Below are 44,110 nucleotides of genomic sequence, written 5' to 3'. Positions count from 1 at the left end.
CAATCTCCGCAATGGGGGCCCCTGACGGCTTTTGCCCTGATTGTTTTTGTGATGTTTTACTCGCCCTGCTTTGTGGCCGTGGTCTGCATTGCCCGGGAAGCGGGGTCATGGAAATGGGCGGTGTTTTCAATGGCGTTTAACACGGTGCTGGCCTTTGTGCTGGCTGTATCGGTCTATCAGGCCGGAAGCCTGCTGGGACTGGCATAGGATATCGTAAAAAGCTTTTTATGCCCCCTGGCATTTTTACAGGAAGAAAGCCCTGCGGCCGGGGTCGGTTTTTTCGCTCCTGAGCGTTTACGGAGGTCTCCGTAAACGCTCAATGTCGCTTCAAAAACCGACCCCGCCCTTGGACTTGGAAGTGTTCCCCCCGGGCCGCAGCCCGGGATCGAGCTATATTGGTGTGAAACTTTGCACATAGTCGGCCATGATGCCGGCCCGGGGGTGGTTTGCGAGTCGCATTGAGCGCGCAAGCGGTCAGCAGGGAGCAAACCGCCACCGGGTCGGCATCATGCGAAAATTATAGAACCAGGCACAAACAGCACCTTTTTTTCAATGTTGCCTGGCTGCGGTATTTTAACCCAACAGATACAGATAGTAAGGAGAGACATAATGAACCTTAATGAAGCCATTGAAAAAATCCGCCCTCCGGATGAGCAATTTGAACAAAAGGCCGCGGCCCGGCTGTCTGATCAGGCCCGGCCCGGCGGCAGCCTGGGAATGCTGGAAGACGCGGCCCGGCGCCTGGCGGGCATGGCCCGAAGCCTGGATGTGCACTTGAAACGCAAGGTCATCGTTACCTGCGCGGGTGATCACGGCGTGGTGGAGGAAGGTGTGAGCCTTTTTCCCCAGGAAGTCACGGCCCAAATGGTTTACAACTTTGTGGACGGCGGGGCCTCAATCAACGTGCTGGCCCGGCACGCCGGCGCGGAAGTCCGGGCCGCGGACCTGGGCGTAAACCATGATTTTGAAAAAGATCTGCCGATTTTTCACGAAAAAATTCGAAAAGGAACTGACAATCTCAGGCGCAAACCCGCCATGAGCCGCCAGGAAGCTGTTTTGTCCATTGAAGCCGGCATCCGCATCGCCGAACAGATCCACGCTGCACAACCGGTGGACATGCTGGGCACCGGAGATATGGGCATCGGCAACACCACCCCCTCTTCTGCGGTGATTGCCGCTTTCTCCGGCATTGATCCAAAAAAACTCGTGGGCCGGGGCACCGGCATTGATGATGCCGCCCTGGCAGACAAAATCGAAGTGATCCGCGGTGCCCTGGACCTGCATGCCCCGGACCCGAAAGATCCCGTTGACGTGCTGGCCAAAGTGGGCGGGTTTGAAATCGGCGGCCTGGCCGGCCTGGTCATCGGCGGGGCCGCCCTGGGATTTCCCGTGGTGTGCGACGGCCTGATTGCCACGGCCGGAGCCCTGATTGCATGCGAACTGGCCCCGGGAGCCAAAAAATGGCTGTTTACAAGCCACCGCTCCGTGGAAATCGGCCACCAGTTCATGATCGACCGGCTGGGCATGGAGCCGCTTCTGGATCTCGGACTCCGGCTCGGGGAAGGCACAGGTGCGGCCCTGGCCATGGAACTTCTGGATGCCGCCACCCGGGTGCTGTCGGAAATCCGCACATTTGAGGAAGTCAGCATCAGAAACGCCCAGAAACAGTAACTTTGATCAATACGATCATTTGCAGGGCAATAACGGGCAAGCCGATATTTTTCAAGGCCCGAAAAAAAATTGTCAGAATTTTCGCATGTGGCGGGGTCGGGGTGGGTTTGTCTATCTGCGGATCGCTTTCGGCGATCGGCCCGTGGCCCTGGCTGGAATTTCAAAAACTCGGACGCAGGCGCCCTCAGACAGTTTGAAATTCCGGACGCCAGGCCCACGGGCCGATCTTTAGCCGAAACCGCTCAAATGCAGCCAAACAAACCCACCCCGACCCCGCCACATGGACAGCGTACCGGGAATTTGGCTGCTATTGTTAGCCGTACGTGAAATTCTGAGAAATTGCGCGTAACGCAGATATTGGACTTTTTACGGCGCCATCCTTTATGGTATATGATATGTTTCAAATCGGTGAACAACTGACCCGGCAGACAAGGAAAATTTTATGGCAGAAATGTTTGATTCCGCAAAAACCCGCATCCTTGAAAAGGTCCAGGTCAACATTCCGTTTACCTGGCTCATGGACCCGCAGCAAAACTGGCTGGAAATTTTCACGGAAAACCGGATCCAGCCGGAAATCGGTTTGGATGCCGAATCCCTGGACCGGTTTGCGGCTGATGATTTTTCCCGGGCCGGCCGCTGGTTTGCCGATGCCGGATGCCGCATTACCGTGCACGGGCCGTTTCTGGATCTGTCACCAGGCTCGCCGGATCCCGAAATCCGGTCCGTGACCCACAAACGGCTGACAAAGGCCCGGGCAGTAGCAGAGGCGCTCTGCCCGAAAACCATGGTCTGCCATGCCGGCTATGACCCGGCCCGCTACAGCTTTATCCGGCAGGAATGGTACAAACGGGCGGCTGACACATGGAACCGCCATGGCCGCGGCCTTTGGGAAAAGGGCATCCGCCTGGTACTGGAGAATGTCTACGAGCCGGACCCCGGAGACCTGGCGGATATGTTTGAAAAAACCGATCCAGAGACAACCGGTTTCTGTCTGGACGTGGGGCACCTGAACGTATTTAGCTCGTTTTCCCTCTCAGAGTGGCTCAAAAGACTTGGTCCCCGTATCCGCCAGCTCCACCTGCACGACAATTGCGGAAAAACCGATGACCACCTGGGAATGGGCCAAGGCATCATTGATTTCACGCCTTTGCATGAGTGGCTGAAAACCGCCGGCCCCGGGCCTGTGATCACCCTGGAACCCCACCGCCGGGAAGACCTGTTGCACAGCCTTTTATTTCTGGAAAATCACAAATGGTTCCAATAAGTTCTTTATTGCTGACCGCACCCGGCAAATGCCTTGATTTGCCTTGACAAATCCGGCTGTTCTTATTAGATAAAATCCTTTACATCAGGAGGTGTATTGAAGGAGACATGCCCGTTAGCAATTGTTTCGGGTTTTGTGAAATGACCAACATCATTTGAAAGGAGAGGTTGACATGTCGAATCTAATTCCCCCGCATGGCGGCAAGGGCCTGACCATCTGCCTGCTGGAAGGCGCGGAACTGGAAGCGGAAAAGAAAAAGGCCGAAGGACTGAAAAAAGTTTCGCTTTCTCCCCGGGAACGCGGTGACCTGATCATGATCGGCACCGGCGGTTTCTCACCCCTGGACGGCTTTATGACCAAAGCGGACTGGAAGAGTGTCTGCGACGGCTATCAGCTGTCAGACGGCACCTTCTGGCCTGTTCCCGTGACCCTGTCAGCAAGCCAGGAAGAGGCTGACGCCATCAGTGAAGGCGAAGAAATCACCCTTTATGATCCGGAAACCAACGAAGCCATGGCCACCATGAAGGTCACGGAAAAATTTGAGATGACCGAGGAAAACAAGCGCTATGAATGCGAAAAGGTTTTCATGGGCGAAGGCACCCCCACTCCGGAAGAATTCTGGAAGATTGCAGAAGATGAACACCCGGGCGTGCAGATGGTCATGAACCAGAAACCCTTTAACCTGGCCGGCCCGGTCAAGGTTCTGTCTGAAGCCGAATTTCCCACCAAGTACAAGGGCATCTACATGCGCCCGTCAGAATCCCGCAAAATTTTCGAGGAACGCGGATGGCAGAAGGTTGCCGCCCTGCAGCTGCGCAATCCCATGCACCGCTCCCACGAATACCTGGCCAAGATCGCCATTGAGGTCAGCGACGGCTGCTTTATCCACTCCCTGGTGGGCAACCTCAAGCCCGGCGACATCCCCGCAGAAGTCCGGGTCAAATGCATTGACGTGCTGGTGAACAATTACTTTGTGGCCGACAAGGTTGTGCAGGGCGGCTATCCGCTGGATATGCGCTATGCAGGCCCCAGGGAAGCTTTGCTCCATGCCACGTTCCGTCAGAACTACGGATGCTCCCATATGATCATCGGCCGCGACCATGCCGGCGTGGGCGACTTCTACGGCATGTTTGAAGCCCAGACCATATTCAAATTCGGCAAGATTCCGGCCCCGGCAGAAGAAGGCAAAGCCCTGCTGTGCGAGCCCTTAAACATTGACTGGACCTTCTACTGCCACAAGTGCGACGGCATGGCATCGCTGAAAACCTGCCCGCACACCAAGGAAGACCGCGTGCTTCTCTCCGGCACCATGCTTCGCAAGATGCTGTCCGAAGGGGGCGAGCTGCCGGATCACTTCGGGCGGAAAGAAGTCCTGGATATTCTACGCAATTACTACCAGGGTCTTACCGACAAGGTCGAAGTCAAGCTCCATGGCGCAGCCACCGGAGAATAAAAATCCGGCTGGCCTGTTGTAATTGAAAAAGACCATCGCAAAAAAAAGGACGGGGCATGCCATGCCCCGTCCTTTTTTCATTTTATTCAAAAAGCCCCGGCCAAACCATCCGAACTGTAATCAGCGGTCCTTCCGATCTTTTTTGATGCCATACCGGGAAATCAGCCGGGACAGATAGGTGCGCTGGATCCCCATGCTTTTTGCAGCCCGGGTCTGGTTGCCGCCGGTTTGTTTCAGGTTCATGCGGATAAATTTCTTTTTAAACGCATGCATGGCTTCCTCAAGGGTCATTCCCACGTCGATGTCCTCTGCCGCAGGGCCCCGGGATGCAAACATGGGCAGGTCCTCCGGCTCGATTTTACCGCCCCGGCCCATGACCACGGCCCGCTCCAGGGCATTTTGCAACTCGCGCACATTGCCCGGCCAGTCATAGTCGGTCATCTTTTCAATGGCCGCATCGGATATCTCCAGGGAAAAATATCCTTTTTCCTTCCGGAACCACTCCACAAAATGGGCCGCCAGAAGCGGAATATCGCTTTTGCGCTCCCGCAGGGGCGGCATGTGGAGCTCCACGACATTGAGCCGGTAATACAGATCCTCCCGGAATTTTCCGGATTCCACCTCCTTGGTGATCTGCCGGTTGGTGGCGGCGATCACCCGGATATCCACGGCAATGGGGGTATTGCCGCCCAGCCGGTAGAAAATTCCGTCCTGGAGCACCCGCAAAAGCTTTGCCTGCATGGACGGGCTCATTTCAGCAATCTCGTCGAGAAAGATGGTTCCCTCGTCAGCCAGTTCGAATTTTCCGATCTTGGTCCCCGTGGCCCCGGTAAATGCCCCTTTTTCATGCCCGAACAGCTCAGTTTCGAGCAAAGTTTCGGGCAGGGCGGCGCAATTGAGCGCCACCAGGGGCCGGTCCTTGCGGGGGCTGGCCTGGTGAATCAGGCGGGCCAGCAACTCTTTTCCTGTGCCGCTTTCCCCCAGAACTAGCGTGCTGGCCATGGAATCGGCCACCTGCAGGGCCTCGGAAACCACTTGCCGGATGGCGTCGCTTTTGCCCACGATTTCATGGCTCAGGTGCAGGTCCTGCTTCAGGTCCTGATTTTCCAGTTCCACGAGCTTGAACTTGCGGGCATTTTCAATAGCAATGGCGGCCAGTTCGGCAAACACATTGATTAGCTCCAGATCACTTTCCTGAAATTTTCCGTTTTCACCCTTGTTGATGAATTCCACCACGCCAATGACCCTGCTGCCAACCTTTAAAGGCACGCAGGCAATGGAGCGGGTCTTGAAACCGATTTGGTCGCTTATGTGCCGGTACCAACGCTGGTCCCGACTGACATCAGCGATGAGCAGCGGCTCGCCGGTGCTGGCCACATGCCCGGCAATGCCCTCTCCAAGCCGGATGGAAAACTGCTTGATCTCCTCTTTTTTGGCGCCGGTGGCCACCTGGAAGTTCAGCCGGCCGGTTTTTCTGTCCAGAAATAGAAGTGAACTCGCCCTGGCGCGCATCATCCGGGCTCCTGAATCCAGGATTGTTTCCAGGAGGCGGTCCAGGTCATTGGCCATCCAGATCCCGTTTCCCATGGCCTTATCCCGGCCTTCTTCCCCGGATTTTTTTGATTTTGTGGTATTCATTGGGTCCGGTCTTCCTTATTCCTGTTGATCGGCGCACTGCCAGCCCGCTTTGATCCAGACGCCACGGCCGGGCCGGGACTCCACCCGGAAGGTGCCGCCGCTTAACTCCACCCGCTCCTTCATCCCCAGCAGACCGTAACCGGCGTCAGCCCGGGCCTGCTTTTCTGCTGAAAAACCGATTCCATTGTCTGCCACTGTCAACAGCAGGTATTGGCCGTTTTTGATCAATGAAAGCTGGATGCTGCCGGCATTGCCATGCCTTGCCGCATTGTTCATGGCCTCCTGGACGACCCGGTAAATGACGATTTTCAATGATTCCGAAATGTCATGTTCGTCGATCATGACGATTTTCTCCACCCGGATATTCGGAAACACCGTGTTAAACTGCCGGCAGTACCAGTCAAGTGTGGACAGGAGCCCGAGATCATCGAGCATGGGCGGCCGCAGACCCTTCTGGATCCGCCGGCACTCGGCCAGCAGGTCACCGGCGTTGGCCGCCAGGCCCTCCAGCACAGATGGCGCCACCGCCGTTTTCGAAAACCGGGCCGCTGCCAGGGCATTTTCGATCTGGATCTTGATCCCCGCCAGTCCGGAGCCCAGACTGTCATGAAGTTCCCGGGCAACGTATTTGCGCTCCTTTTCCTGGGCCTCCATTAACTGGGAGGAAAGCAGACGGATTCGGCCCTCGGAGGTTTGCAGGGCGCGCTGGGCGGACTTGAGACCGGAAATGTCTGTGCATACGCCCACAATCATCTGAAGCCCCCCGTTTTCATCACAGACCGGATATCCCCGGTCCCGGACCCAGCAGATGGATCCGTCGGGCCGAAGCACCCGGTACTCCTCATCCCATGTTCCGCCGCTGTAATGTTTGATCCGCTGCCGGACCCGGGGTCGGTCCCGGAAATCAATGCTTTCCACAAACGACATGGGCGATTCATACACACTCTGACAGCTCCGGCCCCACATTTTTTCATATGACGGGCTGACATAAAGGATCCGTTTCAACCCCGGAAGCGCCATCCAGAACACGTCATCAATGGCCTCGGTCATGACCCGGAAGCGTTTTTCCGCCTCCAGGGCGGCCTTTTGGGCAAGTTTACGCCGGGTGACATTGACCAGGGCCAGAATCAGGCCGGTTACCCGGCCGTCTGCCGCCTTTACCGGATTGAGGCTCCAGTCCCAGTAACTCACGCCCCGCTCCGGGTTTTGGCAATATTCAAACGGCTTTTCAAGAGCGTAATAAGACTGTCCGGTGTCCACCACCTTTTGGAAAATCGTCTGGTTTTCTTCGTTTGGATACAGATCAAAATGGTTTCTGCCCTTATAGTAGTCCGGCCATTTGCCGTCGGCTTTTGCATAGGCCTGGTTAACACGGATAAAACAGAAATTTGTATCCATGTGCGCCACCATGAAATGAGTATTGGCAAAAATGGCTTCCAGCAGTCGGCTGGATTCATCGCCTTTCTGACTGTCAGGCCCGAATCCGCGCAAATCCGCACTAGGGCGGCTGACCCGGTGTTCTTTTGTATTTTCAGGTCCCCGGCTCATCAGCTCTCCTCCCGGGATGCGCCCCATAGGCAAGCGATTTTTCCATAATCCTGTGCACAAGCCCTGAATGCGCTGCAAACGGAATTCGGGGCCGCTTCGGCCGGACAAGGGCCATGGTCTGTGCAAAGGGCGTCTGGTTGACCTTGAGATTGTAGGCTGTGTGCATCAGATACTCCAGGTTCACCGCATCTTCGGCATTATAAGCCATAAGGGTTTCAAGCGCAGACAAACTGCCGGTTTTCTCATATTCCCGCCACAACAGCACCGCCAAATATCCGTCGATGCCGTCGAGATCCTTGCGGTCAATGCCCATTTGCTTCTCACATCCCTTGAGCCCGCCCTTAAACCCCAGGCCGGCAAGCAGATGCCGCAGGTCGATATGGGCCTGGGACAGGCGGATCTTGAAAAAGCGTTCGATAAAGGGGATGTCAAAGCTTTTGCCGTTATAGGTCACCAGCAGATCATAATGGGAAATATCACCGGGAAAGTCATGCAGGTTTTGCCCGTTTACATAGCAGCGGATATCGGTGCCGTCATAAAGGGCAATGGTGGTAATCCGGTTGGAATCCCGGCACAGGCCGGTGGTTTCAATATCAAGATAAGCGATTCTGGTGCGGAAAGTCCCGAACAGACGCCACTGCTGATCCGGGGGCAGGCGGCGGTAGAAATAATCAACCCGGCCCTCCTGCAGGGATTTTTCAGAGGCCGCCAGTTCACTTTGGATCCATGCGGCCGCTGACGGCCCAACAGGCAGCTCATGGGCTGCAGACACATCGTCCCAGGCGCAGATACCGGCACACCACAGCCGGGCCTCGGTTTTTTTGCCCACGCCATTAATGTGACAGAATGTATTTTCAATCATTCTGCAAACCCTTGATTCCGGCAGATACTGTTGCAGGTTCAGGACAGCAGCCCTGCCCTGATACCTTTTCTTATAGCATAATAATGCGCATGATAAACAAATTTGCCATCCAAAAGTCCTGACAGCTTTTAAGTAACTTCAAATTTTGCCGCATCTACTGTGTCAGCCGATGTCTCGTATAGCTGACGATCGCTTCACATCGGCTTCCTTGTATCTGCGCCAAACTTGAAAATCGCTCAGGTTCAAAAAAGTTGATGTTCATACTTGGTCCCGGAGTTAGGCTTCCTTACTGACAAACATCGGAAGAGGTAAAAAACCATCTTTTTCTGTTTCCCCGGGCGATAAGGCCGCCTGCTCCGACTGGAAGCCGCACCGCGCAAAAAGAGGGCTTTACGGATAAAGCCCTCTTTTCACAGTCAGTATGAATCAGACAAACAAAAGCTGTCAGACCTTTTTGGCCTCCCTGCCGGAGTATTCGTTATACGCCAGGGCCACGGTGCGGTAGACGAGATGGGCCAGCTTGGAGAAGGGCAGAAACGCGATCAGATGAAATACCAGCATCAGGTGGATGAAATAGATGAGGTAGGTCAAAAAGGCTGCGTCCGCCAGCCGGGTCAGTTCTGCAAGCATGCCGGTCACACCCAGGCCCAGCACCAGCCACAGCAGGTACCAGTCCTTGTAGGTGGAAACCTCGTCGGTTTTGTCCATCCGCTGCTTGATCAGCATGGCCGCACCAATAATGAGTGCAATGCCGCTGACATTGGCCAGGATCTTGACCGGATTGAGCTGGGAATACGGACCGTGAATGCCAAAGACATAAAGGACCACGAAAAAGACCCCGGTTACAATCAGCAGGCCGATAAAGGAAAACAGCACCATCATGTGCGGTGTGCCCCGGTTGTTGTTCTCTCCGCACTCGGAAAACTTGCTGTGCTTGAGAATCGAAGGGATCACCCGCACCAGCGCCGACAAAAACCCCTTGGTGTCAATGGTTTCCTTGTCAGTCTTGCCTTCGGCCAGGGCATTTTTGTGAATGTCGGCAATAAAGCGCTTCAGGCCCATGGCAAACACCGCCACGGCCCAGATGCTCAACGGGATGAAAACCAGATCCACCAGCCAGGTGGAAAAGAACTTGGCATGGGCGATTTCCCCATGCTCGTTTAGCTCCGGGGAAAAATCCAGCAGACCGGTAATCAGGCCCAGCACGATAAAAACAATCGCTGGCAGGGCAATGAGCAGCGGCAGTTTCTTGCGGTCATTGACGGCATTGGCAACGCTTTTGGGTGTTGCATACTCATTGATGGCCATCATGCGCAAAGCGGCCATAACATCGCCCGGCTTGGCCCCGCGGGGGCACAAGGTGGAGCAGTCCCCGCAGTTGTGACACAGCCAGATGTCCGGGTTGCTCAGCAATTTGTCCTTCAATCCCCAGGACGCGGCAATCATTTCCTTTCTGGGAAACGGCTTGCGGTCCGGGGCTATGGGGCAGGCAACAGAGCATGTGGCGCATTGAAAGCACTTTTTCAGCGACTCACCCCCGTTTGCCCGTATCTCATTGATAAAATTAATGTCTGGTTGAACCAGGTATTTATCCGCCATAATCAAACCTCCTCAATTGGGCTGTATTCACATCAATCCTTTTAGAATCCCTTAAATGGGTTCGGCCCCAGCTCTTCGACCTGTTCGACAAATCCATTGATGATTTCCGGAATTCTGTCGTAGTCATCAATGGCCACTTCGTACTGGGCCACGCGCTCTTCTTCCAGGGCGAGACTGGAGAGCGCATCTCCGATTTTCTGCATCCGGATGCTGGCAAGTTCGCTGCCCTTGACAAAATGGCACTGATAATCATCGCCGTGCTTGCATCCAAGCAGAAAAACCCCGTCCATGCCCTGGGAAAGGGCATCCTTTATCCAGATCACGTTGACCGAACCCAGACAGCGTACCGGGATTATCCGAACATCGGCGGAAAAGGACTTTTTGTGCAGGCCCGTGATATCCATGGCTGGATAAGCGTCATTTTCGCAGACCAGGCCCAGAATCCGCAGGGGCGGCTCATCATAATCGTCTTCTGACGGAACCTCAATGGATTTGACCTGTGAGCCGATGCTGTCAACACTGTAGTCAGCAAAGCTGATGATCCGTTCCGGACATGCCCCCATACAGGTTCCACAGCGGCGGCACCGGGTGGGATTGGGTTTGGGGGTTCCCTTTTCATCGTCATCAATGGCGCCAAACGGACATTCATCCGTACACCGCTTGCACTGGGTGCAGCGCTGGAAGAAAAAGTCCGGAAATGACATATCCCCGGTTCTCGGATGGACTGAAATACCCCGGTTGACACACTCCAGGCACTGGATGGCCTTGAGGGCGGCACCGCTGGCATCTTCCATGCTTTCTTCCACCGACAGGGCCCGGCGCACCGCACCGGCCGCATAAATACCGGTTCTCTGGGTCTCATAGGGAAAACAGATAAAATTGGAATCCGCGTACTTGTCAAACAGGTCATTGTCCCGAAAACCCGGGCCCTGGCGGTAGGCCAGGTTCACTGTGGGATCGTCGAATGTCACCGGCAGCATTCCTGTGGCCAGAACCACCAGGTCTGCGTTGACCCCGATGTTTTCCCCCAGGAGGGTGTCTTTTGCCGACACGACCAGCCCGCTGCCGTTTTTCTCAACGGATGTGACCTCGCCCTTGCTCATAAAAATGCCCGAATCCTGCTGGGCGGCCTTGTAAAAATTCTCGTTCAACCCCGAGGTACGCATGTGCTGATAGAAAATATAGGCCTTTGCGTCAGGATAATCCTCACGCACGTACTGGGCCTGCTTTAATGCCACCATGCTGGTGACCACCCCGGTGTAGGGAAAATCTGCATCCTCTCCGTTTCCGGGGCTCTGGACAAACACCACGTTCTTGGCTTCTTTGCCGTCCGACGGCCGGGTGATCTTGCCGGCTGCCGCCATTTCCTCGAACTGATGGTTGGTGACCACGTCCGGGCTTGCGCCCCATCCCAAATGCGGAAATTCATCATCTTTGGGCTGGTAGGGCCGCCATCCGGCCGCCAGGATCACAGCCCCGAACTTTTCGCCATTGGGATCCAGGGTAAGAATATCGCGCCGGCCTTCGTTATATTCCTTGTATTTTTCCAGCAGCGCCTCATGCTCCAGTTCCTTGCCGTTCTCATCCACACGCATTTCCGGAGGCAGAGGGTAGGGCACGTCAAACTCGATCTTTTCCCCGGGATTTTTCAGGGTAACCGTGAAATCTCCGGGCTGTCCGGCAATCCGGGCCACCACAGTGCCGGTTCGGATGTCAATTTTGGGATGATTTTCAACCGCTTTAATCTTATCAGCCACCATGGGGGGAATCAGGTTTTCATAGGGCGGCTGAATCGGCAGCTGCTTTCTCCACTTTTTGGCGTTTCCGCCAAGCTGGTCTTCCTTTTCCACGATGGTGACTTCATATCCCGCATCAGCGGCATCCAGGGCGGCACTCATGCCCGTGATCCCGCCGCCCATGACCATGATTTTGCGGCTCAGGGTTTCGAGCAGGTATGGCTCTGGCAGTTTGACCTTTTCCACCCGGGCCATGCCCATGCGCACGTAATCTTCTGCCATCATCTGCACGCGGTCAAAATTGTTTTCGTCCTGTTTTTCCTCTTCGGTGAGCCGGGGAAACGCATCCCGGGGATGGGACCAGACCACGCCCTCGCGCAGGTTGACCCGCTCGACAATGCAGCCGTCAAATTTAAAGGTATTGTAATTGACCCGGCGGGAGCAGGCGGCAATCACGAGCGTATTGGTGCCCTCTTCTTCAATGTCCTTTTTGATAAAATCCACGCCTTGCTGGCTGCACAGGAAATCATGGGTCTTGCAGGGCAGCGCCTCTTCCTCGACCACGTCGCAGATCGCCTCTATATCCAGGGCATCGCCGATGCCGCATCCTTTGCAAATATAAACGCCGTATTTTTTACTCATGATCTAACCTCCTACCGCTTCATCATGGTTTGAATTGCCTTTAAGGCAATACCGGTCGCATTCTGATTGGACATCATGACATCGGCTGGCCGGTTGGCACACCCGGTGGCAAACATGCCGCCCTTATCCAGGTCATTGATGATGAAGCCGTCTTCCGTGTAGTTCAGATCAGCGGCCGGCAACTTGGCATTGACGGCCGTGGGCTGCATACCAGTGGCCAGAACCGCCATATCCACGGTCTGATGAAGCTTTTCCCCGCTGACCGCATCCTCGGCCACAAGCGTCACCTGTCCGTTGCCGCCGTCCTCCACGGCCGCAACCTTGCCCTTGATGAACACGACGTTTTCATCGGCCTTGACTTTCTCGTAAAACTTTTCATACCGGTAGCCGGGCGCCCGCATGTCAATATAGAAGATATAGACTTTGGCGTCCGGATACTGCTCCCGGATATAAGTGGCGTGCTTCAGTGAAGCCATACAGCAGATATAGGAACAGTACGGCAAATGGTTTTCATCCCTGGAGCCGGCGCACTGAACAAAAGCCACACTTTCCGGTGCCTTGTTGTCCGAAGGCCGCAGGATCTGTCCCTTGGTGGGGCCGTTTGGCGCGGCCAAACGCTCAAGCATCATATTGGTGACGATATTGGGGTACTGACCGAAACCCAGGTTGTCGATTTTGGATGCATCATAGGGTTCCCAGCCGGTTGCCCAGACAATGGCGCCCACATTGAGATCCATGGTTTTGGCCTGCATTTCCAGATCCACCGCATCATAGGGGCAGGCTTCCTTGCACCGCTGCGCATCTTCAGTGCCCATAATCTTGGAAGAAATGACATACCTGTTGGGAAAAGCCATTTCATGGGGAAGAAAAGCACCTTTGGTCTTGTCCATGCCGAAGTTGAATTCATTTGGGATTTCCGTCTGGCAGGCATCGGCGCAGGCGCCGCAGCAGGTGCAATTCTCATTGACGTAGCGGGGATTGAGCTTGATGCTCACATTGTAATTGCCGGGCGAACCATTGACTTGTTCGACCTCGGCCAGGGTAAAAAATTTGATTCTGGGATTGTCCTTGATCCGGCGAAAATTGATTTCCAGGCCGCAGGTGGGGGGGCATAATTTGGGAAAATACTGCTTTAATTGAGCAACCCGTCCGCCCAGATAAGGATTTTTCTCGACAATAAAGACTTCATAGCCCACTTCCGCGGCTTCCAGAGCCGTGGTCAGTCCGCTGATGCCGCCGCCGACCACCATGATGCTTCCGCTAAACGGGGCTCCTTGCGCTTCACTCATGCTATCCCTCCGTGCTTATAGGTTCGATTCGTTTAACCGTCTATATCTGGCCACTTCATTCCATCATGTTCATATCCTTGTATTGGACCGGCTTGCGCGTCCATTTGCGTTCATGTAGATCTGGTGTATTTTCGAAACAGCAGGCTCGATGCCGGATGGTCGCGGGCCCCCAGTGTCCGCACCGATTCTCCGGACTCCAGCCTGCGGTTTCCAAATCGGAAACGAATTCAATGGGTTTGAAATGTCATCCAGGGCTGTGTTTAATAAAAACCTCCAGGTGTCAGATCGACACCTGGAGGTATATGCTGCTAATCGCCGATCATCTCCGGTTTAGTCGGGAATGATCTTGATATAATCCCGCGTGAAAGTGTCCCATTTCTGGGCCTTGGGATCATACTTGGAGTTGGTGAAGCAGAACCAGTTCTCGTCATCCTGGTTCGGGTAGTCCGACTGATAGTAGAAGCCCGGGTACCGGGTTTCCTTACGGAACTGGATGTGGCGCAGATGGGATTCCACCGTCCAGATTCGGTGATAGATTTCCCAGGCGCGCATCAGTTCGTGCAGGTCGCCGGCGGCCAGTTTTTCGCAGTCTTCACGCATGACTTCCAGCATATCCATGACGATCTCAAGGTTTTTGCTGGTGGTTTCATAGAAGGTAGCGGTTCCTGCGCCATATTCATGGGTGGCCTTCATCAGCCGGTACATCATGCCCTCGGGCTTGAGGTAGTTCGGGTTGATGTTTTCAGCCGTGGTGTATTCGAAGTTGTCCAGATAAGTCCGGACCGGCTTGTAGACCATGTCCACGATCTCGTCCTTGCTCAGGGCCAATTCGGGGGTGTGGTCAGCGTGATCCTTGGCGTAACGGACCATCTGCTTGGCGGCCATACGCCCTTCAGCATGGGAGCCGGAGGAGAATTTGTGGCCGGAGCAGCCCACGCCGTCGCCGGAAGTGAACAGACCGTTGACAGTGGTCATGCGGTTGTAGACCTTGCCGTTGTCCGCCTTGATCTTGAAAGCATCCGGAACCCAGTCATAATCCGGGCCGGAGGTCCACAGACCGCAGCAGCCCGAGTGCGAACCCAGCAGGTACGGCTCGGTGGGCATGATCTCGGAGTTTTTCTTTTCCGGTTCGGTGTTGGTGGCGCACCACAGGTTGGCCTGGCCACATGTCATGTCCAGGAAGTCTTCCCAGGCTTCGGACTCAAGATGCTTGAGTTCCTTCTTGTCCAGGGATTTGCCCAGTTCTGCCAGAGCTGTCACGGTGTCCATGATGATCGGACCGCGACCGGCCTTCATCTCAAAAAGCATCAGGTGGTTACGCAGACAGGTCGGGGTGATGGCGGCAGTGCCGTACGGCGCATAGAATTCAAGCTCTTTTTTGGCTGCGTCGCTGGCAACATAAGATTCGCCCAGGCCGTTGAGGGCTTTGGCCTTAAACAGCAGGAACCATGCGCCCACCGGGCCGTAACCGTCTTTGAATCGCGCCGGGGTGAACCGGTTTTCCATCATGGACAGCTCAGCGCCGACCTTCATGCACAGGGTATAGGTGGAACCGGAGTTCCATACCGGGTACCATGCACGGCCCTTGCCTTCGCCCACTGACCGCGGCTGGTAAATATTGACTGCGCCGCCGCAGGCCACCATCATGGTTTTGGCCTTGATGATATAGACTTCGTTTTCACGCACGGAGAAGCCGACCGCGCCGGCGATCTGGTTTTCCTTGTTTTTGTCGAGAAGCAGTTCAACGATGAAAACCCGCTCCAGGATGTTGTCGTCGCCCAGGGCCTTTTTGGCGGCTTCGGCAACGATTCGCTTATAGGATTCGCCGTTGATCATGATCTGCCATTTACCCGTGCGGACAGGCTGTGCGCCGGACTTCAGGGTGCCCTGCTTGAGACCCTTTTTCCCGTCCAGGTTCTTGCCTTCCGGGGATTGCTTCCAGATCGGCAGTCCCCATTCCTCAAACAGGTGAACAGAGTCGTCCACGTGACAGCCCAGGTCAAAGATCAGGTCTTCGCGGACAATGCCCATCAGGTCGTTTCTGACCATGCGGACGTAATCATCCGGGGTGTTATCCCCGAGATAAGTATTGATTGCGGAAAGGCCCTGGGCCACAGCACCGGAGCGCTCCAGCGCGGCCTTGTCCACGAGCAGAACGGATTCGCTGTCAGCCCACTTCTTTGCTTCAAAAGCAGCGCCGCAGGCCGCCATGCCGCCGCCTACAATCAGGACGTCGACTTCTTTCTCCACAACTTTCGGATCTCTCACGGCCTTGAGTTCACCCTTGGGTTTATTCGGTAATGCCATCTTATATCCTCCTTAAAGATCGAATCAGTTTGAATTAATCTCGTCCGTCCGGGCGAATCGGCTATACGGTCGCCTGGGGTTTGGGGACCTGGTAGCCGTCGGCTTCTTCGGTGGACAGCAGGTCGCTTTCGAGATCCTTGCCTTTCAGGTCGTTGTAGGCATTGGCTTCGCCTTCGGGAGTGGTTCGGATGGGGAACTTGAACCGTTTGACCAAGCCGTTTCTGAACTTACAGGTCCACATGATATCTTCGGTTCCCAGCATGGGATAGATGCTGCTTCCCAGAGGAACGAAATCGGCATAGCCTCGAACTTCAATGGCCTGGGTGGGGCAGATTTTTACGCAGGAAAAACATTCCCAACACTGATCGGGCTCCTGGTTATAGGCTTTCATGGTGTTGGGTTCGAGGACCATCAAGTCGTTGGGACAAATGTACTGACATGCTGTCTTGTCCCCGCCCTTGCAGCCGTCGCATTTTTCGGTAATGACGAAACTTGGCATTATCAACCTCCTGATTGTCAATTGTTAGTGAATGTTACCACATTTCCACTAAGTTCATGTAAAAAATCAAACCTTCCGTTGCGAGCCGTGTGCACCTCCTTTCTTATCTCACACGTAAACAAATCATTTCTTACAGATCCGTTCCATCGCATCTTTATCGGGCCCTGATAACCGGATCTCCGGTTGTCTTTTGCCTAACTGCTTAATTTTCAAAGAAAATTAATCCATTCCACACTTACCGTGCCGAAAGTATTTTTTTAGCACCCGCCCCCTGCCTTGTCAAGGAATTTCAGCGCCCAAATTCCGGCGCAAATCCGCTGTGTTAGGTAACCGGAAAACCCTCAACATATAGACTTAACATACCCAGGAAGCACTATATATCGTTTCCCTTTGGCGGCGCAAATTTATAAATCCTGGGGATCCGGGCGGAAATCCGGGATAAAACCTCGTAATGGATGGTGCCCAGCGCTTGTGCCAGATGATCCACGGCAAGCTTTTCACGGGTGTCCCGGCCGAAGATCAGAACGGGTTCACCGCAGGCCGGATCCGGCACAGCGCCGACATCTATCATTGTGTGGTCCATGCATACCCGGCCGATTACCGGTACAGGAAATCCGCGAAGCGACATCTGTCCCCTGGAGGAAAAATGCCGGTCATAACCGTCCGCATACCCGATGGGCACAGTGGCAATAACGGTTTTCTCCCGGGTTTGCTCCGTCCACCCGTAGCTGACCCTGAAACCCGGACCCACGCTCTTTAGATGGACGATTCTGGCGCGCAGGCTCATGGCTGGCTCCAGGTGAATCCAGGATTGTTCCGCGTCCCGGGACGGATAACATCCATATATGCTGATGCCCGGGCGCACCATGTCCAGATGGGTTTCGGGCAGATTGATTGCGGCAGCGCTGTTTGCCGCATGCCGCAATGAAAAAGATATGCCGCGCCGGTCCAGGGCGGACAGGATCTGCAAAAAAGCCTCCAGCTGCAGACGTGCACCGGCGGGATCCGGGCTGTCGGCTGTTGCAAAATGGGTGTAGGCACCCTCGGCAATCAGGCTGGGCAGGCGGCAAATAGCCGCGATTTCCTCGGCCGCATCCCCGGAACCGCCCTGAAAGGAATCCGGCCATCCGGCCACGCCCAAGCGCCCCATTCCCGTATCAATCTTGACATGTACCCGGATGGCCCTGCCCTCTGCCTGCGCCCGCAGGTCGAGATCCCGGGCGTCGGCATAAGCGTATACCGTCTGGATGAGATCAAAGTCCATGAGCTTGCCGGCCATTTCCGGGGGGGTATGGCCGAAAATCAGGATCGGACAGGAAATGCCCGCATACCGAAGCTCCAGAGCTTCGGCCAGGCGGGCGACGGCCAGGCAGTCGGCACCGGCGGCCAGCGCCTGCCCGGCCACGGGCACGGCGCCGTGGCCGTAAGCGTTTGCCTTGACCACGGCCATCAGGCGGGCGTTGTTTGTCAGTCCGGCCCTGAGATTCCGGATATTTTGCGCAATGGCAGCCAGATCGATTTCCGCCCACACATCATAAGGGATCACGGCGTTTTTACCTCGAAATGATTTTCATTAAACCTGCTACACCGGCCGGTCCATGCTCCGGTAGCCTATTGCCTCGAGAATATGCGGAGGCCTGATCCCCTCGGATTGCTCCAGATCGGCAATAGTGCGGGCAATCTTGAGTATCCTATGATAGGCCCGGGCCGAAAGACCAAGGCGGTCTGCCGCGTTTTTGACGATTTGCTGGGATTCGGCGTCGATAACGCAGTGCTGACGGATATGGCGGCTGTTCATGCCGGCGTTGGTACGGATTCGGGTTTTTCGAAACCGCCGGGCCTGAATCTTTCTTGCCGCTACAACCCGCCGGCGGATTTCAGCCGAAGGCTCCCCTGACCCCTGGCCCACAAGATCGCTGTAGACCACCGCCGGCACCTCCACGTGCATATCAATGCGGTCAAGCAGGGGTCCGGACAGCCGATTTCGGTATTTTGCGATCTGCGCTGCAGAACACCGGCATTCGTGGGCCGGGTCCGAATAATAGCCGCAGGGACAAGGATTTAAGGCCGCCACCAGGATAAAGTCCGAAGGATAGGTAAGGGAAGTGGAGGCCCGTGAAATGGTCACTTGCCGGTCTTCCAGCGGCTGGCGCAGCACCTCGAGGACGCTTTTTTTGAATTCCGGCAGTTCATCCAAAAACAGCACTCCGTTATGGGCCAGGCTCACCTCGCCGGGGCGCGGAATTCCGCCGCCGCCGATCAGTCCGGCATCGGAAATGGTGTGATGGGGCGCGCGAAAGGGCCGTTGGGTCACCAGGGCCTGGTCTTTTTTCAGCAGCCCGGCCACACTGAAAATCTTGGTGGTCTCAATGGCCTCGGAAAAATCCATGGGCGGCACGATGCCGGCAAATCTTTTGGCCAGCATGGTTTTGCCCGAACCCGGGGGACCGATCATCATTACATTGTGAGCGCCGGCTGCGGCAATTTCCAGTGCTCTTTTGACATGGGCCTGGCCGGCCACTTCGGAAAAATCGGCCTCAGCAGCCGCCCGGGTGTCGCACTCAGATACGGGCGGCTGATGGGGAGAAATTTCCCGGGTCTGGCGGAGAAAATCAACCACCTCGGCCAAAGACCGGACCGGATAAACATTGATCCCGTCGGCTACGGCGGCTTCCCGGCGGTTGTCGAAAGGAGCCACAAGCCCGCTGTATCCGGCCTCTTTTGCGGCAAGCACCAGGGGCAGGCAACCGTTGACCGGCTTGATGCGCCCGTCCAGAGCCAGTTCACCCACCAGAACACAGGAATCTGCCGCCCCGGCCGGTATCACGCCCGAAGCCTCGAGAATTCCGACTGCGATGGGCAGATCAAACCCCGTGCCCTCCTTCTTTATATGAGCCGGGGCCAGATTCACGGTGATCCGGTCATCGGGAAACACATAGCCGCAATTGACAATAGCGGCCTTGACCCGCTCCCGGCTTTCCCGGACCGCGGCCTCGGGAAGACCCACCGTGGAAAACGCCGGAAGCCCACGGGCAATATCAACCTCCGCCTCCATGATCAGGCCGTTGATTCCCACGACTGCACCGGTAATCACCCTGGATAACACGGATGCCCCCTGAATCCGGGCTGAGCCGGATTTCTCTGCGCATCTTCGGTTTACTCAAACCCCTTCTGTGTGCCGGGGCAAACCATAGCAAAGCCGCAAGGCCCGAACAATTGAAAAATCCGAAAATGCCTGAAAGACTATTTGTTTACCGTACCTTTCGGGAAAACAACAGGGGTTTTTGAAAAAAAACGGCCCGTCTCTGACATGTTGCGGTCCGCATTGCAATTTGATACAAAATCCGTTATAAAAAGATAAAATATTGACGCATGCCGGCTGAAATTGACCCCAAAAAATGCCGTCATGCCAATTGACCAAGCAGGACAACAAACCCTTATGGGACTTTATAAATATCAACGGACCCTGGCTGCACCAGTGTCGTTTACCGGTCAGGGCGTACATTCCGGAAGAACCGTACACCTGAACATTGAGCCGGCGCCGCCAAACTTCGGCATTAAATTCCGGCGCACGGATTTGCCCGCCAGGCCCATAGTGTCCGGTCATTTCAACCGGGTGGTGGATACCAGCCTGGCCACTGTCATCGGGGAAAACGGGTGCATCGTCTCGACCATCGAGCACCTGATGGCCACATTTGCCGGACTTTCCATTGACAACGCCATCGTGGAACTCGATGATTACGAGCTGCCCATCATGGATGGCAGTGCAGCGGTATTTACCCGGGGCATACGGGAAACGGGCATTACGGAACAAGAGGCCCCGCGGTTTTACTTCTGGATCCAAAAACCGATTTTTCTGGAAGACGGAGATAAATCGGTGTGCGTCTATCCCGACCGAAAGCAGAAAATCACCTGCTCCATTGACTTTGACCATCCGGCCATCGGGCAGCAGCGCCTTGAAATCGAATTGGACGAAAAGCGGTTTGAAACCGAAATCGCCGGGGCCAGGACTTTCGGATTCATGCATGAAATGGAGATGCTCAAGTTCTACGGCCTGGCCAGGGGGGGGTCGCTGGACAATGCCGTGGCCATTGATAAAAACGGCGTGGTCAATGAAGACGGCCTGCGCTGGCCCGACGAATTTGTCCGGCACAAGATTCTTGACTGCATCGGCGATTTTTCCCTTCTGGGAATCCCCATTGTCGGCCACATTGTTTTACACAAATCCGGCCACAACTTTAACCACGAATTTTTAAAGACCTTTTTCAGGCATAAGCAATGCTGGAAAACCACGACCCTCGAACAATTCAAAGCAGCTGCCGGGTAAGCGGCAAAGGGCTTTGAAAGGATACAGTTGGATCCCTTGCGTTCCGGAAAGATATTTGTGAAAAAAACACGTTTTTTTTCCCTCATCCTCATGGCTGTTGTCCTGATCCCGGCAATGGTGCCGGCAACGGCCGAGGCCCAAAAGGCCCGGCTGACCGACATGGTGATCAGCAATACCCGGGATGATCTGCTTTTGTTTGTTACAGTTGAAGGCGCTTTTACCGAACAGATGAAACAGGCCGTTCTAAACGGCATTCCCACATCCTTTTCCTTTATTGTCCGCCTGGAGAAGATCAATGCCTTTGTACTGCCCAACACCCTGGTGGCGGAAAAAAAAGCTACCCACACCATCAAATATGAAAGCCTCAAAAAACAGTTTGTGGTCCGCCGTTCCTGGGAGGAGAACCGAACCCTGACCACGGACAGCTTTGAAAAGGCCCGGCAATGGATGTCGGAAATCAAAAGCCTGCGGATCGCCGAAGTTGACAGACTGCAGGAAGGCAAAAAATACCGGCTCCGGGCCAAGGCCAGGCTCGATACCGTGGAACTGCCTTTTTACCTGAATTACATCTTTTTTTTCGTCTCCCTGTGGGATTTTGAAACCAACTGGCACAGCATTGAATTCGGTTATTGAAAACGTGAGACCCAACCGATACATCACTCCCACCCCCCCGGATCATGAAGCTGACCGCAGACGCCGAAAGCGCGACCTGATCATCATCGCAGTTGTTCTGGTTCTGGTGGGTCTGCTGTCGTATCTCATTGTCAAGCCCATGGTAAGGGGCATGGAAGTGCCCTTTTCGAGCATGATGCTGATGTTTATCCTCATGAACATCGACATGCTCCTGATCCTGCTGCTGATCTTTCTGGTCTTCCGCAACCTGGTGAAACTGTTTTATGAAAGACGCAGCCGGATTCCAGGCACGCGGCTGCGCACCAAGCTGGTGGCCGCCTTTATCTCCCTGAGCCTGCTGCCGGCCGGTGTACTGTTTGCCTTTTCCCTGCATTTTATCTCCAGCAGCATCGGATTCTGGTTCCAGGTCCCCATTGAACAGGCTTTGGACAATTCCCTTGCCGTGGGCCAGAGCATGTACCAGCACGTGGAGAACAACAACCGGTTTTTCCTGGAAAAAGCCGCCTATCAGATCAACAGCCGCAATCTGCTCAAGCCGGATAACAACACGAGCCTGGACAACTACATCCAGATTGTGCAGCGCGAATTTAACATCGATGCCGTGGAGGCCTACGGCGCCAACTTCAGACGCCTTGGCTTTTCCACCGGCCCCGGGCTGCCGGACGTGGCCTTATCCGAAGTCGACGCCAATCAGCTGCAGAAATCCATGGCCACGCCTTCACCGACATGGTCCACATCGGAACTGCTTTCCCACGGAGAGCTGATCCGAAATATCGCAACAGTGCCCTACGGCGCCAAAGGCGATGAAATCAAAGGCTTTGTGGTCATCAGCGTGCTTCTGCCGCCGGATATGGCCGAGCACCTGGCATCCATATCCCGCGGCCTGGAAGAATACAAGCAAATCGAAATGCTCAAACAGCCCATCCGGCTGTCGTATTTCATCACCCTCTCGGTGGTTGCCCTGCTGGTGGTTTTCTGCGCCATCTGGTTTGGCATGTATCTTTCCCGCTCCATTACCATCCCCATCATGGAACTGGCCGAAGGGACCCGGAAACTGGCAGAAGGCGACCTGACTTACAACATCAACGTCCAGGCCGATGATGAAATGAAGACCCTGGTGGACTCATTTAACAAAATGACCCGGGAGCTTCGATTCAACCGAAGGGAGCTGGAGTTTTCCGCCAGAAAACTCTACGAGCAGAACCTGGAAATCGAGGAACGGCGCAGGTACATGGAAATTGTTTTAAACAACGTATCCGCCGGGGTCATATCCCTGGATGCCCACGGTCTGATTACCACCATCAATGCCTCGGCCGAAGAGATGCTCCAGATACAGGCTGCAGAGGTTTTGAAAAAAAGCTACAGGCACCTGCTGAGCGAACCCTATCCCAAGCTGGCCTCTGAAATCATGACGCACTTTTCCAGCCAGTCTGACGACAGCGTTTCCAAGGCCCTGAACCTGACCATCAACGGAAAGCGGCGGACCTTCAAGGTCAATTTCAATGCCCTAAAGGACGACGCCGGCCGTCAGCTGGGCATTGTGATGGTTTTCGATGATCTGACCGAACTGGAAAAAGCCCAGCGCATGGCCGCCTGGCGGGAAGTGGCCAGAAGAATCGCCCATGAGGTGAAAAATCCCCTCACGCCCATTTCCCTGTCTGCCCAGCGACTGAAACGCAAATACCAGAAACAGATCAATGATCCGGTATTTGACGAATGCACCCAGACCATTATCGATCACACGGATCTGATCCGCAACCTGGTCAATGAATTTTCCTCGTTCGCCCGGTTTCCGACCGCCAATCCCTCGCCCTGCGAGCTAAGCCCCATTATTTACGAATCCGTGGCCCTTTACCGGGAAGGACATCCGGAAATTGCATTTTCGGTAAAAATCAGCCAAGACATCCCCGAGCTCAACCTGGACCGCCAGCAGATCAAACAGATCCTGATAAACCTGATTGACAACGCCATTGCCGCCATCCGGGAGCAGGGAGAGATTTCCATTACCGCGGAATTCGCCCCAAAAGACGAAAAAGTCCGGATTGTCGTGGCAGACACCGGAAGCGGAATCCCGGATGCGGACAAGCCTTATTTGTTTGAGCCGGATTTTACCACCAAAAAATCCGGGATGGGCCTGGGACTTGCCATTGTGGCCACAATTGTGGCAGACCATCAGGGCTCCATCAGCACAGAAGACAACCAGTCCGGCGGAGCGCGGTTTATCATTGAACTGCCGGTGTAACCCCGGGCGAAAAAATTTCAAACCAAGGAAAAACCAAATGTTTCCGACCATTCTGATCGTGGATGACGAACCTTCCATTCTCCGTTCCTTAAGCGGTATTCTCATGGACGAAGGCTTTGAAACCATGACCGCAACAAACGGCTATGAGGCCCTCCAGTGCGTGGAGGCCCAGACCCCGGACCTGGTGCTGCTCGATATCTGGATGCCGGGATTAGACGGCATTGACACCTTAAAGGAAATCAAAAACCAGCACTCCCATGTCCAGGTGGTGATGATCACCGGCCACGGCACCATTGAAACCGCGGTCAACGCCACGAAAATGGGCGCTTATGATTTTATTGAAAAGCCCCTGAACATCGACCGGGTGATTGTAGCCATCAACAATGCATTGAATTTCCGGCGCCTGGAGGAAGAAAACCGGTTTCTGCGGAAAAAAACCATTGAAAAATACGCCATCACCGGCAGCAGCCCGGCCACCATGGAACTCAAAAAGCAGATCCAGATTGCCGCGCCAACCGATGCCTGGATTCTGATCACCGGTGAAAACGGCACCGGAAAGGAACTGGTGGCCCGGACCATTCACCAGTTATCGGCCCGCTGCGACAAGCCCCTAGTGGATGTTAACTGCGCGGCGTTAAACGATGAAAGCCTGGAAAGCGAGCTGCTGGGCCATGAAAAGGGGGCTTTTGCCGGGGCGGCAACCAAGAAGTACGGCAAATTTGAACTGGCCCACACCGGAACCCTGTTTTTCGACGAAATCGGCGACATGGGCCTCAAGACCCAGGCCACCATACTGCGGATTCTCGAGGAAAAACAATTTCAGCGCCTGGGCGGCAGCCGCACCATTCCCATTGATGTACGGGTGATTGCCGCGACAAACAAAAATCTGAAACAAGCCATCGGGGACGGCACATTCCGCGAAGACCTGTATTACCGGATCAATGTGGTGCCCATCTCAGTGCCGGCCCTGCGCGAACGCATCGAAGACATTCCGGCCCTGATCCATGTATTTCTCTCCAAAACGGCTGAAGACAACCGCACCCCGGCCAAGCAGATGGCGCCCGAGGCCGTGGAGATGCTCAAGCAGTACGACTGGCCGGGCAATGTCCGGGAACTCAAAAACCTGGTGGAGCGGTTGGACATCATGGCCGGGGATACCATTGGGGTCAAAGACCTTCCTGCGCCTTACAACACAGCAGCCGGGCCTCCGCCGCCGCCGGCCACCCCGACTGCGGAACTGTTTTCCTTTGACCGGCTCAGGGATGCACAGCAGGCCTTTGAAGAGGTATTTATAATACAAAAACTCAAATCCCATGATTTTGACATAAGCAAAACCGCAAAGGCCACGGGAGCTGATAAAACCCGTATCAAAAAGATTCAGCAGAAAATCACCCGGCAGAAGGAACCTGAAAAATGAGAATCATTGCCGGAAAAAACAGGGGCAGAAACCTGTTTTCCCTCCCGAACCGGACCACACGGCCCACTTCGGGAAAGGTGCGGGAAGCCGTATTCAACATCTGCGCCGGGCGTGTCCTGGGCGCCCGGGTGGCGGACCTGTTTGCCGGAACCGGGGCCTTTGGCCTGGAAGCCCTGAGCCGGGGGGCCGGGTATGCGGTATTTGTGGAATCCGACCGCAGGGCTGTGGCCACAATCGAAAAAAACGTGGCCGCCTGCCGGGCAGAGCAGCAGTCCAGGGTGCTGTGCCGAAACATTTTGCAGGATCCGGGATTTTTGTCTTCAACCGGGCTTTTCTTCGACTTGGTATTTCTGGATCCCCCATATAACGCCGGGGCCCTGGAGCCGGCCATAAAAAACCTGGCCGCCGGCGGCGCCCTGGCGCCGGAGGCACTTGTGATCATCGAGCATGCGGCTGCAGATCCCCTTCCAGGGGATCTTTTCGGCCTGCAATGCAAAGATCAGCGCAAATACGGAAAAACCATTGTCAGCTTTCTGTCAAATATGGTAGCAACCCGGAAATCAGATACCGGACCAGCTCCGGGGCAATGACCCCAAAAGCCTTGTTTCTCATCACGTTAAACCAGTCAGGACTTTGATTATGGAAAAAATCGCCATCTACCCGGGATCATTTGACCCGGTCACCAACGGTCACCTGGATATCATTGAGCGGGGCCTGAAAATCTTTGACCGCCTTATTATCACCATACTGGAAAACCCAGCGAAAAAACTGCTTTTCTCCGTGGACGAGCGCATTGATCTGCTCACACGATCCCTTGCCGGGTTTTCAAACGTGGAAATCGCCTCTTACGACGGCCTGCTGGTGGATTACGCCAAGCAGCGCAATGCGAATGCTATTTTGCGGGGCATGCGGGCCGTGTCTGATTTTGAATACGAATTTCAGATGGCCCTGATGAACCGGCGGCTCAACCGGGAGGTGCAGACCGTGTTTCTGATGACCGGATTGCGCTGGATTTTTACCAGTTCGTCCATTATCAAGGAAGCGGCCAAGTTCGGGGGCAATATCGAAAGCATGGTCCCGCCAGTGGTGCAGGAAAAACTGGAGCAGCGGTTTCATTGTTCACTGGGAGGCGATCCCGAAAATTCGGATGAAACCGTCTGATGCGCCGAAGACCACCGGCTTGAGATCCGCTCCATGGCCACCACAACCCCAAAGCCGGCTGCCATCAAAACCAGGGGGATCATCAGCTCGGAAAACACCGGTTCCGGCCAGATATTTCTTTCCGTGATCACCACCAGCTTGCCGTGGATCTGCTCTGTGACCAAAGGTTCTTTCCAGGGCCAGATTTTTCGCATGGAGCCCAGCATCAGACCGGTCAGAGACGCGATGGCGAAATCGGGCCGGGTGTCGAGCACGTATTTGAGCAGCCGGGCAAACCCGGCCAGCCCAACGGCGCATCCCGCGGCCAGAACCGCGAGCATGCCCAGGTTTGCCGGGACAAAGGGATTTTCCACCAAGCCCAGGACATATTCATACTTGCCGAGAATCAACAGGATAAACGCACCGCTCAACCCGGGCAAAATCATGGCGCAGACGGCCACCATCCCGGACAAAAACACGAACCAAATGGTTTCAGGGGTTTGTGCCGGTACCAGGCCCACAACGTACCACGCGGCTGCAGCCCCGGCACAAAACCCCGCAGCCGGCCCTGCAGACCATGCCGTCACCCGGCGCCCCACCGCCCAGATCGAAGCGGCGATCAGGCCGAAAAAAAGACTCCAGGTGGGCACGGGATGATGGACCAGCAAATAGTTCATCACCCGGGCCAGGCTGAACACCGCAATGCCGATGCCGCAAAACAGGCTCAAAAGAAAGCGAAGATGCACCCCGGCCAAAGCGCCCTTGATATCCAAAACAAGCAGACGGTGTATGGCGCGGGCGTCAACGGATTTGACTGCAGCCAGCAGGTCCTGGTAAATGCCGGTGATCAGTGCAATGGTGCCGCCGGAAACCCCGGGTACGGTATCAGCCGCCCCCATGCATGCACCCTTGACCGCCAGGAAAACGGCAGCGCCTTTAGAACGGGGTCCGGGCGGGTCCATAAACACGGATTTCCAGGTCTTGGCGGGGGGACCTGAACTCAAGCGTCTCTCCACCCGTACTGGCCCACAAGCCGAACAAACCGGCATCCACCCAGTTCGCTCTGATGCAGGCCCTGGTCTTCCTTGACAACCTTGATCATTTTCTGGGAAAGGGAAGAGCCTACGGGAATCACCATGCGCCCGCCAATGGCCAGCTGGTCCACAAGGGGCTTGGGGATTTCAGGGGCACCGGCTGTAACCATGATGGCATCAAACGGGCTTTCCTCCCGCCAGCCGATAGTGCCGTCGGAATAACGGGCAATAATGTTGTAGTAACCAAGGCCTTCAAACATTTTGCGGGCGCTTTCATAAAGGGTCCGGTTGCGTTCAATGGTATAGACCCGGTAAGCGATTTCCGCGAGCACGGCCGCCTGGTAGCCCGAACCCGTACCGATTTCAAGGACCCGGTCGTCCTGGTTGAGCTGCAGGGCTTCGGTCATCATGGCCACGATATAGGGCTGAGAAATGGTCTGCTGCTCGCCGATGGGCAGGGGATGATCATTGTAAGCCTGGTCCATGAGGGCTTCGTTGACAAACAGGTGACGGGGAACCCGCCGCATGGCCGCAAGGGTCCCGGGATCGCTCACCCCACGGGTTTCGATCTGGTTTTTGACCATGGCTTCGCGCTGGCGCTGATATCGTCGGGAGTCACCTTCCATAATACATCGATAATTATCAATTTCCCCGGGCCCCGTCAAGCAGTTAAACCGCACCAGCAGGGGAAAAGGGATAAAAAAGTCTTGTGATTTAAACTGCGTCGGCGTATTGCAAGGCCCTATGCAAACACAAACCAAAAAAAGCGGTATACAAATGAAATGGATTCAAACCCGCGTAACATTTGAGTCGTCAGATCCCGAGTCCGCGGCCGCCATGATAACCGATATCTTCTGCGGTATGGGCCTGCAGGGCGTGATCGTGGAAAGCCCGGATGCAGACCCGGAACTGGACTGGGCCGACGATGCACTGCCCCGGCCGCGGCAGAATGCAGTGATCGGCTTTTTCAGAGCAGATGACCAATTGGAACAAAACCGCCGTAAGCTGGAAGACGCCCTTTGCCGGCTGCCGGCATCTGTTGCCGACGCATGCTCGACTCGTTACAGCGATGTGGATGAGCAGGACTGGGCCGAATCCTGGAAGGCCCATTTTCATCCGGTGCGCATCTCCGATCGCCTGGTGGTCAAGCCTTCCTGGCGGGATTTTCAAGCCGGCGTCGATGATATCGTCATTGAGCTTGATCCGGGCATGGCCTTTGGCACGGGAACCCATCCCACAACCGCCCTGTGCATGCGCCTAATCGAAGGCCACCTGCGGCCAGGGGCCCGGGTGCTGGACGTGGGTACCGGTTCGGGGATTCTGCTGGTGGCCGCGGCAAAGCTGGGGGCAGCACAGCTTGAAGGCATTGACTGTGATCCCGTGGCCGTGGATGTTGCCGGACAGAATCTGCTGGCAAACCGGGTCTGCGAGGACTGCTTTTACCTGCACACCGGGGATCTGGTAGCAGACACCCAGGGCGGTTTTGACCTGGTGGTGGCCAACATCCTGACCCAGACCATCCTGCCCATGATCCCCGACATTCCGGGACTGCTCACCGGGGATAAAATTTTTATCACCTCCGGGATTATCGAGGAAAACCTGGATATAATTATTGGCGCTCTTGAAAAACAGGGGTTTACCCTACTTGAAGTGCTCAATGAAGACGGCTGGGTGGCCATCGCCGCAAAACTTTCTTAAATCAGAGATTGGCGACCGCTTTTCAAAAATTCCGGCCGGAAACGATTTCAGAAGCCGGCACCAGCCGAACCTGTTTTTTGATCTCCGGCAGTTTTTCGGTCAATACCTCGTAGGTTTCCGGATAGGGGTGTCCGATGCCCACGGCCTTCCCGTTTTTACGGGCAACAGCCACCAGCCGCTCAAGCTGGCCGCGGATAAAATCAACCTCAGGCACATGATCAAGAAAAACGTCGCGCCTGGCAAAGGGCACCTGAAACAACCGGGCAGACGAACCGGACCGGCTGTCTGCTGCGGTGAGGCTGTCAATGTAAAACAGATTGTTTTTTTTGATAATCGATAAAATCTGATTCATCTGGGCCGAATCCGTGCTCATTTTCGATCCCATGTGATTGTTAACTCCTGAAATATGGGGCACCTCATTGAGGTGGGATTTTAACAGCCTGATGCGTTCATCTGCTGACATTCCGGTCAGCAGGGCCCCCGGACCCGGGTCCACCTCCGGATATTCCCTGGGCTCCATGGGCAGATGGAGCATGACCTGGCACCCCCTGTTGTGTGCGCTTTCAGCAATCTCCCGTTGAAACGGACTTTGCGGCAGAATTGAATAGGTCAAAGGACAGTCAAGGGACAAAAAGTTTGCGGCCACATCCATTTCATAGCCCATATCATCAATGATAATGGCCACCATGGGCCGGCGGTCCGGGATTTGGACGGACGGCGGCGCAACCGGATCCGGCTCCGGAGCTGGAGGCGGCTCGGGGGGAAAAACTTCAAAATCCGGGGTCACACCCTCCTTGACCGTTTGGGGATGGAGCACCTTGACCGGCTCCGGCGAGCGTGACGCCCGGGTGGACTCCACTGCAGCGACATCGGTTTGATCCGGCCTGAGTTCAAACCGGTAATAGGCGGCAATGGCCACCACCACAGCCACAATGGCCACAAAGACCAAAAGATCCCATTTCAGGCCCCGGGCCTGAGTTTTCTGTGTCTTCAAACTCCGGGTCCGGGTCTTTTTCTGACTGTCTGCGCCTGCTTTTTTTCTGGTGGCTGTCTTTTGCCTGCCAGTGGATTTTTTTGTCCTTGTCCCGCTGCTGGATTTTTTTGCCGCACCGGATTTGGTTTTCCGGCTGGTGCTTTTCTTTTCCGTCATCTGGCTGAGCTGTTTCCTGTTTTCTCGATAACTGGGTTTTCGGTAAACGAATCCGGATCAATCGCCCATGGCGGAAAAGACCTCGTACCCCCGTAAAATTTCATAAGCCCGGTTGATCTGAGAGTCGAGCATCAAGGCATCCGGACTCCGATCACTGTGCTCGTATAAAGAATCGCGCAGACGCATCAGTTTTTGCGTATCGGTTTCATCCTCTGTTTGCGCATCCCCGGCCTCTTTTCCGTCGCTCTCAGAAGGCTCGGGTGCCTGACCGTCTTGTTCAAGCTCCATTTTCCCGGGAAGATGATTTTTCAGGTCCCCTTCCTTGATCCGCCGGACATCCAAACCTCCGGATTTTTCATCCAGCAGGCGGCGCTTGACAACCAGGTCCGGATGAATGCCGTCGGCCTGGATGGAAACGCCCTTGGGTGTATAATACCGGGCAACCGTGTATTTCAGCCCGTATCCGTTGCGAAGGGGCCGGACCGTCTGCACCGAGCCCTTGCCAAAGGAAGTGGTGCCCAAAACCAGGGCGCGGTCGTTGTCCTGCAAGGCCCCGGCCACGATTTCCGCAGCACTTGCGCTGCCGCCGTTGATCAGGACCACAATGGGATAATCGGGTTCCTGTTCATCGTCTTCGGCCCTGTAGACGCTTTCCTCTTTTTGGTCCCGTCCCCGGATGGATACAATTCTGCCTTCGGCCAGGAACACATCAGACAGAGAAACCGCCTGGGTCAGCAGTCCGCCCGGGTTGTCGCGCAGATCCAGGATCAGCCCTTTTAAGGGATCTGCGTTTTTCTCCAGGTCTGCCAGGCCCTTTTTGACCTCGTCGGTGGTGTTTTCCCGGAAATTGGTCACCCACAGGTATCCATAGCCCGGCTGGAGCATGATATGGCGGACGCTTTCCATGGGAATCACGGCCCGGACCAGTGTGAATTCCAGGGGCTCGGGCTCGCCTTCGCGCACCACCGTGATCTGAAGTTCTGTGCCGGGCTCGCCCCGCATCTGCTTGACCGCCTCCCACAGCATCATGTCCTGGGTGGATTCGCCCTCCACCTGGACAATCACGTCATTGGCCTGAATACCGGCCTTGTAGGCCGGGGTGCCCTCGATGGGAGAGACCACTGTCAGCTGTCCGTTTTCCTTGGTGATCACAATGCCGATACCCCCGAAATCCCCCCGGGTTTCACTCTGGAGGCTTTCGAAGGCTTCGGGCGGCATGAACGTGGAATGCGGATCCAGGCTTTCGACCATGCCGTGGATGGCTTCTTCGATAAGCTCCCGGGTATCCACCGGCTCCACGTAATTTTTCTCCAGTTCCTCGATCACGTCGGAAAACAGTTTCAGGCCCTCATACGTATCTGCTTTTGACAACTCTCCGTGAACACTGGAGGCCATCAGGAAAACAGCGGCCGCCAGAGCCAGCAGAAACCCTTTTCGGACGGGAGATTTTTTTTCAGAATGCATTGATCACTCCTTTATCCGTTATCTGACTGAATGGATGAATCGATCCATTTTAGGGGATCCACCGGCTTTCCCTGATGGCGGACCTCAAAATAAAGCGCCGGACCGCCCCTGGAGCCGGTATCGCCCACCGTGGCAATCACCTGTCCGGTCTTGACTGTTTCTCCCTGAGCGCAGAAAAGATCACTGATGTGGGCATAGACCGTATGATAGTGTTCCCCGTGAGATAAAATCACCACCTGGCCGTATCCCCTGAGCCAGTCGGCATACGCCACTTTTCCGTCAAAAACGGCCCGTACGGGTTCCCCCCGGGCCGAGCTCAACTCCAACCCATTGGAATAATTCATAACTCCGGAATCCGAAGTTACGGTTTTTCCGAATTTGGAGGTAATCTTACCCTGAACCGGCATCTTTAGCAAGCCCCGATGAGAAGCAAAATCCCCGTCATCCGATTCGTTTTCCGTTTTCAGGGCTGATATGGTTTTTTCCAGCCGCGCAGCCGCATCCCGCAGGGATTCAAGGGTTTGCTGCCGCCCGGACTTCCGGTTTTCCAAAGATGCGATCATCTGCCGGCGCTGGTTGCGCTTTTGGGCCAGCCGCGTGAGCGTCTCTTCATATTCCAAAACCACCTGCTCCTGTTTTTCCCGCTCATCGCGCAAACCGGCAAGCACGTTCTCCAGTTCCTGTTTTTGCTCCTGCATCTGCTGCAGCACGGCTTCATCATGGCCCACCACCCGCTCAATGGCCGCCTTTCGCAAAAACAACTGGCTTGCGGATTCCGCGGTTGCCAAAAGATTCATCCGCCCCAGCCGGCAGAGCTTGTACAAGGCAATGATACGCTCATTGGCATGGGTCTTTCGCTGCTCCAGGTCCCGGCGCAGTTCCCGGGCCTCGTTTTCAAGCATGCGTATACTGGCGCCGGTTTCTTCAGCCTCTTTCATCAGGGACTGCAGCTTCCTCCGGTTTTGGGCGGCCTCCCGGTCCAGGGTTTCCAGGTCTTTTGTGAGCACGGTTTTTTCCCTGGAAACCGCCTTTAGCTCCTTTTGCTTTTCCCGGATACGGCGCTCGATTTCCCGTGCCCGGGCCATGGCCACTTCCAGATCCTCATCTGTTTGATGCGTGACCCGGTGCTCGGTGAATCTTTCCACGTATTTGGCGTGGCCGTAAATATAACCCAGGCTTTCGCCGGCTGCCACCTGCAGCCAATCCCCTTTTTCCATGAGCACGCGTACGCGCTCGTTTTTTTCCAGCACCCGGATGACCCGGGCGTCCGTGTCCGGGGCGGCGCGCACGTTTAACCTGTCGGTCTGCACCACCGCATACTGCTGCAGCCGGGTGCCGTATGCCGGTGCCGCGGCCAAAACCGCAGCCAGGCAGAACACAATGAATCTTAAATGCGAAGGAATCGACGGACGGTGAACCAGCATCCTACCCACCCCACAAACATGCTCGCCATAAGGATCATGAAAATCCATCCCAGGGAAAGAAACCGGATCTGAAACACCGGCAGCAGGCCTCCGGGGGAAACCTGGGGCATCACCGACAAAAAGGCCGCATACAAAAGCGCCAGGCCCGCCACAGCCCCGCAGAGCCCCAGCAGCATGGACTCCAGATAAAGGGGGTATTTCACAAATGTCTCCTCCGCACCAATGATCCGGGTGATCTCGATTTCCTCCTGGCGGGAATAAAGGATGAGCCGGAACGTATTGGCCCCGATAAACATGATGGCCACAATCACCAGGGCCGCCATCACGGCCGCGGTCATGCGGAACAGGTTGTAAACCCCGTAAAACCGGTGAAGCCAGTTGCGCCCGTACTCCACGTCTGCAACTTCGGCCCGGGCGGAAACCGCTTTGGCAAGCGCATCAAAGGCATCCGCGCCGCTCAAATCCCGTTCCGGCCGGATTTCAAGGGCATCGGGCAGGGGGTTTTCCGAAAGATCGCCCAGCAGATCGGTCTGCCCCCCAATCTGCTCCTTGAGCCATTCAAGGCCCTCTTCGCCGGAAACATGGGATACCGAGGCCACCTCCGGTTTTTGCTCCAGCTCACCGGCCAGGGCCAGCGCCTGCTGCCCGGAGATATCGGATTTAAGATAGGCGGTGATACGCACTCCCTGCTGCCAGGCGTCCATGAGTTCGCCGGCATTGACCAGAAACAGGCCAAATGCGCTGACAATAAACACAGCCAGGGAAACGGTGAGAAAACAGGTGCCGTGAAGAAAGCGGTGGCGGACAAAATCGGCCGCGGCCCGGCGAAACATATCCATCATGGACACACCCCGTCGGCATTTCCGGCAGCATCGGCCACCTGCCGCCCGCCTTGCAGACGTATCACCCGGGTGTCAAACCGGGAAATCAGCTCCCGGTCATGGGTGGTGATCAGCACCGTGGCCCCCCGGGCATGGGCGGCACACAAAAGCCGCAGCACCCTTTCGGCCGCATCCGGATCCAGGCTCGCGGTGGGCTCGTCAGCCAGGATGATCTTGGGCTTGCCCACCATGGCCCGGGCCACGGCCGCCCGCTGCTTTTCCCCCCCGGACAGGGTCGGGGGGTAGGCCTTTGCCTGGTCTGCCAGGCCCACCAGTTCCAGCAGGTCCTCGACCCGACGGCGAATCTCAGTGCGGGACTTAAACCCGGCCGCCTCCATGACCAGGGCCACGTTCCGGAAAACATTGAGATGGGCAATCAGCTTGAAATCCTGGAAAATCACCCCGATCTTTCGGCGCAGCACCGGGATCTGCCGGCGATGCATGCGGGTGAGGTTCATGCCGTCGACAATGGCATATCCGCTGCTCATGCGCTCTCCCATGTACAACAGCTTGATCAGGGTGGATTTTCCCGCACCGCTGGGGCCGGTGATAAACAAAAACTCGTTTGTCTCCACGTCAAAGCTCAAATCGTGCAGGGCCCAGCTGTCTCCAAAATGCTTGGAAACCTGGTAAAAGCGGATAATCCGGTTGTCCAGGGGGTCTGTTTGAGTCATGGTTTATATTGACGGCAGGCCTGTTTCCTGTTATTGCTCAATTCAATCGTGCAGGGAGGGCTGCTCCGGTTTTTCCTGACACACCCCCACTGAGGCTTATTTGATACGGCTTCTTCCAATCAGTGGGGGATATTTTTATCGGAATTCGCACTTGAAATCAACTCTTTCTCCCGGCCGGGAAACCCGAAAACATCGCAAAACATACGACAACAGCCCAAAAGCCCGGAAAGCAGGCGTAACCCATGAAAAACGAACTCATTGACCTTTTGTGCAAAAAATCATTTCAATTCTCCGAAGAGCCGGTTTTCAAGCTGGCCTCAGGGCAAACGAGCCATTATTACATCAATTGCAAACCTGTCACGCTCAGTTCCCGGGGTCTTTATCTCATCGGGCACCTTGTGTTTGACGCCTTAAAAGACCGCTCCATTGAGGCGGTGGGCGGCATGACATTCGGCGCAGACCCCATTGCAGTGGCCGCATCCCTGATCTCGGGAACCCGGGGCGCACCGTTTGGGGCCTTTTCCATCCGCAAAACCCAAAAGGACCACGGCATTGTCAAGTGGATTGAGGGCGATCTGTCGGCCGGACAGCGGGTGGCAATCGTTGAAGACGTGGCCACCACGGGCGGATCATCGCTGAAGGCCATAGAAAGGGCGCGCAGCGAAGGGCTTTTCGTGGATTGCGTGGTACTGCTGGTGGACCGCGAGGAAGGGGGAGCGGAAAATATCCAAAAAATCGTGCCCGAGGTCCGCTCCATTGTCACCCGCACCGAACTGCTGGCCGCCTACCGGGACGGCCAGTAAGCCGCGCACGCGTCATCGGATTCCCAGACATGGACCCGGGAGACAAAAATCCCTTCTCCGGGCTCAATGCGCTCGGTAAAGGCATCGGCAATGTAGCGGGCAATGGTTTCCGAAGAGGGATTGGCATCGGCAAAGGCCGGCAGTTCGTTTAAAAACTTGTGATCCAGGCTGTCAATGATTGCACCGAGCCGTTTCTTGATGATGCCGAAATCCATTAACACCCCGGAATCCTGCAATTTTTCCCCAGCCACGAAAAGCTCCACCTTCCAGTTGTGGCCATGGAGGTTTTCGCATTTTTCCGTGACCATCTTCAACTGGTGAGCGGCGGCAAACCGGTTGACCACTTTGAGTTCGTACATCTAAGCAATTCCTTTTGTCAGGACTTGATGGCGCCATCTGAAATCAGACTTTTTATGGTGCCATCAGGACTTGGCGGCTTTGGCTGATTTTGCCGACTTTGCCGACCCGCCTCCGGTTTTGGTGAAAATCCGTTTGATCCGGGATGTCAGTTTTTCAGATTCCAGCTCAAGATACTCGTGCATGAGCTCTTCCTGACGCTTGCTCATGTTTCTGGGGGTTTTAAGGATCACCTCCACGATCTGATCGCCTGGCAGGCCGGTTCGCAGAGACGGGATCCCGTAATTGGTCAGGCTGATGGTATCGCCGTACTGGGTGCCTTTGGGCACCTGGATGGTTTCTTCACCCGTGAGCGTAGGCACCACAATTTCATCTCCCAGGGCCGCCTGAACAAAGGAAAGCTCCACCTTGCAGACAACGTCGTTTCCCCGGCGCTCAAAGGTTTCATGGGGCTTTACATGGATGAACACGTACAGATCTCCGGGAGGACCGCCGTTGAGCCCGGGCTCGCCTTCTCCGGCCAGCCGCAGCCGGGAGTCGTTGTCCACGCCGGCCGGTATTTTCAATTCCACTTTTTTGCGTGCCACCACCTGTTTCTGCCCCTGACATTTTGGGCAAGGATCGGTGATGATGGTGCCCTGGCCCCGGCACCGGGGACAAACACTTTTAACGGAGAAAAAGCCCTGGCTGCGCACGAATTGTCCGGTGCCCCTGCACTGATCACAGGTGCGGGCTTCGGTGCCAGGCTTGGCGCCGGAGCCATGGCATTCGTCGCACACCACCATTTTCTCCAGGTCCAGCTCGGTTTCCCTGCCAAAAGCGGCATCGTTAAAATCGATTTTTAAGTCATAGCGCAGATCCGAGCCCCGCCTGGCACGGGTTTGTCCACCGCGGCCACTGGCGCGGAATCCGAAAAAATCCTCGAAAATGTCGCCAAAGCTGGAAAAAATATCCTCAAAATCCCGAAATCCCCCGGCCTGACCGCCTCTGCCGCCGTTTTCAAATGCCTGGTGGCCGAACTGGTCATAAAGCTGCCGCTTTTCCGGATTGGAAAGCACCTCATAGGCTTCTGCGGCTTCCTTGAATCGCTCTTCGGCCTCTTGATCACCGGGATTGCGATCCGGATGATACTTCAGGGCAATTTTACGGTACTTGGTTTTTAATTCAGCGGAATCAACGTTTCTGTCAACGCCGAGAACCTCGTAATAGTCCCGTTTTTCACTCATATCTGGCTAACCGGTTTTCTGTTGAGGGTTTTGTCGCCCGCTGGTGCGGGGCAACGAATTTCTTACCAAATTTCCCGGAAACAAAGCAAGGCTTTTGCAACCTGTACATGTTGTGCTATGGAAAGTATCAAGCCAAAGGCGGCACGATAAATACACCAGGATGTTAACAACAGGACAATAATGCATCAAATGGAATTGTCAATGAGCAAAAACAATCCTCCCGGCTTTGTAAAAAACATGTTTGGCGCCATTGCGCCTTATTACGATTTTTTAAACCGGCTGCTGAGCGTGCGGCAGGATGTCTATTGGCGGCGGCGGCTTGTGGCAGCCATGGATCTTGGCCAAAACGCCAGGGTCCTGGATGCGGCCTGCGGCACCGGAGACGTGATGCTTGAAATATGGCGCCAGAAACCCGGGGCCCGGGTTTGGGGCATTGATTTTTCAACAGAAATGCTGGGCATTGCCGCCAGGAAAACCAGGCAGGCGGGCAGAAACCCAAGCGGGCTGCTGCTGGCTGCAGACGTCCTGCACCCGCCGTTTGCAGAGCAAAGCTTTGACGGTATCTCCATTGCGTTCGGCATCAGAAACATCGCCCGGCGGGATCTGGCCCTGGAGCAGTTTTTCAGACTGCTGCGCCCCGGCGGAATGATGGCCGTACTTGAACTGTCCACACCCCGTCCGGGGATACTAAGGGAATTGTACCTGCTTTACTTCAAAAAAATCCTGCCGGCCGTGGGGGGTCTTTTTTCCCAAAACATGCGGGCTTACCAGTATCTGCCCGAGTCCGTACTCAGCTTTCCCAGGCCCCGGGCTTTTGCCGGGCTCATGGAAAGCGCCGGGTTCGAAGATGTGAACTGGAAGGGACTGTCCGCTGGCATTGCCACCCTGTACAGCGGGCGAAAGCCGGCCTGAGACAGGCCTGGCTTTTATTCACAGGTAAACGGATAAAAATGATAAAAACAATACCCCCCCGGATCCGACCAGGCAGCCTCGGTTTCAGCCATGCACTGCCCGATCATCTGCCTGGAGGTTTCCTCGTAATCCGGCCGGCTTTCCTCTTTTTTCTTGCAGGCCATGCAGATGGGTGCATGGGTGTAAACTGAAAAAATGCGCCGGTCAGCGGCGCCAAGGGCGGCATTGCACCGGGTGCAGGAAACCACGCAGGACAGATCCTTTTTCCATTGTTCCGTCATGACCATACCCCTTAATCTGTTATGGTTTTCAAGAGGCTTTCAAGGAAGTCCAAGGGCGGGTTCGTTTTTGAAGCGACATTGAGCGTTTACGGAAAAATTCAGCAAATGCCGGAGCTAAAAAATTTCGAACTGTTTGAGGCCGACAGGCCGAGTTTTTGAAATTTTAAGCGAAGGCATTGGCTGAATCCGTAAACGGTCAGGAGCGAAAAAACTGACCCCGGCCGCAGGGCTTCCTTCCTGCAAAAACAGCGGACGCGGTAAAAAGCTTTTTACGTTTCAGGACTCCCGGTTTTTCTCGGGCACCCCTATCCCCGCCAACAGCTGTTAGAACTGGTATTTTTCCTGGAGATCCCGCAATTGGCGGATATACCGCTGCTGAAAAATCAGGTTTTCCTGGGCCACAACATCATTTAACACCAGCTTGATATGAGGCCGGATGTCAATGCCATGGCGGTTTAATCCCTGCTCATTGGCCAGGTCAAGGATCAGCACGGAGTAGTACCGGATCAAAGTGCGCACCATGGGATGCCGGCGCATTAAATAGCTCTTGCCCGAGAGGGTATCAAGGAAAAATCCGGCATAGTGATACAGGCTTTCCTCCGGAATACAGTCCTTTGAACTCTGCCTGCAGCACTGCTTATAGACGTAGTAATCGTAAAAATCGGCCATTGCCGGCTCCACCACGTCCTTTTCCGACTGCAGAATTTCCAGGACCAGTTCCACCCGCTGTTTGTTCAGGGTGCGGAAAAAATGGGCCTGGTTGCGCATCAAGCTCACCAGGTCCCGGGTTTCATTATTGATCAGAGGCGGTTTGGCAATCAGGTCCGCCAGGATCTGTTCAAAGATATCATAGGATTTCTGTTTCTGCCCGGAACCATTGGATCCGACGTTTCGCCTTTTGTCCAGGTAATCAAAAAACGCCTCGATTTTGCGCTCAAGCCGGCGGCAGGAGGAACTCCGGGATTCCATACCAGGGCTTTCACTCAACACCGGCTCCCCAAATACTTCCCGCATACGGGACTCAGAGAGCTCTTCGGATTCGCGACGGCCGGATTTTTCTTCCAGCCAGTCAAGCACCTGTTTCTGCTCGATCTTCTCCCGCTTTTGCTCCTGCTTTTGCCGTTCCTGCCGGACAGCGGAATCCACCCGGTCTTCATGCCACTGCATGAACCGATGCCAGCCCAAAAACACCAGAACCCCGAGCAAAACAAAAATAACAACAACCACGACAATCCTGTGCATTCTGGAACTGAAACTCAGGTTTCCCATAAGGATGCATCCCTTTTCCGGCAGGTTGGGGTTTGCTTTCAGCGCCCGGCATCAGCGCCCGGCATCAGCGCCCGAATATGATTCAACAACTTCCGGCAGCAATATATGATAAAACTAGGGCTTTTTTGGCTCGTCGTCAAAGGCGATTTTGCAGTTTTTCGGAACCGATATTGGCACCGGAAAGCAACAGTGCCCGTTTTAATTTTTTACCGGGGAGTTCTTTTGCCCATCAGGCGCCTCGGCCAGGGCCAGTTTTGACGAATCGGCAAGAGAAGCATAAAGGTTTTCCAGGTGCCCCTTGGTAGCCAGAAATCTTTGCATTTCATCGCCTTCCAGGCCACGGCCCGGCGGAGCTTTCAGAGTGGAGGGATCAATGCTTTTGCCGGCATGCCGGATTTCATAATGCAGGTGCGGTCCGGTGGATCTGCCGGTGGAGCCGACATAGCCGATGGTCTCGCCCTGCTTGACCCGTTTGCCGGATTGAATACCGTCGGCATACCTGCTCATGTGGGCATACACAGTTTCATAGTTATTGGGATGCCGAATATGCACATAGTTGCCGTAAGAGCCACGGGGACCGGCATAGGTGACAACCCCGTCCCCCCCTGCCATGATGGGCGTGCCTTTCGGGGCGGCAAAATCCAGACCCTTGTGCATCTTATTGTATCCGAGAATCGGGTGCCTGCGCATGCCGTATCCGGAACTGATGGCAGCACCGTCAATGGGGGTGACCATCAAAGCCTTGCGCACACTGTTGCCCTTCGAATCAAAAAACCGGGAATTTCCGTCCTGTGTTTCATGCCTGTAAACCCGAAGGGTCCTGCCATTGGTCCGAATAGCGGCGTACAGAATGTCTCCGGCTTCAACCCGCCGACCTTCGGGGGTGGTTTTTTCCTCGTATAAAATTTCAACCCGGTCTCCGGAGTGCAGGTCACGCTGAAAATCCACATCATAGGAATAAACCCGGATCAGTTTCATTAATACCGAAATGGGCAGCCCCTGATCCCTGGCCGCCTGGTAAAGGCTGGAACTGACCTCTGTAGCAAAGCGGGCCGGACGTTTCTCCAATTGACGCTCCACCATGCGGGCTTTGAAACAGTGGTCATTGCCGCGCATGACCTCAACCTTGGTTTTGGCATCCAGTGAAAGCGTTAACACCTGCAGCATGTCGCTTCCCTGAGGTCCCCGGACAAAACCCATGGACAGCTCCTGGCCCTGGCGCAATTGCGCCGGATTAAAAACCGGCCGCATTGCCTGTGTCAAATCATAAGCCTCCCGGCTGCCCAGACCCTTTTTACACAGGATTTGATAAAGCGTATCACCGGCCGCAACCCTGACGCTGGTTTCCTCAAGGGTAGATCCAAAATCCTGATCCCATATCTGCCTGGCGGCGGGATGATTTTCCATGACTGAAGGAACCTTTGCATCCGTAGCCTCTGTTATAGCTGCAGTATCTCTTGTCACGGGACGGAGCAATTCTTTGTCCGGGTTGCGCTCCGGGAAGGCGGCACAATTCGAGATTCCGGGCAGAGAGGCGGGATGGTCCGGGAGCACCAGGGATGCGCACAACAGCAGGGCAATTACAAACAATCCACCAGCGGCCTTTTTTGCCGTTTTTTTCCTGGCCCGGGACCTGCCCAGACAGCGAATGCAGCGCCGATAATGATAAGGCGTATAAATCATAACGTTTTCCCTGTTGCCATCCAATTTCTGCGGCCCCACAGGCAACCATCCGGCCTGTCCGGCACATATTATCTTAAAATAGGATATCGATTTCTCAAAAAAATTCAACACCGGATTGAAATCACAGGCCGGGCAGCAGCCGTGCTGTTTTGCGAAATCATTTGTGCCTTGCCCGTCCGTCTGTTTAGACGGTTTCACCAAACGGCTAATTCTTTACAAGTGTATATAAAATTGCTATATAATGCAACCTTTGAAAATTGTTTAAAAACAGAGGCCCTTTGTTCTGCACTGCAAGGGACGGCCCGCGCGGTCCTGATTAACGGAAAGGAGTTTTTGTATGGTAAAAAAAATTGCGTTGGTTTGTGATTCCACCGCTGATTTCCCCCCAGGAATGGCGGAACAACTGGGCTTAAATATTTTGCCGGTTCACATATTTGTAAACGGCAAGGATCACCTCCACGGCAAAAGCATCAGCAACGCTGAGGTACTGAAGAACCTGCGGAAAAAAAAAGAGGTCTACACCACCCCGTTTTATCCCTTTGAATGCACACAGTTGTACGACCGCTTGCTGCAGAAGTACGACGAGGTGGTTTCTTTTCACCTGTCCAAACATATTTCCGGAAACTACAAAAGCGCCTGTGCAGCCCGGCAGTTTATGGGCGAAAAAGAAGCCGCCCGGGTCCATATTCTGGACCTGGAAAATGTGGCTGTCAGCCTTGCGCTTGTGGTTAAAAAGGCAGCAGAACTTCTCCGAAACGGAACCTCTCCGGCCGCCTTGGAAAAGACCCTGGAGCCCTACAAAAAAAATGCTTTTTTGAGTTTTACTGTGGACAATCTGGTCTGGCTGAAAAAAGGCAGGCGGGTTAATGCATTTGACGCATTTGTGGGCAATATGCTCGCTTTCAAGCCCATCATTGAACTCAAGGAAGGCCGGCTGAATCCGATTGACCGGCACCGGGGCAAAAAGCCCGCTTTAAAGCGTCTGGTTTCAATGGCCGAGGAAGCTTTCAACCAGTTTGACGGAAAATGTGAAATCTTGATGGGTTATGCAGGCAATCTCGAAGAAGTCATGATTACCCGGGAAAAACTGGCCGCTGCCGTTGGCAAACCGGCTGACAGCATCCCCATGGCAGAAGCCGGTGCCACGATATCCGTGCACACCGGTCCCGGCAGTGCCTTTGTTTCCCTGCTGCCCCGTCAGGCCTGAAAGGTGTTGAAATGAACGAGCCGGCTTTTCAAAGCGCATCCCAAACCGCCGCCGCGATCCGGGGCGGCCGGATTTCGGCCGTAGAGATGCTGGATTTATACCTAAAGCGGGTCGAACAATTTAACCCGCAGCTAAACGCCATTGTCCAGACCTGTCCGGAGGCCGCACGAAAACGGGCTCAGCAGGCAGACGAAGCCCTGGCCCGGGGCCGGTCATGGGGGCCTTTGCACGGGGTGCCCGTAACCATTAAGGATACGCTGGAAGTCCAGGGCATGCCTTGCACCTCCGGGGCACCGGCATTGCAGAACCACATGCCCGGAAATAACGCCGAAGTGGTACGGGCCTATCTGGATGCAGGGGCCGTAATTTTCGGCAAAACCAACGTTCCCCTCTACGGCGGCGACCTGCAGACTTTCAACAAAGTCTACGGGCAGACCAACAACCCCTGGAACACCGAACGCACCCCCGGCGGATCGTCGGGCGGGGCGGCAGCCGCCCTGGCAGCAGGACTCACCTGCCTGGAGATCGGAAGCGACATCGGCGGATCCATTCGCACGCCGGCTCATTTCTGCGGAATTTACGGCCATAAGCCCAGCTACGGCATTGTTCCACAGAAGGGACACATACCGCCGGCGCCGGCGATCTTGACCGGTGAGCACGGCATCTGCACAGACATTATGGTGGTGGGGCCGCTGGCCCGGAGCATCCGGGACATTTCCCTGGCAATGGAGATCCTGGTTGCCCCTGAACCGGCCCAAAGGCGCGCCTGGCAAATCCGCCTGCCCGAGGCCCGCAAAAACAGTTTAAAGGACCTGAAAATCGGACTCTGGTTAGATGATCCCGCGTGTCCGGTAGACACTTCAGTGGCCGATGTCATCCAGGCCGCAGTGGACAAGCTTGCCGCCAATGGCACGGATATTGGCAGCAGGCGGCCGGATGTGGATTTTGCCCAAAGCCATGACTGTTTCTTAAGCCTTCTGGCCGCGGTCATGGGCACAGGCACACCTGAGAAGTATTTTGCCAAATGGCGCGAGGATGTAAAAAATCTCTCCGCAGACGACCAGTCCTACCTGGCCAGACATCTCCGGGGGGCCACCCAGCTTTACCGGGACTGGGAGTTCAGAAACCGGCAGCGCCAGCAGATCCGGCAAAAATGGGCGGATTTTTTCGGCGAATTTGACGTGCTGATCTGCCCGGCGGCAGCCGTGCCGGCAATCGAACACGACCACCAGTATATTTATGACCGGCGTATCAACGTAAACAGACAACAGCTTCCCTACATGAGCCTGATGGGATGGGCCGGGCTCATCGGGGTGGCCCACCTGCCGTCCACGGTGGTGCCTGCAGGCCGCACAAAAGACGGCCTGCCCGTGGGCCTCCAGATCGTTGGTCCTTATCTCGAAGACCGCACCCCGATTAAAGCCGGAGAACTGTTTGCCGATGTTCTGGGCCGATTTGTACAGCCTGAAGGCTATTGAATCGCTCCTGATCAAGCACCTATGATCATCGACATTATCTGTTCGTCGTCAAAACCTTTCAGGGCAATGGCCCCTGAGCGGCAGGAAGCCGCGCACAATCCGCAGCCCTTGCACAGAGCGGATTCAATTTCAGCCTTGTCGGTTTTTTCACTGAACCTGGGGGCGGAATAGGGGCATACGGACCCACAGACCCCGCAGCTGCTGCAAAGCCGGGGATTAACCTGAGCCACGGTGCCGCTTACCGGAAGGGATCCGGCTGAAAGAAGCGTTACCGCCCTTGCGGCTGCAGCCTGGGCCTGTGC

The 44,110-nt window shown here is 55.3% G+C and carries 38 protein-coding genes; 15 read left to right on the top strand and 23 right to left on the bottom strand.

What is annotated here, in order from left to right; all coding sequences use genetic code 11:
- The 4 genes from R6U41_RS12540 to sat all read left to right on the top strand — a co-directional run.
- A partial coding sequence (locus R6U41_RS12540) for a hypothetical protein (protein ID WP_410270178.1) occupies nucleotides 1-207 on the top strand: 207 nt, incomplete at its 5' end.
- Nucleotides 208-609: 402 nt separating this feature from the next.
- Nucleotides 610-1,671: a nicotinate-nucleotide--dimethylbenzimidazole phosphoribosyltransferase gene (cobT, locus tag R6U41_RS12535; RefSeq protein WP_410270177.1), complete on the top strand. Its 1,062-nt coding sequence runs from the start codon at nucleotides 610-612 to the stop codon at nucleotides 1,669-1,671.
- A 442-nt stretch (nucleotides 1,672-2,113) separates the two neighbouring features.
- Entirely contained in the window at nucleotides 2,114-2,935 is an 822-nt protein-coding gene (locus R6U41_RS12530; RefSeq protein ID WP_410270176.1) for a sugar phosphate isomerase/epimerase family protein, read from the top strand.
- 172 nt (nucleotides 2,936-3,107) lie between these two features.
- The gene (gene sat / locus R6U41_RS12525) at nucleotides 3,108-4,388 is read left to right on the top strand and encodes a sulfate adenylyltransferase (RefSeq protein WP_410270175.1); all 1,281 of its coding nucleotides are present in this window, start codon (nucleotides 3,108-3,110) and stop codon (nucleotides 4,386-4,388) included.
- Nucleotides 4,389-4,508: 120 nt separating this feature from the next.
- Here the strand turns inward: sat and R6U41_RS12520 are convergent, their stop codons facing one another.
- The 10 genes from R6U41_RS12520 to R6U41_RS12475 form a co-directional block, all read right to left on the bottom strand.
- Complete coding sequence (locus R6U41_RS12520) at nucleotides 4,509-6,026, bottom strand: sigma-54 interaction domain-containing protein (protein WP_410270174.1); 1,518 nt, start codon at nucleotides 6,024-6,026, stop codon at nucleotides 4,509-4,511.
- Between the two features lie 15 nt (nucleotides 6,027-6,041).
- Nucleotides 6,042-7,574: a PAS domain S-box protein gene (locus R6U41_RS12515; RefSeq protein WP_410270173.1), complete on the bottom strand. Its 1,533-nt coding sequence runs from the start codon at nucleotides 7,572-7,574 to the stop codon at nucleotides 6,042-6,044.
- Nucleotides 7,558-8,436, bottom strand: coding sequence for a ribonuclease H-like domain-containing protein (locus R6U41_RS12510; RefSeq protein ID WP_410270172.1), 879 nt, complete (start codon nucleotides 8,434-8,436; stop codon nucleotides 7,558-7,560). The genes R6U41_RS12515 and R6U41_RS12510 overlap by 17 nt, the downstream gene beginning before the upstream one ends.
- A 444-nt stretch (nucleotides 8,437-8,880) precedes the next feature.
- A complete protein-coding gene (qmoC, locus tag R6U41_RS12505) occupies nucleotides 8,881-10,035 on the bottom strand; it encodes a quinone-interacting membrane-bound oxidoreductase complex subunit QmoC (protein WP_410270171.1) in 1,155 nt (384 codons plus the stop codon).
- Between the two features lie 41 nt (nucleotides 10,036-10,076).
- Nucleotides 10,077-12,413 carry an FAD-dependent oxidoreductase gene (locus R6U41_RS12500; RefSeq protein ID WP_410270170.1) on the bottom strand — a complete coding sequence of 779 codons (2,337 nt, stop codon included), beginning with the start codon at nucleotides 12,411-12,413 and terminating at the stop codon, nucleotides 10,077-10,079.
- 11 nt (nucleotides 12,414-12,424) lie between these two features.
- Nucleotides 12,425-13,702: an FAD-dependent oxidoreductase gene (locus tag R6U41_RS12495; RefSeq protein ID WP_410270169.1), complete on the bottom strand. Its 1,278-nt coding sequence runs from the start codon at nucleotides 13,700-13,702 to the stop codon at nucleotides 12,425-12,427.
- A gap of 330 nt (nucleotides 13,703-14,032) precedes the next feature.
- Nucleotides 14,033-16,009: an adenylyl-sulfate reductase subunit alpha gene (gene aprA, locus R6U41_RS12490; protein WP_410270168.1), complete on the bottom strand. Its 1,977-nt coding sequence runs from the start codon at nucleotides 16,007-16,009 to the stop codon at nucleotides 14,033-14,035.
- Between the two features lie 61 nt (nucleotides 16,010-16,070).
- On the bottom strand, nucleotides 16,071-16,508 hold the full coding sequence (gene aprB, locus R6U41_RS12485; protein ID WP_410270167.1) for an adenylyl-sulfate reductase subunit beta: 438 nt from the start codon (nucleotides 16,506-16,508) through the stop codon (nucleotides 16,071-16,073).
- Nucleotides 16,509-16,881: 373 nt separating this feature from the next.
- Entirely contained in the window at nucleotides 16,882-18,054 is a 1,173-nt protein-coding gene (gene alr / locus R6U41_RS12480) for an alanine racemase (RefSeq protein ID WP_410270166.1), read from the bottom strand.
- Nucleotides 18,055-18,090: 36 nt separating this feature from the next.
- Nucleotides 18,091-19,614: a YifB family Mg chelatase-like AAA ATPase gene (locus R6U41_RS12475; protein ID WP_410270165.1), complete on the bottom strand. Its 1,524-nt coding sequence runs from the start codon at nucleotides 19,612-19,614 to the stop codon at nucleotides 18,091-18,093.
- Between the two features lie 333 nt (nucleotides 19,615-19,947).
- Between R6U41_RS12475 and lpxC the strand changes: the two genes are divergently transcribed.
- Genes lpxC through coaD form a run of 6 tightly spaced genes read left to right on the top strand, consistent with a single transcriptional unit; the run spans nucleotide 19,948 to nucleotide 26,288 of the window.
- Nucleotides 19,948-20,835, top strand: coding sequence for a UDP-3-O-acyl-N-acetylglucosamine deacetylase (gene lpxC / locus R6U41_RS12470; RefSeq protein WP_410270164.1), 888 nt, complete (start codon nucleotides 19,948-19,950; stop codon nucleotides 20,833-20,835).
- Nucleotides 20,836-20,892: 57 nt separating this feature from the next.
- Nucleotides 20,893-21,468 (top strand): DUF4390 domain-containing protein, encoded by a 576-nt coding sequence (locus tag R6U41_RS12465; protein ID WP_410270163.1) that lies wholly within the window; start codon nucleotides 20,893-20,895, stop codon nucleotides 21,466-21,468.
- Between the two features lie 4 nt (nucleotides 21,469-21,472).
- Nucleotides 21,473-23,710: an ATP-binding protein gene (locus R6U41_RS12460; RefSeq protein WP_410270162.1), complete on the top strand. Its 2,238-nt coding sequence runs from the start codon at nucleotides 21,473-21,475 to the stop codon at nucleotides 23,708-23,710.
- A gap of 37 nt (nucleotides 23,711-23,747) precedes the next feature.
- Nucleotides 23,748-25,127 carry a sigma-54-dependent transcriptional regulator gene (locus tag R6U41_RS12455; RefSeq protein WP_410270161.1) on the top strand — a complete coding sequence of 460 codons (1,380 nt, stop codon included), beginning with the start codon at nucleotides 23,748-23,750 and terminating at the stop codon, nucleotides 25,125-25,127.
- Nucleotides 25,124-25,717 carry a 16S rRNA (guanine(966)-N(2))-methyltransferase RsmD gene (gene rsmD, locus R6U41_RS12450; protein WP_410270160.1) on the top strand — a complete coding sequence of 198 codons (594 nt, stop codon included), beginning with the start codon at nucleotides 25,124-25,126 and terminating at the stop codon, nucleotides 25,715-25,717. The genes R6U41_RS12455 and rsmD overlap by 4 nt, the downstream gene beginning before the upstream one ends.
- 49 nt (nucleotides 25,718-25,766) lie before the next feature.
- Complete coding sequence (gene coaD, locus R6U41_RS12445; RefSeq protein ID WP_410270159.1) at nucleotides 25,767-26,288, top strand: pantetheine-phosphate adenylyltransferase; 522 nt, start codon at nucleotides 25,767-25,769, stop codon at nucleotides 26,286-26,288.
- Here coaD and R6U41_RS12440 read toward each other — a convergent pair.
- Nucleotides 26,240-27,271 carry a DUF368 domain-containing protein gene (locus R6U41_RS12440; protein ID WP_410270158.1) on the bottom strand — a complete coding sequence of 344 codons (1,032 nt, stop codon included), beginning with the start codon at nucleotides 27,269-27,271 and terminating at the stop codon, nucleotides 26,240-26,242. The two genes, coaD and R6U41_RS12440, sit on opposite strands and share 49 nt — an antisense overlap.
- Entirely contained in the window at nucleotides 27,268-27,927 is a 660-nt protein-coding gene (locus R6U41_RS12435) for a protein-L-isoaspartate(D-aspartate) O-methyltransferase (protein WP_410270157.1), read from the bottom strand. The genes R6U41_RS12440 and R6U41_RS12435 overlap by 4 nt, the downstream gene beginning before the upstream one ends.
- Before the next feature lie 151 nt (nucleotides 27,928-28,078).
- Between R6U41_RS12435 and prmA the strand changes: the two genes are divergently transcribed.
- A complete protein-coding gene (gene prmA, locus R6U41_RS12430; protein ID WP_410270156.1) occupies nucleotides 28,079-28,999 on the top strand; it encodes a 50S ribosomal protein L11 methyltransferase in 921 nt (306 codons plus the stop codon).
- A 22-nt stretch (nucleotides 29,000-29,021) separates the two neighbouring features.
- On the opposite strand, the gene R6U41_RS12425 is transcribed toward prmA, so the two are convergent.
- From R6U41_RS12425 to ftsE, 5 genes are read right to left on the bottom strand one after another with little or no spacing between them, the layout of a single operon-like run.
- Nucleotides 29,022-30,149 carry a divergent polysaccharide deacetylase family protein gene (locus R6U41_RS12425; protein WP_410270155.1) on the bottom strand — a complete coding sequence of 376 codons (1,128 nt, stop codon included), beginning with the start codon at nucleotides 30,147-30,149 and terminating at the stop codon, nucleotides 29,022-29,024.
- Nucleotides 30,150-30,206: 57 nt separating this feature from the next.
- Nucleotides 30,207-31,613 (bottom strand): S41 family peptidase, encoded by a 1,407-nt coding sequence (locus R6U41_RS12420; RefSeq protein ID WP_410270154.1) that lies wholly within the window; start codon nucleotides 31,611-31,613, stop codon nucleotides 30,207-30,209.
- Nucleotides 31,614-31,624: 11 nt separating this feature from the next.
- Complete coding sequence (locus R6U41_RS12415) at nucleotides 31,625-33,037, bottom strand: peptidoglycan DD-metalloendopeptidase family protein (protein WP_410270153.1); 1,413 nt, start codon at nucleotides 33,035-33,037, stop codon at nucleotides 31,625-31,627.
- Nucleotides 33,001-33,879: a cell division protein FtsX gene (locus R6U41_RS12410; protein ID WP_410270152.1), complete on the bottom strand. Its 879-nt coding sequence runs from the start codon at nucleotides 33,877-33,879 to the stop codon at nucleotides 33,001-33,003. Before R6U41_RS12410 ends, R6U41_RS12415 begins: the two co-directional genes overlap by 37 nt.
- On the bottom strand, nucleotides 33,876-34,592 hold the full coding sequence (gene ftsE, locus R6U41_RS12405; RefSeq protein WP_410270151.1) for a cell division ATP-binding protein FtsE: 717 nt from the start codon (nucleotides 34,590-34,592) through the stop codon (nucleotides 33,876-33,878). Before ftsE ends, R6U41_RS12410 begins: the two co-directional genes overlap by 4 nt.
- A 242-nt stretch (nucleotides 34,593-34,834) precedes the next feature.
- Here ftsE and pyrE point away from each other — a divergent pair, with 242 nt between their 5' ends.
- The gene (pyrE, locus tag R6U41_RS12400) at nucleotides 34,835-35,395 is read left to right on the top strand and encodes an orotate phosphoribosyltransferase (RefSeq protein WP_410270150.1); all 561 of its coding nucleotides are present in this window, start codon (nucleotides 34,835-34,837) and stop codon (nucleotides 35,393-35,395) included.
- On the opposite strand, the gene queD is transcribed toward pyrE, so the two are convergent.
- Nucleotides 35,377-35,754 carry a 6-carboxytetrahydropterin synthase QueD gene (gene queD / locus R6U41_RS12395; RefSeq protein WP_410270149.1) on the bottom strand — a complete coding sequence of 126 codons (378 nt, stop codon included), beginning with the start codon at nucleotides 35,752-35,754 and terminating at the stop codon, nucleotides 35,377-35,379. The genes pyrE and queD overlap by 19 nt on opposite strands.
- A gap of 63 nt (nucleotides 35,755-35,817) precedes the next feature.
- Nucleotides 35,818-36,978, bottom strand: a complete 1,161-nt coding sequence (dnaJ, locus tag R6U41_RS12390) for a molecular chaperone DnaJ (protein ID WP_410270148.1) — start codon at nucleotides 36,976-36,978, stop codon at nucleotides 35,818-35,820.
- Between the two features lie 201 nt (nucleotides 36,979-37,179).
- Here dnaJ and ubiE point away from each other — a divergent pair, with 201 nt between their 5' ends.
- Nucleotides 37,180-37,890, top strand: a complete 711-nt coding sequence (ubiE, locus tag R6U41_RS12385; RefSeq protein ID WP_410270147.1) for a bifunctional demethylmenaquinone methyltransferase/2-methoxy-6-polyprenyl-1,4-benzoquinol methylase UbiE — start codon at nucleotides 37,180-37,182, stop codon at nucleotides 37,888-37,890.
- A gap of 14 nt (nucleotides 37,891-37,904) precedes the next feature.
- Here ubiE and R6U41_RS12380 read toward each other — a convergent pair whose 3' ends face one another.
- From R6U41_RS12380 to R6U41_RS12370, 3 genes are all read right to left on the bottom strand, one after another.
- Nucleotides 37,905-38,171 (bottom strand): hypothetical protein, encoded by a 267-nt coding sequence (locus tag R6U41_RS12380; protein ID WP_410270146.1) that lies wholly within the window; start codon nucleotides 38,169-38,171, stop codon nucleotides 37,905-37,907.
- A 324-nt stretch (nucleotides 38,172-38,495) separates the two neighbouring features.
- A complete protein-coding gene (locus R6U41_RS12375) occupies nucleotides 38,496-39,440 on the bottom strand; it encodes a hypothetical protein (protein ID WP_410270145.1) in 945 nt (314 codons plus the stop codon).
- Between the two features lie 198 nt (nucleotides 39,441-39,638).
- Nucleotides 39,639-41,123 (bottom strand): peptidoglycan DD-metalloendopeptidase family protein, encoded by a 1,485-nt coding sequence (locus R6U41_RS12370; protein WP_410270144.1) that lies wholly within the window; start codon nucleotides 41,121-41,123, stop codon nucleotides 39,639-39,641.
- A 337-nt stretch (nucleotides 41,124-41,460) separates the two neighbouring features.
- On the opposite strand from R6U41_RS12370, the gene R6U41_RS12365 reads away from it, so the two are divergent.
- Both R6U41_RS12365 and R6U41_RS12360 read left to right on the top strand, forming a co-directional pair.
- Nucleotides 41,461-42,330, top strand: coding sequence for a DegV family protein (locus tag R6U41_RS12365; RefSeq protein WP_410270143.1), 870 nt, complete (start codon nucleotides 41,461-41,463; stop codon nucleotides 42,328-42,330).
- A gap of 11 nt (nucleotides 42,331-42,341) precedes the next feature.
- Complete coding sequence (locus tag R6U41_RS12360) at nucleotides 42,342-43,808, top strand: amidase (protein ID WP_410270142.1); 1,467 nt, start codon at nucleotides 42,342-42,344, stop codon at nucleotides 43,806-43,808.
- An 11-nt stretch (nucleotides 43,809-43,819) separates the two neighbouring features.
- Here the strand turns inward: R6U41_RS12360 and R6U41_RS12355 are convergent.
- Nucleotides 43,820-44,110: 4Fe-4S dicluster domain-containing protein (locus R6U41_RS12355; RefSeq protein WP_410270141.1), on the bottom strand; the 291-nt coding region annotated here is incomplete at its 5' end.

This window comes from Desulfosalsimonas sp. (assembly GCF_046483245.1).
Taxonomy (GTDB): domain Bacteria; phylum Desulfobacterota; class Desulfobacteria; order Desulfobacterales; family Desulfosalsimonadaceae; genus Desulfosalsimonas.
The sequence above is the reverse complement of the archived record's forward strand: the minus strand, read 5'-3'. Positions and strand labels throughout refer to the sequence as shown.

Coding starts and splice junctions, on each gene's coding strand:
- dnaJ (WP_410270148.1), bottom strand. CDS start 36,978: ATGAGTGAAAAACGGGACTATTACGAGGTTCTCGGCGTTGACAGAAAC.
- R6U41_RS12360 (WP_410270142.1), top strand. CDS start 42,342: ATGAACGAGCCGGCTTTTCAAAGCGCATCCCAAACCGCCGCCGCGATC.
- ubiE (WP_410270147.1), top strand. CDS start 37,180: ATGAGCAAAAACAATCCTCCCGGCTTTGTAAAAAACATGTTTGGCGCC.
- R6U41_RS12435 (WP_410270157.1), bottom strand. CDS start 27,927: ATGGAAGGTGACTCCCGACGATATCAGCGCCAGCGCGAAGCCATGGTC.
- sat (WP_410270175.1), top strand. CDS start 3,108: ATGTCGAATCTAATTCCCCCGCATGGCGGCAAGGGCCTGACCATCTGC.
- R6U41_RS12420 (WP_410270154.1), bottom strand. CDS start 31,613: ATGCATTCTGAAAAAAAATCTCCCGTCCGAAAAGGGTTTCTGCTGGCT.
- R6U41_RS12515 (WP_410270173.1), bottom strand. CDS start 7,574: ATGAGCCGGGGACCTGAAAATACAAAAGAACACCGGGTCAGCCGCCCT.
- aprA (WP_410270168.1), bottom strand. CDS start 16,009: ATGGCATTACCGAATAAACCCAAGGGTGAACTCAAGGCCGTGAGAGAT.
- R6U41_RS12425 (WP_410270155.1), bottom strand. CDS start 30,149: ATGACGGAAAAGAAAAGCACCAGCCGGAAAACCAAATCCGGTGCGGCA.
- lpxC (WP_410270164.1), top strand. CDS start 19,948: ATGGGACTTTATAAATATCAACGGACCCTGGCTGCACCAGTGTCGTTT.
- R6U41_RS12415 (WP_410270153.1), bottom strand. CDS start 33,037: ATGCTGGTTCACCGTCCGTCGATTCCTTCGCATTTAAGATTCATTGTG.
- R6U41_RS12375 (WP_410270145.1), bottom strand. CDS start 39,440: ATGGGAAACCTGAGTTTCAGTTCCAGAATGCACAGGATTGTCGTGGTT.
- rsmD (WP_410270160.1), top strand. CDS start 25,124: ATGAGAATCATTGCCGGAAAAAACAGGGGCAGAAACCTGTTTTCCCTC.
- prmA (WP_410270156.1), top strand. CDS start 28,079: ATGAAATGGATTCAAACCCGCGTAACATTTGAGTCGTCAGATCCCGAG.
- R6U41_RS12530 (WP_410270176.1), top strand. CDS start 2,114: ATGGCAGAAATGTTTGATTCCGCAAAAACCCGCATCCTTGAAAAGGTC.
- R6U41_RS12380 (WP_410270146.1), bottom strand. CDS start 38,171: ATGACGGAACAATGGAAAAAGGATCTGTCCTGCGTGGTTTCCTGCACC.
- pyrE (WP_410270150.1), top strand. CDS start 34,835: ATGAAAAACGAACTCATTGACCTTTTGTGCAAAAAATCATTTCAATTC.
- coaD (WP_410270159.1), top strand. CDS start 25,767: ATGGAAAAAATCGCCATCTACCCGGGATCATTTGACCCGGTCACCAAC.
- aprB (WP_410270167.1), bottom strand. CDS start 16,508: ATGCCAAGTTTCGTCATTACCGAAAAATGCGACGGCTGCAAGGGCGGG.
- qmoC (WP_410270171.1), bottom strand. CDS start 10,035: ATGGCGGATAAATACCTGGTTCAACCAGACATTAATTTTATCAATGAG.
- R6U41_RS12365 (WP_410270143.1), top strand. CDS start 41,461: ATGGTAAAAAAAATTGCGTTGGTTTGTGATTCCACCGCTGATTTCCCC.
- R6U41_RS12495 (WP_410270169.1), bottom strand. CDS start 13,702: ATGAGTGAAGCGCAAGGAGCCCCGTTTAGCGGAAGCATCATGGTGGTC.
- R6U41_RS12520 (WP_410270174.1), bottom strand. CDS start 6,026: ATGAATACCACAAAATCAAAAAAATCCGGGGAAGAAGGCCGGGATAAG.
- R6U41_RS12410 (WP_410270152.1), bottom strand. CDS start 33,879: ATGATGGATATGTTTCGCCGGGCCGCGGCCGATTTTGTCCGCCACCGC.
- R6U41_RS12370 (WP_410270144.1), bottom strand. CDS start 41,123: ATGATTTATACGCCTTATCATTATCGGCGCTGCATTCGCTGTCTGGGC.
- cobT (WP_410270177.1), top strand. CDS start 610: ATGAACCTTAATGAAGCCATTGAAAAAATCCGCCCTCCGGATGAGCAA.
- queD (WP_410270149.1), bottom strand. CDS start 35,754: ATGTACGAACTCAAAGTGGTCAACCGGTTTGCCGCCGCTCACCAGTTG.
- R6U41_RS12510 (WP_410270172.1), bottom strand. CDS start 8,436: ATGATTGAAAATACATTCTGTCACATTAATGGCGTGGGCAAAAAAACC.
- ftsE (WP_410270151.1), bottom strand. CDS start 34,592: ATGACTCAAACAGACCCCCTGGACAACCGGATTATCCGCTTTTACCAG.
- R6U41_RS12500 (WP_410270170.1), bottom strand. CDS start 12,413: ATGAGTAAAAAATACGGCGTTTATATTTGCAAAGGATGCGGCATCGGC.
- R6U41_RS12455 (WP_410270161.1), top strand. CDS start 23,748: ATGTTTCCGACCATTCTGATCGTGGATGACGAACCTTCCATTCTCCGT.